The sequence below is a fragment of the Fonticella tunisiensis genome (genome assembly GCF_004364155.1).
GTDB classification, from domain to species: Bacteria; Bacillota; Clostridia; order Clostridiales; family Caloramatoraceae; genus Fonticella; species Fonticella tunisiensis.
Window position 1 is genome coordinate 1 of record NZ_SOAZ01000013.1, and the last position, 57,671, is coordinate 57,671.

The 57,671-nt window shown below is 36.8% G+C and carries 56 protein-coding genes (1 of these 56 running past the window's edge); 10 read left to right on the forward strand and 46 right to left on the reverse strand.

The genetic code is table 11. The annotated features are described in order from the left end of the window. Positions 1 to 99: 99 nt before the first annotated feature. The 14 genes from EDD71_RS08725 to EDD71_RS08785 form a co-directional block, all read right to left on the reverse strand. Positions 100 to 1,662 carry a UDP-glucose--hexose-1-phosphate uridylyltransferase gene (locus EDD71_RS08725; protein WP_133628353.1) on the reverse strand — a complete coding sequence of 521 codons (1,563 nt, stop codon included), beginning with the start codon at positions 1,660 to 1,662 and terminating at the stop codon, positions 100 to 102. Between the two features lie 80 nt (positions 1,663 to 1,742). Then, complete coding sequence (locus EDD71_RS08730) at positions 1,743 to 2,762, reverse strand: LacI family DNA-binding transcriptional regulator (protein WP_133628354.1); 1,020 nt, start codon at positions 2,760 to 2,762, stop codon at positions 1,743 to 1,745. 205 nt (positions 2,763 to 2,967) lie between these two features. Beyond that, the gene (locus EDD71_RS08735) at positions 2,968 to 4,053 is read right to left on the reverse strand and encodes a 2-hydroxyglutaryl-CoA dehydratase (RefSeq protein ID WP_133628419.1); all 1,086 of its coding nucleotides are present in this window, start codon (positions 4,051 to 4,053) and stop codon (positions 2,968 to 2,970) included. Between the two features lie 206 nt (positions 4,054 to 4,259). Continuing rightward, on the reverse strand, positions 4,260 to 5,567 hold the full coding sequence (gene hemL, locus EDD71_RS15340; protein WP_166636416.1) for a glutamate-1-semialdehyde 2,1-aminomutase: 1,308 nt from the start codon (positions 5,565 to 5,567) through the stop codon (positions 4,260 to 4,262). After that, positions 5,568 to 6,545 (reverse strand): porphobilinogen synthase, encoded by a 978-nt coding sequence (hemB, locus tag EDD71_RS15345; RefSeq protein WP_166636417.1) that lies wholly within the window; start codon positions 6,543 to 6,545, stop codon positions 5,568 to 5,570. A 2-nt stretch (positions 6,546 to 6,547) separates the two neighbouring features. Further along, positions 6,548 to 8,056, reverse strand: coding sequence for a uroporphyrinogen-III C-methyltransferase (gene cobA / locus EDD71_RS08745; protein WP_133628355.1), 1,509 nt, complete (start codon positions 8,054 to 8,056; stop codon positions 6,548 to 6,550). Next, positions 8,046 to 8,951, reverse strand: a complete 906-nt coding sequence (hemC, locus tag EDD71_RS08750; RefSeq protein ID WP_133628356.1) for a hydroxymethylbilane synthase — start codon at positions 8,949 to 8,951, stop codon at positions 8,046 to 8,048. Before hemC ends, cobA begins: the two co-directional genes overlap by 11 nt. Then, a complete protein-coding gene (locus EDD71_RS08755; RefSeq protein ID WP_243116429.1) occupies positions 8,920 to 9,516 on the reverse strand; it encodes a precorrin-2 dehydrogenase/sirohydrochlorin ferrochelatase family protein in 597 nt (198 codons plus the stop codon). The genes hemC and EDD71_RS08755 overlap by 32 nt, the downstream gene beginning before the upstream one ends. Before the next feature lie 15 nt (positions 9,517 to 9,531). Continuing rightward, entirely contained in the window at positions 9,532 to 10,785 is a 1,254-nt protein-coding gene (hemA, locus tag EDD71_RS08760; protein WP_133628358.1) for a glutamyl-tRNA reductase, read from the reverse strand. After that, a complete protein-coding gene (locus tag EDD71_RS08765) occupies positions 10,776 to 11,576 on the reverse strand; it encodes a sirohydrochlorin cobaltochelatase (RefSeq protein WP_133628359.1) in 801 nt (266 codons plus the stop codon). The genes hemA and EDD71_RS08765 overlap by 10 nt, the downstream gene beginning before the upstream one ends. Positions 11,577 to 11,921: 345 nt before the next feature. Next, positions 11,922 to 12,644 carry an amino acid ABC transporter ATP-binding protein gene (locus EDD71_RS08770; protein ID WP_133628360.1) on the reverse strand — a complete coding sequence of 241 codons (723 nt, stop codon included), beginning with the start codon at positions 12,642 to 12,644 and terminating at the stop codon, positions 11,922 to 11,924. Continuing rightward, entirely contained in the window at positions 12,637 to 13,278 is a 642-nt protein-coding gene (locus EDD71_RS08775) for an amino acid ABC transporter permease (RefSeq protein ID WP_133628420.1), read from the reverse strand. The genes EDD71_RS08770 and EDD71_RS08775 overlap by 8 nt, the downstream gene beginning before the upstream one ends. Positions 13,279 to 13,522: 244 nt before the next feature. After that, positions 13,523 to 14,074: an NADH peroxidase gene (locus tag EDD71_RS08780; RefSeq protein ID WP_133628361.1), complete on the reverse strand. Its 552-nt coding sequence runs from the start codon at positions 14,072 to 14,074 to the stop codon at positions 13,523 to 13,525. 336 nt (positions 14,075 to 14,410) lie between these two features. After that, complete coding sequence (locus EDD71_RS08785; RefSeq protein ID WP_133628362.1) at positions 14,411 to 15,628, reverse strand: 6-phosphofructokinase; 1,218 nt, start codon at positions 15,626 to 15,628, stop codon at positions 14,411 to 14,413. A gap of 180 nt (positions 15,629 to 15,808) precedes the next feature. Here EDD71_RS08785 and EDD71_RS08790 point away from each other — a divergent pair, with 180 nt between their 5' ends. The 3 genes from EDD71_RS08790 (at position 15,809) to EDD71_RS08800 (ending at position 18,786) form a co-directional block, all read left to right on the forward strand. Continuing rightward, a complete protein-coding gene (locus EDD71_RS08790; protein ID WP_133628363.1) occupies positions 15,809 to 17,089 on the forward strand; it encodes a glycoside hydrolase family 18 protein in 1,281 nt (426 codons plus the stop codon). A gap of 131 nt (positions 17,090 to 17,220) precedes the next feature. Further along, positions 17,221 to 18,177: a Na/Pi cotransporter family protein gene (locus EDD71_RS08795; RefSeq protein WP_133628364.1), complete on the forward strand. Its 957-nt coding sequence runs from the start codon at positions 17,221 to 17,223 to the stop codon at positions 18,175 to 18,177. Positions 18,178 to 18,243: 66 nt separating this feature from the next. Continuing rightward, positions 18,244 to 18,786, forward strand: a complete 543-nt coding sequence (locus tag EDD71_RS08800; RefSeq protein ID WP_133628365.1) for an amidase domain-containing protein — start codon at positions 18,244 to 18,246, stop codon at positions 18,784 to 18,786. Between the two features lie 29 nt (positions 18,787 to 18,815). Here EDD71_RS08800 and EDD71_RS08805 read toward each other — a convergent pair whose 3' ends face one another. Both EDD71_RS08805 and EDD71_RS08810 read right to left on the reverse strand, forming a co-directional pair. Beyond that, on the reverse strand, positions 18,816 to 19,736 hold the full coding sequence (locus EDD71_RS08805) for a pseudouridine-5'-phosphate glycosidase (RefSeq protein WP_133628366.1): 921 nt from the start codon (positions 19,734 to 19,736) through the stop codon (positions 18,816 to 18,818). Further along, positions 19,730 to 20,824, reverse strand: coding sequence for a PfkB family carbohydrate kinase (locus tag EDD71_RS08810; protein WP_133628367.1), 1,095 nt, complete (start codon positions 20,822 to 20,824; stop codon positions 19,730 to 19,732). Before EDD71_RS08810 ends, EDD71_RS08805 begins: the two co-directional genes overlap by 7 nt. 210 nt (positions 20,825 to 21,034) lie before the next feature. On the opposite strand from EDD71_RS08810, the gene EDD71_RS08815 reads away from it, so the two are divergent. Genes EDD71_RS08815 through EDD71_RS08825 form a run of 3 tightly spaced genes read left to right on the forward strand, consistent with a single transcriptional unit; the run spans position 21,035 to position 25,396 of the window. Next, positions 21,035 to 23,971: a CotH kinase family protein gene (locus tag EDD71_RS08815; protein WP_133628368.1), complete on the forward strand. Its 2,937-nt coding sequence runs from the start codon at positions 21,035 to 21,037 to the stop codon at positions 23,969 to 23,971. Positions 23,972 to 23,990: 19 nt separating this feature from the next. After that, positions 23,991 to 24,707, forward strand: a complete 717-nt coding sequence (locus EDD71_RS08820) for a polyphosphate polymerase domain-containing protein (RefSeq protein ID WP_133628369.1) — start codon at positions 23,991 to 23,993, stop codon at positions 24,705 to 24,707. Continuing rightward, positions 24,707 to 25,396, forward strand: coding sequence for a DUF4956 domain-containing protein (locus EDD71_RS08825; protein ID WP_133628370.1), 690 nt, complete (start codon positions 24,707 to 24,709; stop codon positions 25,394 to 25,396). The genes EDD71_RS08820 and EDD71_RS08825 overlap by 1 nt, the downstream gene beginning before the upstream one ends. A 27-nt stretch (positions 25,397 to 25,423) precedes the next feature. On the opposite strand, the gene EDD71_RS15545 is transcribed toward EDD71_RS08825, so the two are convergent. After that, on the reverse strand, positions 25,424 to 25,606 hold the full coding sequence (locus tag EDD71_RS15545) for a DUF2249 domain-containing protein (protein WP_243116430.1): 183 nt from the start codon (positions 25,604 to 25,606) through the stop codon (positions 25,424 to 25,426). Positions 25,607 to 25,797: 191 nt separating this feature from the next. On the opposite strand from EDD71_RS15545, the gene EDD71_RS08835 reads away from it, so the two are divergent. Then, a complete protein-coding gene (locus tag EDD71_RS08835; RefSeq protein ID WP_166636418.1) occupies positions 25,798 to 26,442 on the forward strand; it encodes an SGNH/GDSL hydrolase family protein in 645 nt (214 codons plus the stop codon). Between the two features lie 446 nt (positions 26,443 to 26,888). Here the strand turns inward: EDD71_RS08835 and ric are convergent, their stop codons facing one another. The 3 genes from ric to EDD71_RS08850 form a co-directional block, all read right to left on the reverse strand. Continuing rightward, positions 26,889 to 27,593, reverse strand: coding sequence for an iron-sulfur cluster repair di-iron protein (gene ric, locus EDD71_RS08840; RefSeq protein ID WP_133628372.1), 705 nt, complete (start codon positions 27,591 to 27,593; stop codon positions 26,889 to 26,891). Positions 27,594 to 27,728: 135 nt separating this feature from the next. Continuing rightward, positions 27,729 to 28,073, reverse strand: a complete 345-nt coding sequence (locus tag EDD71_RS08845) for a single-stranded DNA-binding protein (protein WP_133628373.1) — start codon at positions 28,071 to 28,073, stop codon at positions 27,729 to 27,731. Positions 28,074 to 28,297: 224 nt separating this feature from the next. Beyond that, positions 28,298 to 28,726, reverse strand: a complete 429-nt coding sequence (locus EDD71_RS08850) for an EamA family transporter (RefSeq protein ID WP_133628374.1) — start codon at positions 28,724 to 28,726, stop codon at positions 28,298 to 28,300. A 173-nt stretch (positions 28,727 to 28,899) separates the two neighbouring features. Between EDD71_RS08850 and EDD71_RS08855 the strand changes: the two genes are divergently transcribed. Next, positions 28,900 to 29,286 carry a hypothetical protein gene (locus EDD71_RS08855; protein WP_133628375.1) on the forward strand — a complete coding sequence of 129 codons (387 nt, stop codon included), beginning with the start codon at positions 28,900 to 28,902 and terminating at the stop codon, positions 29,284 to 29,286. Positions 29,287 to 29,391: 105 nt separating this feature from the next. On the opposite strand, the gene EDD71_RS08860 is transcribed toward EDD71_RS08855, so the two are convergent. From EDD71_RS08860 to EDD71_RS08875, 4 genes are read right to left on the reverse strand one after another with little or no spacing between them, the layout of a single operon-like run. Beyond that, on the reverse strand, positions 29,392 to 29,829 hold the full coding sequence (locus tag EDD71_RS08860; RefSeq protein ID WP_133628376.1) for a gamma-glutamylcyclotransferase family protein: 438 nt from the start codon (positions 29,827 to 29,829) through the stop codon (positions 29,392 to 29,394). Beyond that, entirely contained in the window at positions 29,829 to 30,470 is a 642-nt protein-coding gene (gene pcp, locus EDD71_RS08865; protein ID WP_133628377.1) for a pyroglutamyl-peptidase I, read from the reverse strand. Before pcp ends, EDD71_RS08860 begins: the two co-directional genes overlap by 1 nt. A gap of 60 nt (positions 30,471 to 30,530) precedes the next feature. Next, complete coding sequence (locus tag EDD71_RS08870) at positions 30,531 to 31,487, reverse strand: DUF979 domain-containing protein (protein ID WP_133628378.1); 957 nt, start codon at positions 31,485 to 31,487, stop codon at positions 30,531 to 30,533. Positions 31,488 to 31,509: 22 nt separating this feature from the next. Further along, a complete protein-coding gene (locus tag EDD71_RS08875) occupies positions 31,510 to 32,205 on the reverse strand; it encodes a DUF969 domain-containing protein (protein WP_423244816.1) in 696 nt (231 codons plus the stop codon). A gap of 241 nt (positions 32,206 to 32,446) precedes the next feature. On the opposite strand from EDD71_RS08875, the gene EDD71_RS08880 reads away from it, so the two are divergent. After that, positions 32,447 to 33,202 carry a DUF3298 and DUF4163 domain-containing protein gene (locus tag EDD71_RS08880; RefSeq protein ID WP_133628380.1) on the forward strand — a complete coding sequence of 252 codons (756 nt, stop codon included), beginning with the start codon at positions 32,447 to 32,449 and terminating at the stop codon, positions 33,200 to 33,202. Positions 33,203 to 33,349: 147 nt separating this feature from the next. Further along, positions 33,350 to 34,324, forward strand: a complete 975-nt coding sequence (locus tag EDD71_RS08885; RefSeq protein ID WP_133628381.1) for a 2-hydroxyacid dehydrogenase — start codon at positions 33,350 to 33,352, stop codon at positions 34,322 to 34,324. A 142-nt stretch (positions 34,325 to 34,466) separates the two neighbouring features. Here EDD71_RS08885 and larAH6 read toward each other — a convergent pair whose 3' ends face one another. From larAH6 to EDD71_RS08995, 22 genes are all read right to left on the reverse strand, one after another. Then, positions 34,467 to 35,717 carry a nickel-dependent malate racemase, LarAH6 family gene (gene larAH6 / locus EDD71_RS08890; RefSeq protein ID WP_133628382.1) on the reverse strand — a complete coding sequence of 417 codons (1,251 nt, stop codon included), beginning with the start codon at positions 35,715 to 35,717 and terminating at the stop codon, positions 34,467 to 34,469. A gap of 72 nt (positions 35,718 to 35,789) precedes the next feature. Continuing rightward, on the reverse strand, positions 35,790 to 36,809 hold the full coding sequence (iolG, locus tag EDD71_RS08895; protein ID WP_133628383.1) for an inositol 2-dehydrogenase: 1,020 nt from the start codon (positions 36,807 to 36,809) through the stop codon (positions 35,790 to 35,792). A 15-nt stretch (positions 36,810 to 36,824) separates the two neighbouring features. Further along, entirely contained in the window at positions 36,825 to 37,721 is an 897-nt protein-coding gene (gene iolE, locus EDD71_RS08900; protein ID WP_133628384.1) for a myo-inosose-2 dehydratase, read from the reverse strand. 29 nt (positions 37,722 to 37,750) lie between these two features. Continuing rightward, on the reverse strand, positions 37,751 to 39,613 hold the full coding sequence (gene iolD / locus EDD71_RS08905; RefSeq protein ID WP_133628385.1) for a 3D-(3,5/4)-trihydroxycyclohexane-1,2-dione acylhydrolase (decyclizing): 1,863 nt from the start codon (positions 39,611 to 39,613) through the stop codon (positions 37,751 to 37,753). Positions 39,614 to 39,633: 20 nt separating this feature from the next. Beyond that, on the reverse strand, positions 39,634 to 40,428 hold the full coding sequence (locus EDD71_RS08910) for a 5-deoxy-glucuronate isomerase (protein ID WP_133628386.1): 795 nt from the start codon (positions 40,426 to 40,428) through the stop codon (positions 39,634 to 39,636). Between the two features lie 15 nt (positions 40,429 to 40,443). Continuing rightward, complete coding sequence (locus EDD71_RS08915) at positions 40,444 to 41,409, reverse strand: transketolase family protein (protein ID WP_133628387.1); 966 nt, start codon at positions 41,407 to 41,409, stop codon at positions 40,444 to 40,446. Beyond that, on the reverse strand, positions 41,406 to 42,254 hold the full coding sequence (locus EDD71_RS08920; RefSeq protein WP_133628388.1) for a transketolase: 849 nt from the start codon (positions 42,252 to 42,254) through the stop codon (positions 41,406 to 41,408). Before EDD71_RS08920 ends, EDD71_RS08915 begins: the two co-directional genes overlap by 4 nt. A 79-nt stretch (positions 42,255 to 42,333) precedes the next feature. Continuing rightward, a complete protein-coding gene (locus EDD71_RS08925; RefSeq protein WP_133628389.1) occupies positions 42,334 to 43,596 on the reverse strand; it encodes a phosphoglycerate kinase in 1,263 nt (420 codons plus the stop codon). Continuing rightward, positions 43,581 to 44,609 carry a type II glyceraldehyde-3-phosphate dehydrogenase gene (locus tag EDD71_RS08930; protein ID WP_133628390.1) on the reverse strand — a complete coding sequence of 343 codons (1,029 nt, stop codon included), beginning with the start codon at positions 44,607 to 44,609 and terminating at the stop codon, positions 43,581 to 43,583. Before EDD71_RS08930 ends, EDD71_RS08925 begins: the two co-directional genes overlap by 16 nt. Positions 44,610 to 44,628: 19 nt before the next feature. Continuing rightward, positions 44,629 to 45,864, reverse strand: coding sequence for an NAD(P)-dependent malic enzyme (locus EDD71_RS08935; protein WP_133628391.1), 1,236 nt, complete (start codon positions 45,862 to 45,864; stop codon positions 44,629 to 44,631). Positions 45,865 to 45,922: 58 nt separating this feature from the next. Then, a complete protein-coding gene (iolG, locus tag EDD71_RS08940; RefSeq protein WP_133628392.1) occupies positions 45,923 to 46,942 on the reverse strand; it encodes an inositol 2-dehydrogenase in 1,020 nt (339 codons plus the stop codon). A 25-nt stretch (positions 46,943 to 46,967) separates the two neighbouring features. Beyond that, complete coding sequence (locus EDD71_RS08945) at positions 46,968 to 47,804, reverse strand: sugar phosphate isomerase/epimerase family protein (protein ID WP_133628393.1); 837 nt, start codon at positions 47,802 to 47,804, stop codon at positions 46,968 to 46,970. A gap of 19 nt (positions 47,805 to 47,823) precedes the next feature. Next, on the reverse strand, positions 47,824 to 48,813 hold the full coding sequence (locus EDD71_RS08950; protein WP_133628394.1) for an ABC transporter permease: 990 nt from the start codon (positions 48,811 to 48,813) through the stop codon (positions 47,824 to 47,826). Positions 48,814 to 48,844: 31 nt separating this feature from the next. Beyond that, positions 48,845 to 50,320 carry a sugar ABC transporter ATP-binding protein gene (locus tag EDD71_RS08955; RefSeq protein ID WP_341472335.1) on the reverse strand — a complete coding sequence of 492 codons (1,476 nt, stop codon included), beginning with the start codon at positions 50,318 to 50,320 and terminating at the stop codon, positions 48,845 to 48,847. A 102-nt stretch (positions 50,321 to 50,422) separates the two neighbouring features. Continuing rightward, positions 50,423 to 51,409, reverse strand: coding sequence for a sugar ABC transporter substrate-binding protein (locus tag EDD71_RS08960; protein ID WP_133628395.1), 987 nt, complete (start codon positions 51,407 to 51,409; stop codon positions 50,423 to 50,425). Between the two features lie 502 nt (positions 51,410 to 51,911). Continuing rightward, positions 51,912 to 52,958: a LacI family DNA-binding transcriptional regulator gene (locus EDD71_RS08965; RefSeq protein ID WP_133628396.1), complete on the reverse strand. Its 1,047-nt coding sequence runs from the start codon at positions 52,956 to 52,958 to the stop codon at positions 51,912 to 51,914. A 494-nt stretch (positions 52,959 to 53,452) separates the two neighbouring features. Then, entirely contained in the window at positions 53,453 to 54,769 is a 1,317-nt protein-coding gene (locus EDD71_RS08970; RefSeq protein WP_133628397.1) for a PTS sugar transporter subunit IIC, read from the reverse strand. A 13-nt stretch (positions 54,770 to 54,782) separates the two neighbouring features. Beyond that, complete coding sequence (locus EDD71_RS08975; protein ID WP_133628398.1) at positions 54,783 to 55,127, reverse strand: PTS sugar transporter subunit IIB; 345 nt, start codon at positions 55,125 to 55,127, stop codon at positions 54,783 to 54,785. A 14-nt stretch (positions 55,128 to 55,141) separates the two neighbouring features. Next, entirely contained in the window at positions 55,142 to 55,444 is a 303-nt protein-coding gene (locus EDD71_RS08980; RefSeq protein ID WP_133628399.1) for a PTS lactose/cellobiose transporter subunit IIA, read from the reverse strand. Between the two features lie 14 nt (positions 55,445 to 55,458). After that, positions 55,459 to 56,205 (reverse strand): glucosamine-6-phosphate deaminase, encoded by a 747-nt coding sequence (locus EDD71_RS08985; RefSeq protein WP_133628400.1) that lies wholly within the window; start codon positions 56,203 to 56,205, stop codon positions 55,459 to 55,461. Positions 56,206 to 56,211: 6 nt separating this feature from the next. Then, positions 56,212 to 57,588 (reverse strand): family 4 glycosyl hydrolase, encoded by a 1,377-nt coding sequence (locus tag EDD71_RS08990; protein ID WP_133628401.1) that lies wholly within the window; start codon positions 57,586 to 57,588, stop codon positions 56,212 to 56,214. Then, positions 57,585 to 57,671, reverse strand: partial view of a BglG family transcription antiterminator gene (locus tag EDD71_RS08995; RefSeq protein WP_133628402.1) — the 3' end only. 2,040 nt of this gene lie beyond the right edge of the window; the window shows 87 of its 2,127 coding nt (coding positions 2,041-2,127); its start codon lies beyond the right edge, outside the window — the gene reads right to left on this strand; its stop codon occupies positions 57,585 to 57,587. The genes EDD71_RS08990 and EDD71_RS08995 overlap by 4 nt, the downstream gene beginning before the upstream one ends.

Sequence of the window (57,671 nt, forward strand, 5' to 3'; positions counted from 1 at the left end):
TCTTTCTTTGTTTAAAACTCACTGTCTAAATTCCTGTTTTTTTAAAGAAGGCTAATTTTTCAGCTAAAATTTTAATGAGTTTTGCAATTGCCTATATTTTTAATTAATACTTTCAAATCCCAGAGCATTCATAAACCTATTAAAGGCTTTAATTCCCCTATCATCAGTTTTGAAAACTCCACAGGTTAATAAAACTTCAAGAAATTTTCTTCCCACTTCTTCCTTTAGTACATTTTCCGCCCTATTTTCATCAAGCTTTGTGCCATACTTGCCTATCAGATATTCAATAAATGGAATATGCTTATATAGTGCGTTCCCCTTATTGTACATTTCTCTAGAAAAGTAAACTTTTCCTTCGAGAATATTTTTAATTTCTTTAAGCTCTGTTTTAAGCCTTGCAGGTAGAACAGCAAGTCCCATAACTTCAATAAGACCTATGTTTTCCTTCTTTATATGATGAAGCTCCCTATGGGGATGGAATATTCCCTCTGGATATTCATCCGTTGTCCTGTTATTTCTAAGTACAAGGTCTATTTCAAACTCACCCTTTTTATTTTTTCTTACAATGGGAGTGATGGTATTGTGGAGTATTTTCTCTCCATCCTTATCTGTATATGCCAGAATATCTACACTGACATCGCTATAGCTTCTCCATTTGTTAAGAATATCGGTTGATATTTCAATGAGTTTTTCCTTGTTATTTCCTGACAGCCTTATAACCGATAGAGGCCATTTAACAATGCCTACTGTAATTTCCTCATAATTTCTGTGCTTATAAAACCTTTGAATTGGTGCCCTCTCCATAGAGAATACATGCCTTCCCCCCTGAAAATGCTCATGGGACAATATCGAACCTCCTACAATCGGAAGGTCAGCGTTTGATCCTATGAAATAATGTGGGAACTTTTCAATAAAATCGAATAGCCTCACAAAGGTCTTTTCAGATATCTTCATGGGCACATGTTTTTCATAGAATAGTATGCAGTGTTCGTTGTAATAAACATATGGAGAGTATTGAAAATACCACTGCTCACCTGCTATATTTACAGGAATTACCCTGTGATTCTGCCTTGCAGGGTGATTTATACGTCCTGCATATCCTACATTTTCAAGGCAGAGAAGGCACTTAGGATAATTTGATTGAGGCACGAGCTTTGCTGCTGCAATTTCTCCAGGGTCCTTTTCAGGTTTTGATAGATTGATTGTAATTTCCAGCTCTCCAAATTCCGTGATTGTATTCCACCTAATGTTTTTCGAAGTTCTATCCACCCTTATATAGTTTGAAGCAATGGACAGTTTGTAAAAATCATCGGTTGCCTTTTTAATCCCTTCCCTTTCTGCAGTGTACCAGAAGTTTTTTGCAACCTCAGATTGTCTCGGCATAAGAAGCCCCATGATTTTTGCATCAAGCAAATCCCTGTATGTAGTGGTATTTTCAGGAATTATGCCTGCTTCGTAGGCATAATCCAGTAAATTCGATAGTATTTCGTTTACATCCTTCGCTTCTTCCTCATCAATATCTCCGCTGTAGGGCTCCCTTATCTTAAACAAATCCATAAGGGAATTCCTCACGGGTATTTTGTCCATTTCTTCAATCAGATTATTTCTGATTCCAAAGTGAAGAAGCCTTTCTATATCCTTTTCTACGCATTTTTGCCGCACAGGGGGCACCTCCTTTAGAAAACCTTTTTTATCCTGTGTGTTTAAAGGAATGTAACTGCGCAGGGCTAGCTGAAATAATTTTATATTATGCAGTTTGAACTGCTTTCCCTTACAATAAGACTGGTGTTTAATATTATCTTCTTACCCATCTTAGCCCGGTTTTCTATTATGTCTATTAACTCCAGCGCAGCTATTTTTCCAATACTTTTAATATTAAGATCCACCGATGTAAGCCTTGGATGAGCTATATTTGCAATGAGTGTATTATCAAAACCAACAACGGAAATGTTTTCTGGTATTTTAATGCCAAGTTTGCTGCATGCCTTTAAAACACCAACTGCCATCAAGTCGTTACATGCAAATATTGCCGTCGGCCGCTCTTCTTCAAAAAGCAGTTTTTCAATTTGCATCTGTGATTTTTCTACTACCTCTATACTGTTTCCCATTCCAACGTTTAAAACCTTCTCGTATTCTAATCCCTTGCTACGGATAAATTCCCTATATATTCCTTCCTTAATGTCATAGGACAAGCTTCTGTCGCCCCTTACAAAGGCTATCCTTTTATGTCCAAGCTCAAACAGATATTGGAGAACTTCCCTAGCTCCTGCCTCCTCATCGTAGCACACAAAACTACATCTATGGCCATATGGTAAGCCGTTAATGATTAAAATGGGTATTTTTTTAGAAATTTCATCATAATATCCCTTCTTTAAATTTTCATGGGCAGGGTCTATCACTATCAAACCATCAACCTGTCTGATCAACATCTCCTCAACCCTATTCCTTTCCTCCACTTCATCCCCTTTGGTATCACTCAGGGAAATGCTGTAACCCTTATTTTTTGTATATTCCTCAATTGTTTCAACTATAGTTGGGAAGAAAAGATTTGTTATTCCTGGAACTATAACGCCTATCATTGATGTCTTTCTTGTTATGAGGCTTCTTGCAACGATATTTGGTTTATAGTTGAGCTTTTCAATGGCCCTTTCTATCTTCTCCCTTGTTTCTTTTTTTACAGGATAGTTGTTGTTAAGTACTCTTGACACTGTGGATATGGAAACTCCAGCCTCCCTTGCCACATCGCTAATATTCACAGCCATATCCGGGCTAACCTCCCTGGACTATTTCATATTTCAAATATAAAAGACATGATCTTAGAAAACGTTTTCTATAATTTTATTATATTGCAATTTTTGCCATATGTCTATAAGTCATAAACAGATTTTTATAACTTACAAAATTCTCTCCAAACAAAAAGCCACCTCACCCAACAACAGGACGAGGTGGTTTACTGTTGCGTCCATTTTAGTTTTTTTCTCTTCTCCTTTCAAGTAAATCCACAAATGCTTCTATCCTTGTAACATATCCTGCTTCTCCTGTCATTTCATCAACCACAAGCGTCATTATTGGAAAGTCCTTATCCCGTGAAACAGATGACAATATGGATTTTGAAACTATTTCAGGCATACATCCCATGGGAAAAATCTGAATAGCTCCATCAAGTCCCTCTTGCTTTGAAATAACAGCTTCACCAATACATTCCTTTGCATGCCCTCCAATGCCTATGGGCAGATATTCCATTGCAGCCTTATTTATATCCCTTGAATTTAACTTCAATGGAAATAATGCCAGATTTTTTATCCACCAGCTTGGAGTAAGCCTTCTTTTAGTTGAAACTCCATAGTCCATCAGCTTATCTTCTATATAAAGATTTGCAAAGGGCTCGATTACCGTGTATATTTCTCCTATAATGGCAATTTTAATGGGATTCTTTTCATGATTTATTTCAACTTTATCCAACTTATTGCTATATTCTTTTAAAACTTCAATCATATCTTTTGAGTTGTTGGTTTTAAGGGCATCCGCTTTGCATTTATTCAATATTCTTTTACATTCGCCTTTATTCATCTCGTATCCTGCTAGATATCGTGCCTTTGCTTCTATATCATCAATGAGCTTCATTACTTTTATTGCATCACCTAATGCTTTCACCTTCTGAAGTTTATTCTTACTGCTGCTGCCTGATATTTTACCTATCCTTCTTAACAGTTCACGGATTCCAATATCCGTTGGCACATCTAACACAATAAAGTCAACATTATATCCCAGCCTTCGTAAAATATTAATCTGAAGTTCACAATACTCTCCAAATCTGCATGGACCACAGCTTCCTGTAATTAAAACGGTATCTGCTCCATGTTCTATGCTGTGAATGTAGTTGCCTATGTTTATTTTAAATGGAAGGCATATTTCCTCCGGTGAATATAATGATCCAATTTCAATTGCATCTTTGTTGCTTAAAGGAGGTATTACATATTGAACCCCCAGACTATCAAAAAGAGCTTTAACTGCAATATAGACATTACCCATATGTGGAAAGGTAACAACCATCTTAACATCTCCTTTCAGCATATCCTCAAATACTTGTCAAAAAGCATCAAAAAATGGATTGAACTTATAAAAAATAATCCTTTATGTATCCCTATTCTTCCCTATAATGCTGTCTCCATTTTTGTATTTTTGCCAACTAAAATGAACAATATTCGTATTAAAGGCCAGACTATTATTTTAGCCTGGCCTTTTTTCTTCTAAAATATTTACCTTTTAAATGCCACTTTTAATGCCACTTTTAATGCTTCCCTGCATGCCTTAAGCGTTTCTTCAATATCTTCGTCGCTATGTTCAGCTGACAGGAACCAAGCTTCAAACTGGGAAGGTGGAATAAGTATTCCTCTCTCAAGCATTTCCCTGAAGAACGCTGAATACTTTTCTGTGTCGCATTTCATAACATCGTTATAATTTTCAAAGGGGCCCTTACCAAGGAATAAACAGAACATTCCCTTGACTCTGCTTACATGGGCATCTATGTTTAATTCTTTTATTATATTATTTATTCCTTCTTCAAGCCTTTTGGCTTTGTTTTCAAGCTCAATATAAATCTCCCTGTTGTCTTTTAAAATCTTCAAGTTTCTATATCCTATAGTCATTGCCAGTGGGTTGCCCGAAAGGGTTCCCGCCTGATATACCGGGCCAACTGGGGAAACAAGCTCCATTATCTCTCTTTTACCACCGTATGCCCCAACGGGGAGACCCCCACCTATTATCTTTCCAAGGCAGGTGATGTCAGGCTTTATATTATAAACTTCCTGTGCCCCTCCGTAGGATAATCTGAATCCTGTTATAACTTCATCAAATATTAGTACTGAACCGTACTCATCGCATATGCTTCTTAATCCTTCAAGGAAGCCCTCCTTAGGTGCAACAACTCCCATGTTTCCGGCAACGGGCTCAACTATTATACATGCAATATCCTTTCCCTCCTTTTCAAAGACCCTTTTTACCGATTCTAAATCGTTATATGTACAGATGATTGTATGTCTTGTTGTATCTTCAGGAACTCCAGGGCTCGTAGGAACACCAAAGGTTATTGCCCCTGAACCTGCCTTAACAAGGAGGGAATCGGAATGGCCGTGGTAGCAGCCTTCAAACTTTATTATCTTGCTTCTTCCAGTATAGGCCCTTGCAAGCCTTATGGCACTCATGGTGGCCTCAGTTCCTGAATTTACCATTCTAACCATGTCAACGGATATTAAAGCCTCAGTAATCATTTTAGCAACTTCAACTTCAACGGGTGAAGGTACCCCATAGCTTGTACCCCTTGCAATAGCCTCCTCTATTCCTTCAAGGACATCTTTATTGCTATGTCCAAGTATAAGGGGGCCCCATGAGCATATATAATCTATGTAGGAGTTGCCATCGACATCATATATTCTGCTTCCCTCTGCCCTTTCGATAAATATTGGATCGAGTCCAACGGACCTGAAGGCCCTTACAGGGCTGTTCACTCCTCCGGGTATATATTTTTTAGCTTCTTCAAATATCTCTCCTGATCTTTTGTGATTCACTTACCGCCCCTCCTTAAGCATTCTCGCTATGTCCTTTGCAAAGTAGGTTATTATGATATCTGCTCCTGCCCTTTTAATTGATGTTGTGGTTTCCAGTATTATATCCTCTTTAAATAGCCCGTTCTGTAGTGCAAGCTTGAGCATTGAATATTCACCGCTTACACTGTAGGCTGCTATGGGCACATTGAAGCTATCCTTAAACCTTCTTATAACATCAAGGTAGGCAAGGGCAGGCTTTACCATAAGTATATCTGCCCCCTCCTTAATATCAAGCTCCGCCTCAATAAGCGCCTCCCTGCTGTTTGCAGGGTCCATCTGGTAAGCCTTTCTATCTCCAAAGGAAGGTGCCGAATGGGCAGCCTCCCTGAAGGGCCCATAGTATGCCGATACATATTTTGCTGAATATGACATTATGGGTGTGTTCACATATCCTGCTTCATCGAGAGTTCTTCTAATATAGCCTATTCTTCCATCCATCATATCGGAGGGTGCAACCATGTCAGCCCCTGCCTCAACATGGCTTATGGCAATTTTCCCTAAATACTTAAGGGTCTCATCGTTGTCAACATATCCGTTTTCACAGAGTATCCCGCAATGCCCATGCTCCGTATACTGACACATGCATATGTCGGTTATTATATATATATCATCAAACACTTCCTTTATCCTTTTAATTGCTCTCTGTACGACTCCATTGCTGCTGTAGGCCTCTGAACCAAATGCATCTTTGTTTTCAGGAATACCAAAGAGCATAACGTATTTTATACCCAGATCATGCAGCTCCCCTATCTCTTCATTTACCCTGTCAACGGAATAGTGATAGTTCCCCGGAAGGGATTTAATCTCCTTCTTAACATTTGTGCCTTCTACTACAAATAGAGGATATATGAGGTTTTCTACATCCAATCTTGTTTCTTTCACAAGATTTCTTATAAGCTCTCCATTTCTTAAACGCCTCGGTCTCCTAATTAAATCCATTTTTATCCCTCCTGTACATCTTCAATGATGCATTGAACAATACCGTCTATTGTGTGCTCCCTTGCTTCTCTGTATACATTTAAGCTGTGTTTTCTTATGGCTTCTGAAGTAATTGGCCCTATGGATATAATTTTTATATTTCTTAAAGTCCCTATATTTTGGGCTCCAGCCATTGAAATAAAGTTTTCAACGGTAGAGGAGCTTGTAAAGGTTATATAATCGATGTTTCCATCATTTATAAGATCTAAAAGCCTATCCTTTTCACTTTCATCCTTTAGAGTCTCATAGGTTTTAACCTCTGTAACGCTGCAGATTTTTGAAAGCTCATCCACGAGAAAACTTCTAGCTCCCTTAGATCTTGGTATAAGTATCCTGTCTCTTTTATTTATGATATCCTTTAACTCCTCAAAGATACCCTCTCCAACGAATTTTTTGGGAACTATATCGGCCTTTATTCCATATCTGTTTAATTCCTTTGCAGTTCCTTTTCCGACAGCTACAATCCTGGAGTTATGTAATATCCTTGAATCATAACCCATATCAAAGAGCTTTTCAAAGAATATATTTACTCCGTTTGCGGATGTGAATATTATGTAACTATATTCCTTAATATGATTAATTGCATCCTCCAGCATATCGTTAGGTTCTATCTTTCTAATTTCTATTGTGGGAATTTCAATGGCGTTTCCTCCGAATTCTTCTATTTTTTCAACAAGTGTGCTGCTCTGGACCCTTGATCTTGTAACAACTATGTTTTTTCCAAAAAGTAGCTTTTTCTCAAAATAATTAAGTTTGTCGCGAAGATTCACAACATCCCCAACAACTATTATAGCAGGTGACTCAATGCCTTCTCTGTGAACTTTGTCATATATATCCTCCAAAGTTCCTGTTACAACCCTCTGGCTTTTCCACGTGGCCCTGTTAATAACAGCCGCAGGTGTGCTGCCTTGCTTTCCGTGTTTTATAAGGTTTTGGACTATGCTCTTTAGCCTTGAGAGGCCCATCAAAAATATTAGGGTTCCCCTTAAATTAGCTACAGTCTTCCAGTCAATCTCTTCATCATCGTCTTTTAAATGGCCTGTTATAACGTGAAAGGATGAAGCATAATCCCTGTGAGTAACGGGAATACCTGCATAGCAGAGACCTCCTATTGCAGATGTTATACCTGGAATTACTTCAAAATCAATTTCCTCCTTGTATAAAAACTCCCCTTCTTCTCCACCTCTGCCAAAAACGTATGGATCTCCCCCCTTTAGCCTTGTAACTATTTTACCTTCCTTTGCCTTATTCACAAGAAGCCTGTTTATATCCTTCTGGGGCATCGTATGATTTGAGCTTGCCTTACCCACATATATAAATTCGCAGCCCTTTTTAGCTTCCTTTAAAAGTCTATCGTTTGCAAGCCTGTCATATACTATAACATCAGCTTTTCTTATGGCTTCAAGGCCCTTAAGGGTTATAAGCTTGTAATCCCCTGGGCCCGCACCAACCAGGTATACTTTACCCTTCAAGTTTCTTCATCTCCTTAAGCAGTTCCTCTGCAAGTCTTTTTCCAAGTAATTCTTCTTCTCCAACTTTTCCTGCCGCAGTTTTTCTAATAAGCCTTTCTCCATTTTCACTTCCAAGTAAACCATAAAGAATTATATCGTCCCCGTTAACATCACAGAGTGCCCCTACAGGTATATGGCAGCTGCCATTTAAGCTGTTTAAAAGTGCTCTTTCAGCCCTTACCTGTATTTCCGTCTCCCTGTGGGCAATCTTTGATATCATGTCCTCTATTTTTTTATCGTTTTCTCTTATCTCGATGGCTAGAGCTCCCTGAGCAGGGGCTGGAAGAAATTCATCCTTTTCTAAATAACTCGTTATTCTGTCTTCTAATCCAAGCCTTTTTAGTCCTGCCGCTGAAAGTACAATGCCATGGAGATTCATTTCTTCTATCTTTCCAATTCTGGTGTCTATATTTCCCCTTATTGGAACAATATCAAGATCGGGCCTTATTTTTAGAAGTTGATATTTTCTTCTCTTGCTTCCTGTACCTATTCTCCCTCCACGCGGTAGATCGCTTAAGCTTTTAAAATCATCCCTGAGTATAAGCACATCCCTGTAGTCCTCCCTTTCCGGCACTGCAGCAAGCTTTAAACCCTTTGGAATGTTCGATGGCATATCCTTCATACTGTGTACTGCAATGTCTATCTCACCGTTTAAAAGTTCGGTTTCAATTTCCTTTACGAAAATCCCCTTATCCCCTATCTTATCCAGGGCCACATCCGTAATTTTATCCCCCTTTGTTTTTATGATTCTTATTTCAAATTCAACCTCAGGATTTTCATTTCTCAATTTTTCTATAACCCATTGGGTTTGGGTTAAAGCCAGTTTACTCCCCCTTGATCCAACTGCAATTTTCATACTCAGCCCTCCTTTTTATTAGCTCATCCGGGCTTAAATATATAAGCTCCTTAAGTATTTTGCTTCTCAACTTATTATCAGGGCATCTTTTTAAAAGTATGTCCCTGATATCTCCCAATACTTCAATGTACTTTGCATATTCATCCCCATACTGCTTCTCAATTTCTCTCTTTATTTTAGCTGCCAGGGAGGGGCTTTTCCCGGATGTAGACACCGAAATGACAAGATCACCTCTTTTAAAACTTGAAGGTACAATAAAATCCGAAGCATCAGGATTGTCAGCCAGGTTTACAAGTATTTTATTATCTCTACAGTACTGAGCTATCTTCCCGTTTACCTCTTTAGATGATGTCGCTGCAATAACCAGAAATGAATCCTTTATAAGTTCGTCTCTATAGGGTTCATTTATCAACTCAAGCTTATCGCTTAATTCATTAAATTTATCTAAAAAAAAAGTGCTTATAACCCTTATGTCCGGGCAGTATTCCAGGAGAGTCAGCGCCTTTCTGTAGGCAACCTCTCCTCCTCCAACTATTGAAATCCTTTTATTTTTCAAATTAAGCATGGCAGGATAGAACAATCAATCACCCCATTTAAGATCAAAAAGTTCCTCTAAAACCTTAATATAGGCTTCTCTTTTCTTTGGATCTTCCATTTCCTTAAGCTTTATTATAGGTTCCCTTACAAGCCTTTTAAGTGCGGAGCTTACCATCTTTTCAATGATTTTCTTGTCCTTTCCCTCAAGGTCCGCCTTTCTAAATATATATTCTAAAGTATCCTTTTCTATCTTACTGCACTTTTCCTTTAAAGATTTAATAACGGGGTCAACCCTTACAGTTGAAAGCCATGATTTAAAATCCAGAGCATCTGATTTTACTATTTCTCTTGCTCTTTTTGAAAGCTCTTCCCTTCTTTTTTCATTGAAGCTTGATATATTCTTTAAATCGTCTATGTTAAAAAGATAAACTCCACTGAGTCTTCCCGCATCAATGTCAACATCCCTCGGCATGGCAAGATCCATAATATAAAGTTCCTTTTCCCTTTTTCCTATTTTGTCAGCTTTTATTACAATGTGGGGCGAGGCAGTGGCAGTAATTAAAAGGTCTATGTCCTTGAGTATGTTATATCTTTCTTCGTAATCCAAAGCAATGATTTCAGGATGCTCCCTTGTAATCTCTAAAAGCTTCTCCCTGCTTCTGTTAGCCATGTAAATATTTTTTACATCCTCTTCAAGAATGTACTTTAATGCAAGCTTTCCCATTTTTCCAAGTCCTATTATCAAAACATTTTTGCCCTTAAGGCCTCCCATTTTTTCTTTTATGAACTTAACTCCTATATAGCTGATTGAAAGAGGCTGTTCTGATATTTTAAGAGTGGTTTTTATTCTCTTTGAGGTTGAAACTGCTTCCCTGAAAAGCTTGTTCAATATCTTTTTGCTGCTTCCGATATCCATTGCAAGTTCATGTGCGTCCTTAACCTGACCAAGTATCTGATCTTCTCCAAGAACTATTGAATCAAGGCCCGCTGCCACATAATATATATGATATATAGCCTCTTCACCCTTCTTAGCATAAAGATATTTTTCTATCTCAGGTATACCGGAGAAGTTATTATAAAACTCTTTAACCGTCTTTATGCATTCATCTATATCTCTTTTGTATGAAGCAAAATATATCTCGCTTCTATTGCATGTTGAAAGTATAACTGCTTCATCGATTCCATTGTCTAAAAGATAATTGGCTGCCTCTATTTTTTCACTGTCCATAAAGGCTGCTTCCTCCCTTATTTTAGTAGAGGCAGTATTGTGATTGAGTCCGACTACAGCTATTTCCATGACAATCCTCCTGCTTCTATGGCTTCCCTTACACGTTTCACAAATATATCCTGATAATATGGGTTGCTGCCAAGTCCATTTAAATAGGTGTCTACAGTAAAACCTGACCCTTCAAGTATTGACTTCCATGAATTCTCCTTACTCGAGGCCATATCCTTTATAGCATGATATCCCGCGGTAATCATAAACGGCATTAAAATAACCCTATTAATATTTTTCTTTTTTAGCGCTTTTATTATATCCCCAATTTGTGGATAGCCGCGTATAGTTCCTAAAAAAACGTTAGCCCCCTCATTTTCCATGTGCCTTTGAAGATTATAATAGTATTTTTGGGCCTCATGGTCAGTTCCATGCCCCATTAATACAACCGCTTCATGCTCCTTAAGTTCAGGAATCTGATGCTTAAGCCCTTCAAGGGCAACACCATAATCATCTTCATCACATAATACAGGTTTCCCAAAGGTGAGCTTTTTAAAATGCTTTTTATAGGGGGCTAAACTTTCAATAATCCTGTTGTATTCCCTGCCAGGAATAATATATAGGAGCTGAACAATTACCTCCTCAAACCCTTCCTTCATCATATTTTCTATAGCTTCTAAAGGTGTGCATATATGCATACCACTTCTCGCTTTTAATTTGTTAATGATTTTATGGGATGCAAAGGCACTTTTAATATCATAATCAGGAAAGGAAATTGCAATTTTATTTTCAATTGTTTTTATACTTGATTTTATACTGTCTTCATTGCTTGTGCCGGAGCTAATTACCAAAATACCCTTTTTGTTCTGCATAAAATCCTCCTTCACAGCTTTATATGAAAAAATTCATCATTACCATGATATATTACAGCTGCTCCAGGTTATTTGTCATCGCCCTGCAAAATTTATTATAGCACTTTAAGTAGATAGTTTAAATTGATAGAAAATCATTATTACGTAATAAATTAATCCATTGTGCTAATCTAAAAAGCATTGGAATAAAAGCAGAAAATATCTACAGACCGTTGCTGCGATGAAAAAGCAAGGAACACCATCAAGATATTTTGATAGTGTTCCTTAGGCTTTACTAAACTAATTATTTGAGGTTATAGTGGTAGAGCCCTGCTTCTGCCTAAAATAGATAACCAACCTACACTTTTATAGGACTTTTCCAAGGAAATCCCTGGTTCTTGAATGTTTGGGATTTACAAAAATTTCTTCTGGCGTTCCTTCTTCGATTATTTCCCCATCGCTCATAAATATAATCCTATCTCCAACTTCCCTTGCAAATCCCATTTCGTGGGTTACAACAACCATAGTCATTCCATCTGCTGCAAGCTCTTTCATAACATCTAAAACCTCTCCAACCATCTCAGGGTCCAAAGCTGAGGTAGGTTCATCAAAGAGCATTACATCGGGTTCCATAGCCAGAGCCCTCGCAATTGCAACCCTCTGCTTCTGCCCTCCTGAAAGTTTGGAAGGGTAGCTGTCGGCTTTATCCTCAAGACCAACTCTTCTAAGAAGTCTCATGGCAGTTCTTTCAGCCTCTTCCTTTGGAACCTTTTTAACTCTGACAGGAGCAAGGGTTATATTTTCAAGAACTGTCATATGAGGGAATAGATTAAACTGCTGAAACACCATTCCCATCTTTTGTCTATGAAGGTCTATATTAACTTTACTGTCGGTTATTGGAGTACCCTCAAAAATAATCTTACCCTTCGTAGGCACCTCAAGGAGATTAAGACATCTTAAGAAAGTGCTTTTTCCCGAACCACTTGGTCCAATAACAACTACGACTTCTCCTTTTTTAATGTTTACGTTTATATTTTTTAACACAGTGTTTTTACCAAATTTTTTCTCAAGAGCGATTACATCAATCACCTGCTCTCATCCTCCTTTCAACCCTTCCAACGACTTTAGACAGGGTAAAGGTTAATACAAAGTAAATAAAGGCTGCTACTATGAGCGGTGCAAAAGGCATGAATGTGTTTCCCCTTACAGTATCAGCGTTATACATAAGCTCCGGTATGCCTATTACAGAAACGATTGATGATTCCTTAATTACTGTTATAAATTCATTTCCAAGTGCAGGCAGTATGTTTTTAAAGGCCTGTGGAATTATTATATAGCGCATTGCCATTTTATGAGACATACCAAGTGATCTTGCTGCCTCCATCTGACCTTTATCTACTGCCTGAATTCCTGCTCGAATAATTTCAGCTACATAGGCGGAGCTGTTTATGGATAACGTTACAATTCCTGCAACATAATCCGGAAGCCCAAGGTTCATTCCGTAATATATAATAAACATCTGAACCATAACCGGCGTTCCCCTTATGAACTCAATATAGGACGATGCTATAGATTTAAGTATTTTATTCTTTGACAGTTTCATAAGAGCAAGAAAAGTACCAAGTATTACTCCAATAAGCACCGTAAATATGGAAATGATAATTGTGTTTTTAGTTCCATTTATAAAAAACATATAATATTTATTTAAAAAGGTAAAATCGATATTCAAAGCTCAACCTCCTCACTCAAATCACTATTTATTTGTCTCCCAGGGAACCTCTAGCCTCCAAAAATTTTCACCGATTATTATTCCATTTTCAACTCCTCCCGATTAATTATACATGTACGTGTATAATTAATCAATGCTTTTATTAAAAATTTATTCAACTAAATTATTCCTCATCACTAAAAAATCCTCCATTTTCATATAATTGAAAATGGAGGATTTTTTAAGCTCTATTTAATTATTAGGCATTTGGAAAGTATCTCTTAAGAAGTCCTCTAAATGCCTGTCCGTGTCTTGCTTCATCTTTACACATTTCGTGTACTGTATCGTGTATTGCATCGTAATTTAACTGCTTAGCCCTTACTGCAAGATCCTTCTTGCCCTTGCATGCCCCATATTCAGCTTCAACTCTCATTTCAAGATTTCTCTTAGTATCTGCAACTACAACCTCTCCTAAAAGTTCAGCAAACTTTGCAGCATGTTCTGCTTCTTCAAAGGCTATTCTCTTATAAGCCTCAGCTATTTCAGGGTATCCTTCTCTATCAGCCTGACGGCTCATAGCAAGATACATTCCAACTTCAGTACACTCCCCTATAAAGTTTGCCCTTAGTCCTTCTATAACTTCAGGATCTATATCCTTCGCAACTCCTATTCTGTGCTCATCTGCCCACTGAAGCTCATCCTCTTTCTTTTCAATAAACTTTTCAGCTGGCGCATTGCAAACAGGGCACTTATCCGGTGCAGCATCTCCCTCATGCACATATCCACAAATTGAACAAACAAACTTTTTCATTTTATATACCTCCCTTAATTATATTTAACACTTGTACTATTGTGGAAACATATCCAAATTCCTAATAATGTTTCCTTCATTTTCTATAATAACACAATAAAGATATATTGACAATAATTATTTGTAGATAATTTTTATTTGTAATTGTAAATAATTTGTTAATAACTTTCAGTAATCAGTAAGGCATTTTAGACATGAATTATAAAAGTATGAACATCCTAAAAAAAGAAGCGAGGATCAATTAAGCTCGCTTCCACACCTTTTATATATTTGTTTCTCTTAGCTCAAATTATTTATATTCAATCAACTCTATTATCTCATCATCGAAATACGTTTTCATTCCTTTTTTAAAATCTTTGGAACCTTTGGTGCCCTAAGCCTGTCAGCAGATGGCATATCAGTTCCAAGGAGGGGTCTCGCATAAAATTTAAATGCATCTGTAACGTTATTCCCTTCTCTGTTTATAAATTCATCCGGCATTATCTTCGTTTTTCCAGCTACTTCATGGAGGTTTGTAAGCCTGTAATCAACAGAATAATATCCTGTTCTGTGTATTGTAATCGATCCGTCCAGGTTGTGCCATATTGCAAACTGAGCAGCCTTTTCTCCTACCTCCCTTGCTTCATGCTGGTCAACATCAGAAACGCAGCCAATGAAGGATCTTTGAAGATATCCAAAGGTGTCAGACCTTACTCTTTTTATGTTTAATTTTTCTTTAACATGGTCGGCTAACAGCTGCCCAAGGCTTCCACCGGACAGGTTTACATTTCCATGTGCATCCTTTTCAATATGCTTCATAAGCTTTACCGCAATGGGAGTACCTGTTTCATCCGCTATTCCTTCTGATACAGCAACAATACATCTTCCGTACCTGTCATAAACTTTTTTTACATCCTGTATAAACTTTTCAAGGCTGAATGGCCTTTCTGGAAGATAGATAAGATGTGGACCATCATCAGGATATTTTTGGGCAAGGGATGAGGCTGCTGTCAAAAAACCTGCATGCCTTCCCATAACTATTCCTATATAGATGCCGGGAAGTGCCCTGACATCTAGATTTATCCCTATAAATGCCTGTGATACAAATTTTGCTGCGGAGCCATATCCAGGTGTATGATCGTTTACCGTAAGGTCATTGTCTATCGTTTTCGGTATATGTATTGCCCTGAATTCATATCCCGAAATCTCTGCATATTCGTTTACAATTCTTACGGTATCCGCAGAGTCATTCCCTCCTATATAAAAGAAATATCTTATATCATGTGCCCTCATAACGTCGAACATTTCCTTGCAGTACTTTTCATCTGGTTTATCCCTTGTTGAGAAAAGAGCAGATGAGGGTGTCTTTGCCACCTGCTCAAGATTATGTGTAGTTTCCTGCGTAAGATCAATGAAATCTTCATTGATTATTCCAGCAACTCCATTAATAGCCCCATAAACCTTCGTTACCTGCTGAAATTTTCTAGATTCCAGTACTGCACCTACAAGGGATTGGTTAATAACTGCAGTTGGCCCTCCTCCCTGTGCAACTAAAACTTTTCCTTCCAGCTTCATTCAAATCCTCCCTTTCCTAAATAAATACAGCCGAACACAACCGTCCATCCTCAATATGATTTTACAACATATTCCATAATATTTACAATTATGTATTTATAAAAAATTATTCTAATTGGTAACCAGACTTTTATTTCTTACATATATTAATACAGAGTATTATTAAAGGTGTGATTGTATTTGATAATCCATGTTGTAAAACCAGGCGACAGCATATACAAAATTGCACGCAGATATGGTGTATCTCCCTCAAAAATTATTTCTGATAACGAGCTTTCAAATCCTGATAGACTTGTGGTAGGCCAGACCATAGTGGTTATGGAGGGAGAAAGAGTGCATATCGTGGCTCCTGGGGAGTCCCTCTATTCAATATCAAGGAACTACAACATCCCGATTGAAGACATACTTGAAGCTAACCCACAAATAATAAATCCTGCAGCCATTTCTGCAGGACAGGTTATTACTATTCCTGCACGTACCAGGGCCCTTGGCACAATAGAGGTAAATGGTTATGCTTTCCCAGATATTAATATGGAGGTTTTAAGAAAGACTCTTCCATACCTTACTTATCTCAGCATCTTCTCGCATGAGGTAAACCCTGATGGAACATTAAGGGATATTAATGACGAACCGCTAATAAGAGCCGCAAGGGCAGCTGGTGTTGCTCCACTTCTTGTTATAACAAATATTGAAGCTGGTGCAAGCTTTAGCAGTGATTTGGCCAGGGCTATTCTTTCAAATGAACAGGTTCAGGATAGGCTGATTGATAACGTACTTAGAACATTAAGGGTCAAAAACTATTATGGTCTTGACATTGACTTTGAATATATATACCCAGCTGATAGAGAAAGATACAATGCATTTTTAAGAAAGGTTGTTGAAAGGCTGAGACCACAGGGCTACACTGTAACAACGGCCCTTGCCCCTAAAAACAGCGCTGATCAGCCCGGGCTTTTATACGAAGCCCACGACTACCCTGTTCACGGCCAGTTAGCCAACCATGTTATACTCATGACCTATGAATGGGGTTATACCTACGGACCTCCAATGGCCGTATCCCCTATAAACGAAGTCAGAAAGGTGCTAAACTACGCGGTAACTGCAATCCCAAGGCAGAAGATATTAATGGGCATTCCAAACTATGGATATGACTGGACTCTACCATACCGCAGAGGAAGCGTAGCAAGAACCCTTTCAAACACCGGCGCCGTAGAGCTCGCTTTACGTGAAAACGCTGCCATTCAGTACGATGTTGAATCCCAGGCTCCATTCTTCAGGTACTATGACGACAATAGAAGGCTCCATGAGGTATGGTTTGAGGATGCGCGAAGCATAAACACAAAACTCAGGCTTGTTGATCAATACAATATCGGAGGAGTGAGCTACTGGACTATAGGTAGTTTCTTCCCACAGAACTGGCTGGTTTTAAGGTCGCTGTATGACGTAAGGAAAGTATTGTAAAAAACAAGTACTCTGCCTTAAGGCAGAGTACTTGTTTTTATGAAGCAAAAGAAAGTTGGAATTAAAAAATCCTTTTTTATATATAATATAGTGGCCAGACTATATTAAAATATTTGATTTAGGTGGTACATATGCGGGATTTCATTTTTGGTATTATGGGGGGAACTGCCCTCCTTATGTATGGAGTTAATATGATGGGAAGTGGCCTTGAAAGGGCATCTGGAAGGGTAATGAAAAAAATTCTCTCAATATTCACAGGAAGGGTATGGAGTGCCTTTATGGCAGGAACATTTCTAACTGCCCTGGTCCAAAGCAGTACTGCAGTGACGGTGCTTACTGTTGGCTTTGTAAATGCCGGACTTATGAAACTTCCACAGGCAGTAGGAATCATATATGGTGCCAACATTGGAACCACCATTACAGCTCAGCTAATGTCAGCCAGCTACAGCTTCAACCTTACCGATTATGCACTTCCGGTTCTTTCTGTAGGATTTATCATAAACCTTACCTTCAAAAATAAAACTATAAAAAGCTTTGGAGAAGCACTCATGGGGTTTGGAATGATGTTTCTGGGACTTAAAATATTAAACCTTGGAGTTCCATTCATGAGCAAAAGTGATACCCTTAAATATTTTTTTAGAACCTATGCATCAATACCAACTATCGGGATTTTTCTTGGGGCTTTGGCAACGGCGCTTGTACATAGCAGCAGTGCAACGGTTGGCCTTGTTATGGTGCTTGGGGAGGCAGGGCTTATAGATCTGACTTCAGCAGTATGTATTATGCTTGGTGACAACATAGGGACCTGCATAACAGCTCAGCTTGCAAGCCTGACAGGAAACATAAATGCTAGAAGAACAGCATGGGCACACACTCTTTACAATATGATTGGGGTAATTATAGTTGCCTTTATACTTCCCTGGTTTGTTAATATGATACAAGGTGCAACCCTACATTTTAGTAAATCAACTGATATAAGCGTTCAGATCGCAAATTCACATACAATATTCAATGTACTCAGCGCCGTAATATTTCTACCAATAACGAAATATTATGTAAAGTTCATCGAGTTTGTTGTACCAAATTAAACATTTATGAACCTAATAAGCTTCTATATCATAGTATATTAAGGATTAATTTTTGCAGGTAGACCTATGAACTATATTATAAATTCCTTTAGAAGTTCCAATCAATATATGAGGGAAAACGCTGTTAAATACGCCATTAAATACGCTTTAAACCCTAATCCTGCATATAGATTCCTCGGCTTTCATGGAGATGGAGGTGGCGATTGTTCCAATTTCATATCGCAATGCCTGAGGGCCGGAGGTGCACCTATGGCATATGACTCCATAGGGCCCTGGTGGTATAAAGGCAATGGGGGCAAAAATGATAGATGGTCAGTCTCCTGGGCTGTTGCCCATTCCCTGTACTGGACACTTAAAATCAGGGGATACAAAAATCTTCCAGGTCTTAAGGGGATTGAAGTACCCGACATTGATATTCTTGAGCTTGGAGATTTAATACAGTACGAAAATGCAGGGGGAAGGATATATCATTCAACAATTATAACGGGTTTTACAGTTCAAAAAGGCATAAAGGAGCCCCTTATTAGCCAGCACTCATTTAATGGGCTTAACATATATTATATAAAGCCTGCAGCTTCCAGGATGCACTTTATGAAAATAAAAATATAAACCTGCTGAAGTATCAACAGGTTCTATTGTTACTTCTCAAGCTTTGCAAGTTCAATGGCAAGCTGCGCTCCAAGCTTTGCGTTGTTGTATACAAGCTGGACATTTGATTCGAGGCTTTCTCCTCCCGTAATATCCTTAACCTTTGCAAGAAGAAATGGAGTGCTTTCCTTTCCCCTGATTCCCTTTTCCTCAGCATCCTTTAAAGCCTCTTCAATTGCTTTAGTTATCTTCTCATAATCCATCTGATATTCCTCAGGAATGGGGTTTGCAATAACAATTCCTCCACTAAGCCCTAGATCCCATTTTGCCTTTATAACTTCTGCAAGCTCCTTTGGAGAGTCCACTCTATAATCAACCTTAAAACCACTTCTTCTTGTATAGAAGGCCGGAAGTTCCTCGGTTCCAAATCCTACAACAGGAACTCCAAAGGTTTCAAGGTATTCAAGGGTAAGCCCTAAATCCAGTATGGATTTAGCACCTGCACAAACCACTGCAACGTTTGTGTGTGCTAGCTCCTGAAGGTCTGCAGATATGTCAAAGGTCTCCTGTGCACCTCTATGTACCCCTCCGATACCTCCCGTTGCAAACACTTTGATTCCTGCCAGAGCCGCAATTATCATAGTAGATGCAACTGTTGTTGCTCCATCAAGCTTTTTTGCAACTATAAAAGGTATATCCCTTCTGCTTGTTTTAATTACATTTTTGCTTTTTCCAAGGTGTTCTATTTCTTCGGCGGTTAATCCAACCTTTAGTTTTCCATTAAGTATTGCTATAGTAGCAGGGACTGCTCCATTTTCCCTTACAATTTTTTCAACATTTAAAGCCGTTTCAACATTTTTATGATAGGGCATTCCGTGGGAAATAATCGTCGATTCAAGTGCCACCACCGGCATGCCCTCCTTCAAGGCTTCTAAAACTTCCTTTTTAATATCAAAATACTTCTCTAGCATAATCCTATCTCCTTCATTTTTTTATTTATGTTTTCTATTGACATATTTGGATTTATAGTATTTTCATGTGACAGGGCAAGTATCGAAGCTGCCATTGCAAAGCGTGCACTTAAGTCCGTATCAAATTCATTGATGTATCCATATACAAGCCCTGCAACAAATGCATCACCTGCTCCTGTTGCATTAATAACTTTTATTTTAGGAGGTTTTATATGTCCTGAGCTCACTCCATCATTATAATATACTCCATCCTCCCCAAGGCTTATAAAAACCCTCTTTACTCCCTTATAAAGCAATATTTTTGCAGCATCTTCAAGGCTTTTTTCATCTATTATCTTTTTACCGGTAAGCATTTCAGCCTCAATTTTGTTAGGCTTTACGGCATGAAAATAGCCAATAAAGTCTTTAACCTTTTTTGCTTTAGCTGCTGAAACGGTATCAAGGAAAAAAATTGTATTTCTACAGCCTGTTACAAGATACTCGATTACCTCCTTAGGGATATTGGTATCAATTACGCAGAGCCTTGAATTTTCGACAACGTACTTCTTATTCTTAATAAATTCTACGGTCATATTGTCATATATATCCATATGGGATATGGCTGCTGTCATATCACCTTTCTCATTTAAAATGGAAAGGTAGGTGGAAGTTGCATGTCCCTTAATCACAAGGGAGTCATCCATATTAAGGCCTATAAGCTTTGCCTCTTCAAGTATCCTGTTTCCATAGAGATCATCTCCAACAATGCTTATAAGTCTTGTTTCAATTCCAAGCTTTACAAGATTTTCCCCAATGTTTCTTCCTACTCCCCCAAGGGATACCTTAACCTCTCCCGGATTTGAATCACTTAACATAAGCTTTTTCCTTGGAAAGCCCTGTATGTCTATATTTGCACCTCCAACTATTGATACATAGTCACCCTCTTTAACTATGTACCCTTTTCCCAATATATATCCTTTTTTTGTCATATTTGTAATGTGAACTGCCACGGAAGAACGTGTGATTCCCAGTATTTTTGATATCTCACCCTGAGATATCAATGGGTTCTTTTTTATCAATTCTAATATTTCCCTTTCTCTTCCTGTCATAGAAAACTCCTTAATTATTGCTTATTTAATAAGCATTAGCTTAATTTAATATTACCATAAACGACTATAGCTTTCAACTTAAGTATTCCCTAATTGAAATAAAATAGTACATACCTAAATAAATAGCATAATTCTATATTTACATATCATATAACTTATCAGGAATATATTTTATAAATTTCCAGGTATGCCCTCGAAAGGAGTACGAAAATGAATGATAGGCGTATTGCTCTTACAGCTTTATTTTCACTGTTTCTTATATTAATTCTGGCACTCCTCCTTGAAAACTCTATAAAAATCAACACTAATTTCCCTGCAGGCATTACAATAAACGAGTTTATGATATCCAACAAATCCACCGTTACCGATGAGGACGGTGACTACTCTGACTGGATAGAGCTTTTTAACTCCGGTCCATCCCCTGTGAACCTGAAAGAATTTGAACTATCCGATAACAGCCAGGATCCTGGTAAATGGAAGCTCCCTGATTATATTCTAAATTCAGGGCAATATATAGTTATATTTGCTTCTGGAAAGGACAAGCAACCTGCCGATAATGGATTTTTTCATACTTCCTTTAAACTCAGCAGCGATGATGACGCTGTACTATTAAGCAGGAATGGGAACGTCATTGAAGAAATTAAAATTTCAAAGTGTGATCCGGATGTTTCCTATGGAAGGGATATTAAAAACAATGGGCAGTGGTCCATTCTAAAAAATCCAACACCAGGATATCCAAACACCGATAGTGGTTATGATGATTTTTTAAGCAGCAGAAAGCTTAAAGATTCATTAGTTATTATAAACGAGGTTATGCCATCCAACAGAACAACATTAAGAGATGAGGACTGGGATTATTCAGATTGGATTGAAATCTATAACTTAGGTGACAGGCAGATAGATCTATCAGGTTACGGCTTATCTGATGATGCTTCAGACTTGCATAAATGGAAATTTCCCAAGATTATCCTTGAACCTAAAAACTACCTTGTGATATTCGCATCGGGAAAGGATAAAAAGGAAAAAAGCAGTAATTATTACCACACAAATTTTAGGTTAAATCCATCCAGTGAAAAATTAATATTTTCCACTCCTCAGGGTAAAATCATTGACGTAATAAACTTAAGTGGCCTTTCACCCGACATATCATATGGAAGAGATACAGAAAACATTAATAGATGGATATATTTCAAACGCCCCACCCCTGGATATGAGAATAACGGAAACGGGTATAATGCATTTTTAGGAAGTATGGAAACAGATTCAAGTTTAATCATCTCTGAGGCAGCGCCTTATAATCAGTTTTTAAAGGATGAAGATGGTGAATATTCTGATTGGATAGAAATACACAATAAAAAGGACGTTCCCATAAACCTTTCTGAATACCGGCTGACGGATAATATAAATTATCCTGAAAAGTGGATATTCCCATCCAAAACCATAAATCCGGACCAGAGTTTGGTGGTCTTTTTATCTGGAAAAAATAAGAATAATGCTTCCTCCAAATTTCTTCATACTAATTTTAAGCTGGACAGAAATTCGGAGGCTATATTCCTTATGGACAAATCAGGCAGGTTAGTAGATAAACTGGTTCTTGAAGGTACTCCTGTATATGCCTCCTGCGGAAAAGGGCCAAACTATGAAGGATATTATTTTTTCAATAATCCTACACCAGGAGGTAAAAATGTAAATGGATACGAGGATATTGCAGATGCTCCCGTATTTTCAAACCCTGGAGGATTTTACAACGATAAGGTATCTCTTAAACTTTCTTCTAATCTTTCCAGAGCAATAATACGCTACACCACCGATGGTTCAATTCCAGATATAAACTCTACCGCCTATTTAGCTCCAATATCAATAACTAAAACTACCGTTATAAGAGCGAGGTGTTTTGTAAATGGATTTCTCCCCGGACCCATTGTTACCAATACTTTTTTCATTAATTCAGACAGGAACCTTACCACCGTTTCTATTTCTACAGACCCCTCTAATCTATGGGACGAAGATGATGGCATATACGTTAAAGGAAAAGGAGCATCGCCGAATTTTCCATATTTAGGTGCTAATTTCTGGAAAGACATAGAAAAACCTATTCATATCGAGCTTTATGAGCCCGATGGAAGTGCAGGCTTCAGCATAGACGCTGGAATAAAAATATACGGGTCCTACAGCAGGGCGATGGATCAAAAATCCTTTGCAGTATATGCAAGAGAGAAATATGGTAAAGACTTTATAGACTATCAGATATTTAAAGATAAGCCCATTAATAAGTTTAAATCAATAGTGCTCAGGACATCTGGACAGGATGCAAACCTCTCTAAAATAAGGGACATTTTAATGACGGGTCTTGCGGGAGACATGGGGCTTGACGTTCAAGCCTACAGGCAGGCTGTACTCTATATTAACGGGGAATACTGGGGGATATACAACATCCGTGAAAAGATAAACGAGGATTTTATTGCTTCAAATCACAACATAAGCAATCCTAATAATATAGACCTTCTTGTGGCAAACGGAAAACCCCTTTCCGGAGATGCAAATCATTATAAAGCACTTTTAGATTTTGTATCAAATAACGATATGGCACAGAAAAGAAACTATGAATACGTTAAAACCCAGATGGACGTTGAAAACTACATGGACTATATAATTGCTGAAATGTATTTTGCAAACACTGATACAGGCAACATAAAATTCTGGAGGGAGAAAATTCCTGATGGAAAATGGAGGTGGATTGTATACGATACCGACTGGGGATTTTTCAACGTTAAACACAACAGCATAGCCTTTAACCTTGATCCTGAAGGTACAGGTGTAAACAAATATTTTTCAACCCTCTTAATTAGAAAACTTCTTGAAAACCCGGAATTTAAAAAGGTATTTCTTCAAAGGTTTGGAAGGCATATGAATACTACATTTAAGCCTAAAAGGGTTATTGCAAAAATAGATGAACTCTCTAAAAATATTGAAGATGAAATGCCTAAGCAGATAAAAAGATGGGGAAGCTCCATGGTCAGGTGGAGAAGCCAGATAAATTTTCTAAAAAGCTTTGCAAAGGAGAGGCCTTCATATATATACAAATACGTTCAGGAATATTTTCATTTAAGCGAGCAGGATATGGCAGGTTTAGGGTTTTATAAATAATGCTCATCAGGAGGATGATATGGGAGATGAAATAACACTTTTTAGAAATGAGCTTAAATATATGATAAGCTTATCAGATTACATAATTATGAAAAACAGACTGAGGCATTTCCTTAAAGCTGACAGGTTTGGAGGGCAGAACAATGAATATCATGTCAGGAGCCTTTACTTTGATGATGTATATGACAGCTGCCTGTTCGAAAAACTTTCAGGAGTTTATTCCAGGGAGAAATTTAGAATAAGGATTTACAATCTTTCAGACAGGATAATCAAATTTGAAAGAAAATACAAGGAAGGGCAGTTCGTTTTAAAGAAATCTACAGCCATAACCCGGGACGAATGTAACGCAATTATAGAAGGCAAAATCGATTTAATAAAAAATGCTCAAAGCAGTCCTCTTCAAAAATTCTACATTAAATCAAGAAATAGTGTGTATAAACCTGCTGTAGTCGTTGACTATGTTAGGGAAGCTTATACCCATTCTGTGGAAAACATAAGAATAACCTTTGATAAAAAACTAAAGACATGTTTTAAAAAAACTGATATTTTTAACCCGGACCTTCCTACCTTTCCTGCTATTAACACAAACTCAATAATACTTGAAATTAAGTTTAACAGATTTCTTCCTGATTACATAAAGAATATAATCTCAATTTCTTCCCTTCAAAGGCTTTCAATATCCAAATACCTTCTCTGCAGGGAAGTCAATATTAAAAATATAGAGGTGGGCTATTAATGAATGGGGTAATAAAGTTTAGCGATATTATAAAAAAACGTTTCCTTGAGGATATGATGATAGGTGGAAACCTTACTATAACGAGGGTTGTAATAACTCTCCTTCTGACCTTTTTAGCTACCCTTTTTGTATATTATATTTACAGAAAAACCTTCAGCGGCACCCTCTACAGCAGAAGCTTCAATATATCCCTTATAATGCTTTCTCTCGTTACTGCTCTTATAATCATGCCAATAACTTCAAACCTTACTTTATCCCTTGGAATGGTTGGTGCCCTTAGTATCGTCAGGTTCAGGACAGCACTTAAGGATCCAAACGACATTACATATATGTTCTGGGCAATTGCTGTAGGCCTTACCATGGGAGCAGGATTTTATTCCGCCGCTGCAGCAGGCACCTTTGTAATAGGAATGATACTGCTGATACTTCATTTTATAAAGCCCGGAGGTTTTTCTTCATACCTTTTAATCCTCCACTTTTCCCATGAAAGTTCTGAGGCTGTTAATGAGAGCTTGAGGAAACTTCCCCATCGGCACCTTAAATCTAAAACTGTAACAGGAGATGGGGTTGAACTTATAATGGAGGTTAAAATAAAAGGAAGCAATACAAACTTCGTAAACGATTTTTTAGATATTAAAGGAGTACGTGATGCTGCACTTGCAAGCAGCAGTGGAGACTATATTTCATGAGATATGGGGTGCATAAAATTTTGCACCCTATATTTTTCTTATTGTAATTCTCCACACATCGGGCCCTTCTGAAAGATATCCCCATTCAAACTGTCCAGATCTATCCGTCATAAGCTTTATATAAAGGTGTACCGGATCATGATCGTTTATAAGCTCCATTTGCTGTCCTGGCTCTAAGACATCAAAGGTAGAATATATTGCTCCCACCACGTCTTCCTACTCATGCTCCCTAACATCCACTTTTGCATTGAACACTTCCAAAACTATTCCCTCCCTATAAACGATCATTTTTATGTTAACCCGCATATTCAGGTTTTATCCCATATGTTTTTGTCCTTTTATGTTAGTAAAGAATACTATATATTAACAAAGTATATTTCTGCCCAAAGGGGGTGAACCCTTTGTTAGTCTATACTGCCCTTGGCGATTCAATTTCATGGGGACTCGGAGCCCCATTATTCTACGGATACGCTTACTATATCAGAGATATCTTAAAATTCTACTACCCTGATACTAGATTTAAAAACTTTTCCAGGCCTGCAGCTACAAGTAAATATATGCTTTATCAGCTGAGGATCAATTCAAAGATAAGAAATGCTATAAGCAATTCTTCCCTTATAACCATCAGTATAGGCGGAAACAATCTCCTGAAAGGTGCCAAGAACTTTTACAGAATTGTGGATGAGTATGCCGTGCAGAAGTGGATTATTCAGTTTGCCCGGGACTGGCCTGAAATTCTAAAGGAAATAAGATTCAATATATGCTATCCAGGACCTATCTATATAATGACCATATATAACCCGTGCAGAACTGATGATATCAGATATGCAGTTTTCGATAAATATATAGATGAGTTAAATAGCATAATTTCAGATTCTTTTCTTATAAGCAGCTATAGTTATGAAATTGTAGATGTTTATACCCATTTTGAAGGTAACCTTGGAAAGTACTGGACGCATTTCTACGACGGAAGGCATAATCCCCATCCAAACGCCGAGGGTCACAGACAGATTGCACTGCTTCACAGGATGTCGATGGGAATATAAATGTATATATCCCTTCACCATTCCGGCAAGGATATTCTGTAACGCTGGCTTTGTTTAAATCTCCTGTCCGGATGGATAAGACGGAATATTCCTTGCCTCCATTTATTAGCCTATAATAGCAACTGCTGCCATTTATAAAATCAGTACTCCGCTGCTGCTCTGAAAATCCCATTGAAGTAGAAGCAGATAATATCTACAGACCGACGCTGCGATAAAAAATATATTTCATTCACCAGTGCGCTTGGCAAAGAAGTTCCTGGCAAGTGGGCAGCTAAGAAGACCAAGTAGAGCTAATGGTGTTTGAGCAAAGCAAGTTTTAAAAGCCTACTTGGCCTGTCATCTGCCCAGAGCCTTAGAACCTCTGTGTCCAAGATTAGTTGTGAGCACAATATATTTTTCTCACAACGTCTTTTGAAAATAAAACTGGCACAACGCGTTAATTTACATTATTTTGCCCTTACTGACGGAAAAAGTATATTGTTTTCAAGATGAATATGCTGGAAAAGATCCGATTCAAGCTCCTTTAGCTTATCATAGGTTAACCTAAATGTTGTGCAACCGTCGGCGGGAACAGTAAATCCATCCGTAATCCTCCTAAGCTCCTTAATTATATTTCCAGCCCCATCGTGTTCATCTTCTGTTTCATCAATAACTTTTATAATTCTTTCTTTAAGTTCAATCTCTCCGCTCTCTTCATATTTCTTAATCATTGGGAACAGCATCTCCTCTTCCTTTATAAGATGCTGTTCAAGATCCGCCTTAAGGCTGTGGAAAAGTTTATGAACCCTTGTGAGAACCTCGCCATGGTTTACTCCATGAGCCCTTAAAATTTTGGTAACCAACTGGCTTAACTTCGGAAGCTCCGAATTAAGATATGCATGATGAGTATTTACTACGTGGTCAATGAGCTCGCTCCAGGATGCCTTTGTCCAGTCAACATCCTTGTCTTCCTTATTGATGTATTCCTCGTATAGACTATTTAACTCTCCAAGAATTTTTCCTTCGCTAAGCCTCTGCTCATTTATAGCTTCTATCAACGGCCTGTTTCCTCCACAGCAAAAATCTATATTATACCTTTTAAAAACGTCGCTTGCCTTTGGAAATCTTGCAACTATATCTCCTATTTTTTCTACACTACTAAAGTATTTCATTAAAATCCCTCCAAAATCTTATTTTTGAATATATTATATAATCCTGAATAAATAAACTCTTTGATTGCAATCAAATTATAAAAAATGAGGGCATCATCTTTATGGCTACCCTCATCTTAATCTACAGTAAAATTATTATTGCTCTGCTGCCCCGCCATCCTTTCGGCTGCTAAGAAATTTTATCTCGTCGGCTAAAATTTCAGTTACATATTTTTTCCCGCCTTCTCGCCCTTCAAAGGACCTTACCCTTATCCTTCCAGAAACGCTTATCATTCTTCCCTTCGTTAAATACTGCTTGAGCTTCTCTGCTGATTTGTGCCAATATACGATTGGTATAAAATCAGACTCCCTTTCACTTTTGGAGTTTATATAGTCCCTCTGCACAGCCATTGTAAAATTAAGAACGCTTTTCCCGTCGTCTCCAACATTTTTCACTTCAGCATCCTTTACAAGTCTGCCTATTAAAACAACCTTATTCATAACAAGAGCCTCCAAAGATTTTTTTAATAATTATATCCAATTGGAGGTTTTATAAACATCAATATCGTATTTATAAAAATAAATTTGTTGTGATGACTCTTAACTTCCCCCTTCACCATTCTGGCTTATAATAGCAGAGCCATTAATCTAAACCATCTTCTTTTACCCCAAAAAAGCGAAGATAAAATAATATATAGAATGAACATTTAAAAAATTCTATTCGTCTATTTTTGTGATATGAAAATTATACCTATTATGCTCAACACAATGCCAACAACATTCTTCAATGAAAGATGTTCCTTAAAGAAAAATATACCTATTGGAATTAGAAGAAGAGATACTACAACCTGTGCAATCAAGGCCGCAAGGCTTACATTCCATCCAGACCTATATGCAAGGAGAAATCCCATCTCCAGTGCCACAATAGAAAAGCCAAGGGTGTAGCTTGCCCAGTTTACCTCTTTAAAGGATTGGAAGCGTCCTCCATCCGATGGAAATATAAATAAAATGGCAAGGGATAGAAATAAAGCTGTAGAATATGTTGCTATAAGAGGTACTATCGGATTTACCTTTGCTGGAATAGATTTTGAAGATAAATGATACAAAATATTCGATAGTATTATCATAACCATTGAAATATAATATAAGTTCATAAACGTTCTCCTTTACCGTGTACAATTGTCATAATAATTATCTTATCAACTCTGTGAAATAATATACAAGTTTAAATTCATACCAATATTTTAACATTTTGATTACAAACTAGATATCATATAAAGTTTTAAACATAATATATTAATGAGAACGTGGTATATTGCTTCAGGAATTGGATTTGCTTAAAGCCCAAAAGGCTGCAGCATTAGTTTTGATTTTAGGATATATAATTCTTATCGTTTCATCTGAACAATCTGAAATAGTTGAACTCCTTAGGCTTGAAGGTAAAACTATATCTTCAGATGTTATAGATCCTTCAAAAACTTCTTCCCTATCAAGCAAGGTGCGCATTATAGGACTTTTAATTTTGGCATTAATTGCATCTACAAGGCTCAAACAGAGGATAGTAGAATTCCAATCTGGAAGCCTTAAGAGCCCTTTAACACCTAATCTATTCATAACAGCCGGAGCCTGTATAGGAGTAATAGGTATAGTACTCGTTGCAATAGGAGCACAACAAAGAGCTGCAGAATCGGGTATACGATTAGGCTTAGTTTGATGTCTCTATTGTGTCTAAAAAGGAAAATGTTAAGAGGGTGAGAATCGTGATAATAATTAAAAAGTCAATTAGAAGGAGTACAGAAAAACTGTACTCCTTCTAAAATCATGCTAATATTTTATTTTTCCTTTCCATATATCTTTTCCAACTGCCACCTTCTATATATACTGCATTATCTTCACTTAGAATCTCTCTATCCACAAATATATATCCATAAATTAACTCTTTTTTCCCATCTTTAAAATATACCTCCAGGCCTTTCCTCACAAAAGCAATTCTATCAGGGCTTCCATTAAAATGTTTCTCCAGCTCATCAATCTGCTTTAAGACAGTGAAATTATCATCATCCAACAGGGTTATAACCTCCCCGTATACCTTATCAAAACCCTCAACAAGTGCCGGACACTCCTTATCCTTCAGATGATACAGGGTTCCATATACATAGGCTTCTTCAATACTTTTTACATATTTTTTTAAATAAATATCATAGTTTTGAAAATCCTTCATGAGAGTCCCATAGGTAAAAAGCTTTATTTCCTTCATCAGCAAATCGTTCCCTCTGCCCTTTTTATATCATCTTCCGTTCTGGCTATAACCTCCACCGCCTTCTCTATTGCATTCACCATAGTATCAAGGGCCATAGAAGGCGTATTAGGCTTTGTAACAACCTGTTCTGGAAGGAAAGGAATATGAATAAAACCTGCTCTAATATCCAATTTATTTTTATAAATATAGTTTAATATTCCATAGAGAACATGGTTGCATACGAAGGTTCCAGCAGTGTTTGAAACGCTGGCTGGAATACCGCTTTCTCTAATTTCCTGAACTATTGCCTTAACAGGAATAGTTGCAAAATGGGCTGGTAGACCCTCTGGATCAATTGGTTCATCCACAGGCTGATTTCCTTCATTATCGGCAATTCTCGCATCATCAACGTTTATTCCAACCCTCTCAACTGTTATATCAAACCTTCCTCCTGCCTGTCCAATCATTAAAACCACATCAGGTTTAACTTCATCTATTTTATCCGTAATTGTTTTTATTGATTTATGAAAAACAGTTGGTATTTGAAGCTTTATAACTTCAGCATCCCCTATTTTCTCCCTTAGCTTTTTTATAACCTCAAAAGCAGGGTTTATGCTTTCCCCTCCAAATGGATCAAATCCTGTAACAAGTATCTTCATTTTCAATCACTCCTCATATTTAAAATTATTAAGGGATACAAAGATGCCATTTGGACCCTTTTAAAATGCCCAGTAATACATTAAGACTATATGCAGTATAAGCATTACGACCGCTACAGGTGCCTGATATTTTATAACCCCATATTTCTTATCCTTCATTTCAAGTATTGCGGTTGGTACTATATTAAAGTTTGCTGCCATAGGTGTTAAAAGCGTTCCGCAGTATCCTGCCGTAAGTGCAAGAATTGATGCTATAGCAGGATTAGCCCCCTGTGATAGTACAAATGGAACACCTATTCCTGCAGTTATAACTGAAAAGGCTGCAAATGCATTTCCCATTATCATTGTAAATAGTGCCATACCTACACAGTATGCAATAACTCCAAGTAAAATATTTCCCTGAGGTATTACATTGCTTATTCCGCTTGCTATTACCTTTCCAACCCCTGCTGCAGTAAACACTGATCCAAGGGCTGCAAGCAGCTGTGGAAGTATATTTACAGGCCCCACAACTTCAAGAAGCCTTCTTCCATCCTCTGCCATCTCAAGAGTACTGCCGCCTGTATACATTAACGCAAGTATTCCCGCTGCAACTGTTGCTATTCCAAGAGGCACAAGTGTTCCAAGCTGCTTATTCCAGATTTGTGCTACGACAAAGGCAATAATTGCAAGTGCCAGTGCAGGTATGAATATCTTATTTCCTATCCTTTCTGACGCTTTCTTTTTAAAATCTAAAGTTGATTCATTGAACTTATTAAATTTAACAAGCTTCAAAGCTGAAAGAACAGCCATAATAAGAACCATATAGCCTACATAAACATCCTTTATGAATATGTTTTTGTTTCCCCAAAGCATTCCGACTCTACTGAAGGCAAAGATTATACCTAATATTGTCCAGAAAAGAGCCGTTGGTATTCTTGACGGATGCTGCTTATCCTTCAAAGTTTTAAATGCTGCGTAAAATGCTACAAGTCCGCATAAAACATATAAGTATTCGGTTAATATATCCTTTAACATACTTTCACCTCCAGTTTTATTATCATGCCTTATAACTTGTTTGATTTCTAGTTATTTTATTCCCATACTTCCTATCAAATTTCTTGTCAAAGTACAGAAATTGAATTGTTCCTACGAGCATTGCAAGTATTGCCACCGGAAGAGAGGCTTTTGCAACGCTTAATGCATCAACGTTATACTTTAGTTCCTTTAAAACTCCAACAACAAGAAGTACACCACCTGATGCAACGAAAAAGTTTTGCCCATAAAAGTTTCCATAATTTTCAACTGCTGCCGTTAGTCCCTTTATTGCTTCCTTATCCTTTTCCTCGAGCTCCCTATATCTTGCTTCTGCTGCTCCCTGAGCCATTGGGAGTATCAGGGGTCTTATAAACTGAACATGTCCACCAATTCTCAAGCTAAACATTGCAGCCAGAGTTCTTATTATGAGGTAAAGCGCTGTTAGCCTACCAAAGGTCGCTGATTTAAGTTTACCTATTAAGTATGCAGCCCTTTCCCTGAGACCATACCTTTCAAGTATTCCTATAACCGGGAGAGATATTATAAATATTGACATCAACCTATTATTCACAAAAGCTTTGCCCAGAATGTCCATTATTTCATTAAATGAAAGTCCCGAAACAAATCCTGTTATTATTCCCGCGCCAACTACTACAGCTATTGTATCGAGCTTTAGAATAAATCCTACAACTATGATTGCAATACCGATTAATTTGATCATTTACGAACCTCCTTTATTTTTCCTGTTGCTTTTATTTTCATATTTTATTATATATTTTTCATTTTTGCAAGTTTTATTATTGAAAATTTCATATATATAAATTTTATCCACAACTGAATTTTATTGTACAGTGTGGATGCATTATGTAAATGTTCCTTATAGTTTATGAGTTTATACTGCATATGGTGAGAAACTAATAAAGAGAGTTTTTATTTTATAATCCATGGGAGTGATATAAATGAAAAGATTTATGCTGATATCCATAACATGTGCTTCAGTATTTGCCTTTATAATTGCTAAGGATAGAGCATCAATAGGAAATAATATTCACCTTAGGACACAAATCAATAAACTTGATGTATTCGTATCATCTGAGGAAATCAATGTGGAAAATAAATATATTAAAGTTAATATTAAATATCCTGTGATACAGGAAGTAAACGACAAGTCCATTCAGAATAGATTAAATGAAAAGTTCAAAAAAGATGTTCTATACTTTAAAAGCGAAATAGAAAAACAAGCATTTGAAGCCTATAACTATTCAAAAAATAAGGGTTTTCCTTTTATGACTTATGAGGTTTTTATTGATTTTAAGGTCACTTTTAATAAAAATAACATCTTAAGCATTCCCGCTTCATACTATAGCTATACTGGAGGTGCTCATGGCTTTACTATCATAAGACCGTATAATATTAACCTTACAGCTGGAAAGGAAATTAAATTAAAGGATATTTTTAAGGAAGGAACAGATTATAAAACCATAATCAAAAATGAAATTATAAGGCAGATGAAGGAAAATCCCGATGAGTATTTTCCTGAAGCTCTAAACAAAATAAAATCGATTTCCGATGACCAGAACTTTTATTTAGAAGATGGAAATATTATAATCTACTATGGCCTTTATGACATTGCACCCTATGCATCAGGTATAAAGGAATTTAAAATACCCTTTTCAATGTTTAATACAGCTGTTAAACCTGAGTTTAACCATTAAATCAATTTTATTTTAAGTTTTAAAAGGGTTTTAAAATTTCATATAGAATATAAAATATAGATTTATTTGAAACTCATATTTTTTTACTGCAAGTCATTACAGTCAGGAGTGGAAACTTGATACTACAAGGCAAAAGGGGGATATCTAATGAAAAGGCCAAAAGTGTTTATTGCAAAACCAATTCCTGTTGAAGTAGAAAATTACATTGCCAGGCACTGCGATTATAAAAAATGGGAACATGAGAAAGAGATCCCCAGGGAAATTCTTTTAAAGGAAGTAGCAGACTGCGATGGGATCCTGTTAACAGGGCATAAAATAGACGAAGAGCTCTTATCAAATGCTCCCAATCTTAAAATAGTAAGTAATATTTCTGTTGGATATAATAATTTTGATATAGCTGCAATGAAAAAACACAACGTTATGGGAACACATACTCCATATGTACTTGATGAGACCGTTGCAGATCTAGTATTTGGATTAATACTAGCATCAGCAAGAAGAATTTCAGAACTTGACCGTTTTGTAAAGGAGGGTAAATGGGAAGCTGGGGATGATAAAATATTCTTTGGAGTAGATGTTCATCATGCTACCATAGGTATCATAGGCATGGGCCGAATCGGCGAAGCTATTGCAAAGCGCGCAAAGTTAGGATTTGATATGAATGTCCTATACTATAACAGGACTAGAAAAACTGCCTTTGAGGAAAAAATGGGAGTTAAATATCGCGACCTTGAGGCTCTTCTTAAAGAATCGGATTTTATAGTGCTTATGACTCCACTTACAAAGGAAACATATCATCTTATCGATTATAAGGAATTCAATCTTATGAAAAAGTCAGCCATATTTATTAATGCATCTAGAGGTCAGACAGTAAATGAGGAGGCTTTAATAGATGCACTTCAGAATAAAAAAATACTGGGTGCAGGGCTTGATGTATTTGACAAAGAACCAATTGACCCCGATAATCCCCTTTTAAAGATGAATAATGTAGTAACTCTCCCCCATATAGGTTCAGCTACTGCAAAAACTCGTTTTGATATGGCCATGCTTGCTGCTAAAAATCTTGTCAAAGGAGTACTTGGAGAAGTACCACCAAATCTTGTACCGGAGCTTAGAAAATAGGTTTATCAATATAAACGTTTCCTTTAAGTTGATTACTTACTTGTTTCTAAAGTGCAAAGACTACCTTTAATTCAGGTAGCCTTTTTTATTGCAGCACTAGGCAAAATAAATTATATATCCTAAATACATTTAGAAATTTAAATTATCTTTCTAAAACTGGTAGTGCCGATCCTCCAACAGGCATCAATAGTACCTTTGAATCACTTCCAAGTTCCTCATAAGCCCTATCTAAGGCAGACTGTACATCAGAGAAAGGTTCCATAAAAATACTTTTAACAAAGTCATGTTCTAAATCCGAAACCAAGTATATTTTTGCATTTTGAAGAACCATAGCTATTGCTGCTGCTTTATGTCCTCCAAGCCTGAAGTTTTTCTTTATCCTTTCAATTAATTTCCCCGGCTCCTTTGCCTCAAGTATCCACTCTTCAAATACCTTTTCCCCTAGGCCTTCCTTGCAGGATGCCACAAGTATAATTATTCCACCTTTTCTTACTGCGTTCTTGGCATTATCAAGGGCTTTTTGAGCCTGATATAAGTTTAAGTCTTTAGGATATCCTCCTGCAGAAGCTATAACTATATCAGCCTTTTCCTTAATATTTATCTTGTAAAAGGTATCTAAAAACCTGCACCCTTCCCTGTGTGCATCTATGTAATGTCCTGCAACAGCCTTTATTATTTCCTTCTTTTCATTAAGTACTACGTTAACTATGAAATCTATTGGAACAAAATTTTCTACTGCGTCAATGTCTATCCTAACGGGATTTGTTGTAATATTTCCTGCTCTGGCTTCATCCTCAACCATTCTGCTGTGATTCGCCTGTATTGCCTGCCTTGTTGAAACTCCCGGCATTATAGCCTTTGCTCCTCCGCTATATCCTGCAAAATAATGGTATTCTATGTTTCCAAGACAAATGCGCCTGTCTGCTTCCACTACAGGCCTGAATATATCTACCGGAGTTCCGTTTTTGGTATATCCAAGATGAATATAGTCCTTTGAATCGCTATCTATACAAGATATTTTATTGTATATTTCCTCACCAACGAGATATTTTTTTTCCTCTTCAGTGTGGAACCTGTGACTTCCAAGGGCAAAAACAATCGTAATATCCTTGTCAGATACTCCAGCCCAATAAAGTTCCTCCAGTACAATTGGAAGGACTAGTTTGCTTGGCATGGGTCTTGTAATGTCGCTTGTTATAATTACCACCTTTTCCCCAGGCTTTACTATATCCCTGAGCCTTTTTGAGTTTATTGGATTTTCTATTGCTCTTTTAACTTCTTCAACACCGGTTAACCCAATTTCTACTTTATTGGGTAAAAGTTCGCCTAAAAAATTTTTACTATCTATATTAAAAGTCATCCTGGTTTTTCCGAATCCAATACTATATTCCATTCTATCACCTCAACGATTGCTATTGATAAATGGACAGCGAACATAATAATGTCCCCTGTCCATTATTAAAATTTATGCCTCTATTTCTTCAACTCTAACAGGTCTTCCTTCTTCATAGGATTTCCTTGCAGCAAGTCCAATAAGAACAGGCTTTAATCCATCCATACCAGTTACCGGTGTTTCTGTATCATTTTCTATAGCGTTGAAGAAATCCCTGAGTTCTGCAACAAAGGAATCCTTATATCTTTCAAGGAAAAAATATTTTGGCTTTTCACTAATCACTCCATCTTCAGTGCTTAAAACGGCTGAAGAATCAGTATCGTTTGAAACTGTTACAGATCCCTTTGAACCAAATACCTCAACCCTCTGATCATAGCCATATGCAGCCCTTCTACTGTTGTCAATTACTCCAAGGGCTCCGTTTTTAAACTTGAGGCTTATAATAGCTGTATCAACATCTCCTGCTTCACCTATTGCAGGGTCAACAAGTACTGCTGCGTGGGTGAATACCTCTTCCACTTCGCTTCCAGATAAGTATCTTACCATATCAAAATCATGTATAGTCATATCAAGGAATATGCCGCCTGAGACCTTAACATATTCTATTGGAGGTGCCTGCGGATCCCTTGAGGTAACCTTTATTATATGTGGTTCTCCAACTTTTCCTTCCTTAACTAGATCATGAACCTTTTTAAAGTTATGGTCAAAACGTCTGTTAAACCCAATCTGAAATTTTACCCCTGCCTTTTCTACAGCAGATAGCGCTTCCTTGATTTTATTAACATCGAAATCAATCGGCTTTTCACAGAAGATGTGTTTTCCCGCATTTGCAGCCTCGATAGTGAACTGTGCGTGGGTATTGGTTGATGAGCAAATTAAAACTGCTTCTATTTCAGGATCGTTTAGTATTTCTCTATGGTTGCTATATACATTTTCTATTCCAATACTGTTAGCCCAATCCTTAATTTTATCAGCAAATACATCGGCAATAGCCTTTATTTCTACATTCTTAAAGTTGTTAACGATGTTTTCAGCATGAAGTTTTCCTATTCTTCCTGCTCCAATAATACCAACTTTTATTTTTCTTGTCATTTCAAACACCTCCAATTATAGTCCTGTTTTTTCATTAATATATTTTCTAGCCTTAATTGCATATTCAAGGGGGTTTGCCTTTGCTGGATCCTGCTCAGCCTCAACAATAAACCAACCTTCATAGTTATTTTCATCGAGTATCTTAAATAAAGGCTCGAAATCGATCATACCATCTCCAGGTACTGTGAACACTCCCTCTTTGACAGCGTTGAGGAAGCTCATCTTTTCTTTCTTAACCCTCTCAAACACATCCTTTCTTACATCTTTTAAGTGTACATGCTTTATTCTGTTTACATATTTTCTTAGTATCTTTTCGGGATTTTCACCTGAGAAGGTTAAATGCCCTGTATCAAATAATAGGTATACTAAATCTGGATCTGTCATCTCCATAAGCCTGTCGATTTCCTCTGTTGTTTGTACTCCTGTTCCCATGTGATGGTGGTAAACTATTTTCATCTCCTTTTCTGAAGCAAGCCTTCCAAGTTTCTCTAGTCCTCTTGCTAGTTTTTCCCATTCTTCCGTAGTAAACACAGGCTTTGCATCAAATATCGGAAGATCCATCTTACCCTGTATACTGTGCCCCTGTTCTGAGACAACTATAACCTTTGCCCCCATCTCATATAAAAAATCTCTGTGCTTTATAAATTCATTAACGGTTTCTTCAAGGGGTTTAGTCGTTAAAAATGCACTGAACCATGCACTTGCAATCTGAAGATTTCGAAGCTCTAAAGCTTTCTTTAAAACCTTTGTATCCCTTGGATACTTGTTTCCAACTTCACTTCCTGTAAAGCCTGCAAGGGCCATTTCACTTATACATTGCTCAAATGTATTTTCCCCTCCAAGCTCTGGCATATCGTCATTTGTCCAAGCTATTGGTGCAATGCCAAGCTTTACAGCGTCTTTTTTAAACATTTTAATCTCCCCCTTTGTTCCAGTTTATATTAGAACTTCCTTGCCTTTTTAATTTCCTCTTCCATCTTCTTATGGGCTTCAAGTACTGTTTCTCTTTCAGCAACTTCAGGAACTCCAACTCTCCACCATGATTCATACCCATCTGTCATCGTCTTTGGAAGTACCTTTATATCAATTAAGGTTGAAACATTATCATGTTTAACCTTTTCAAGTGCATCCTTTAACTCTTCAATAGTTCTAACTGTATAAGCCTTTGCTCCATATGCCTTTGCATTTGCAGCAAAGTCAATAGGCATGTATTCTCCTGTTAATCTTCCCGTTTCTTTATCACGGAACCTGAACTCTGTTCCGAATGTAGGAATCCCCTGTGAGTTCTGCAAGTTTCTAATGCATTGGAATCCACTATTATCAAAAAGCAATACGTTTATTTTATATCCTTCCTGAATACTTGTTACAAGTTCTGAATGAAGCATTAGGTAGCTTCCATCCCCAACCATTGCATAAACCTCTTTGTCAGGTTCAGCCATCTTAACACCAAGGGCTCCTGTAACTTCATATCCCATGCACGAAAATCCGTATTCCATGTGATACGTCTTAGGCTTTACAGGTCTCCAGAGCCTCTGAAGATCTCCTGGAAGGCTTCCTGAAGAACCTACTATTATTGAATCTTCACCTATTGCTTTATTTATTTCTCCAAGAACTCTTGTCTGTGATAATCCCTCTTCAAGTTCTATTGAATAAAGCCTATCTACCTCATTAACCCATTCTTCCTTAACTTTCTTTATTTCATCCCTGTACTCCGATTTATATCCTATTTTTTCAAGTTCTTCTCCTAACATTTTTAAAGTTTCCTTGGCATCTGCAACTATAAGTTTTGCATTTAACTTTGATGCATCAAAGCCATTAACGTTTATGGTTAGAAATTCTGCCTCAGGGTTCTGAAACGCCCATTTTGATGTTGTAGTAAAGTCCGAAAACCTTGTTCCAACACCAATAATAAGGTCAGCTTCCCTTGCGATCCTGTTTGCAGCAAGGGTTCCTGTAACGCCCATTCCACCGAGGTTTAACGGGTGGTTCCATGCAACTTCGCCCTTTCCTGCCTGGGTTTCACCAAAGGGTATATTGAACTTTTCAGCAAAGATCCTAAGTTCATTACCCGCTTCAGAATATCGAACTCCACCACCACATATAATCATTGGCTTCTTCTTATTCTTTATTAGTTCAACTGCCCTTTCTATTTCACCTTTAGTTGGCAGTCTTCTTTCTATATGATGTACTCTCTTTTCAAAGAACTCTACAGGGTAGTCATAGGCCTCGGCCTGAACGTCCTGTGGAAGGCATATGGTAACCGTTCCAGTTTCTGCGGGATCTGTTAACACCCTCATAGCGTTTATCATAGCGCTCATAAGCTGCTCTGGACGTTCAATTCTATCCCAGTACCTTGATACAGGTTTGAAAGCGTCATTTGCAGTTATTGATATGCTTGAAGGATTTTCAACCTGTTGAAGAACCGGGTCTGGCTGCCTGCAGGCAAATGTATCACCCGGGAATAATAGAAGAGGTATTCTGTTGACTGTTGCAGTACCTGCAGCTGTAACCATGTTAAGAGCTCCAGGCCCTATTGAGGATGTACATGCTATAATTTTCCTTCTATTCTTTTGCTTTGCATATGCAATTGCAGCATGGGCCATACCCTGTTCGTTTTTTCCCTGATAAAGGACTAGAGCCCCCTTATGCTCCTCAAGTGCCTGTCCAAGCCCTACAACGCATCCATGTCCAAATATTCCAAATATTCCTTTTACAAATTTATTTTCCTTTCCGTCAAATTCTACATACTGATTATCAAGGAACTTTACAAGGGCCTGTGCCATTGTTAGCCTTATGGTTTTCATATTTTCATCCCCCCTACAATTTATTTATCTGGCCAAATCTTTGCATCCTTATCTGTTACCCATAAATGTTCCGGTTCAAATATCGGGGTTATATATGGATTTCCATCTATATGTCTTATAACCCACAAATAATACATAGCATATCCTGGTGCCGTTGTTTGAGGGTGTGAAAGATCATCAACTATTTTTACTGTATCATTATTTTTGACCTGAACAACATCCTCACCTAACTGACAGAATCCATATCCGTTCTCGGGATAGAACTTATAAAAGTATATCTCAGGCTGTGGATGATGATGTGGAGGATAACTTGACCATTTTCCGGGGAAATCTATAACTTCCCCTAAAACCAGGTTAGAATACTTCGCATTTGAATAATCAAATACTGTCCTAACAATTCTTGTCGAAGTTTCTTTCATGGTTCCTTTTCCACGTTCTTCGCTTGCGCATTCCTTATCGGTGTAGAGCTTTGACTCAAACACAGTATCATTTATGGTCTTTGTTACACAAATTTCCGAATCTTCTCCAACCCCTGTAATTTTCACTTCTACTCCCTGGGGTACATGAAGCACCCATGGGGCTTCATCAAAGCATGAATTTCTTTTAATGGTTTCCCTTTTTCCTTCCCATTCAAAGGTTATCTCACCTTGAACAAGCAAGAATGCTCTTTCCTTTTTCTCTGAGTCGACTTCTGTCTGTCCCTTTCCAATCCTTAATATTCCAAAGTCCATCATTGTATTCTTTTCTTTATCATCAATAGTTGTTATTGGATTGTAACCATATTCAAATGGCTTACCCTGTCTTATTCTATACATCCCTTCACCCTCTTTCTATTTTCTAGCTATAACCTTTTTAACCTTTTCCATAATATCACTAGCTGTTAAGTTAAATCTTTCCCTCAGGTAGCTTTCAGGCCCAACTTCACCAAATCTGTCAAATACACCTACCCTTTCCATAGGAACAGGTCTATTCTCAACAAGCACCTCCGCTACAGCAGAACCAAGGCCGTTTATCACATTGTGGTTTTCGGCAGTAACTATTGCACCGGTCTCTTCTGCAGACTTTATTATAGTTTCCTTATCTATAGGCTTTAAAGTAAACATGTTAAGTACCCTTGCTGATATTCCATCCACTTCAAGGGCCTCCGCAGCCTTCAGGGCCTCATCCACCATAATTCCTGTAGCAATTATAGTTACGTCCTTTCCATCCCTGAGCTGTACTCCTTTACCTATTTCAAAGGTTGAACCTTCTTCATATATTTTGACAGCATTTTTTCTAAGAAGCCTTGTGTAAAATACTCCATAAAGGTTTGCTGTTTGTTTTATTAAATCCCTAAGCATTACAGAATCGACGGGTTCAAGTATTGTTATATCAGGTATGTTTCTCATTATCCCCATGTCCTCAAAGGGCATATGGGTTCCACCATTATACGAAGCAGTAACTCCAGGGTCGCTTCCTGTAATCCTTACGTTTAACCTCGAATAACCACAGGATAGGAATATCTGATCAAAACATCTTCTTGTTGCAAATGGTCCAAAGCTGTGTGCAAAGGGAATTTTTCCTGTCGCAGATAGCCCTGCTGCAACGCCTATCATATTGGCTTCCTGTATTCCAACGTTGAAGGTTCTTTCTGGATAAGCCTTTAAAAATGGTTTCATCCCCATCGAACTCATAAGATCCGCGTCAAGTACAACAATTCTTTCATCCTTTTCTGCAAGCTCCATTAGTGTCTCACAATACGCATTTCTCATTTCCTTATCTTCTCTAATTCTATTTTTCGCTAATATGGCGCTCATCTTGTCACCGCCTTTTCAAGTTTTTTATAAAGCTCATCAAGTGCTTCTTCCATCTGTTCCTTACTTACTGTCATATGATGGTTTGAAGCGGTGTTTTCTGCAAAGCTCCATCCTTTACCTTTTATAGTGTGAAGTACAATTACTGAAGGTTTTCCTTTAACTTCCTTTGCTCTTTCAATTGCTTCGTATATTTCCTTTACGTTTGAGCCATCTACTTCTTGTCCATGCCATCCAAAGCTTTCAAACTTTGCTTTAATGTCTCCTAAGTCATTTATTTCCTTTGTAAATCCATCAAGCTGTTTTTTGTTGTAATCTATAAAAGCAATCAAATTATCAAGTTTTTGCTGTGCAGCGTACAATGCTGCCTCCCATACCTGTCCCTCCTGGATTTCACCGTCACCAAGTATTAAATATGTATAATTCTCTCTTCCATCAAGCCTGTTTCCAAGGGCAACCCCAACTGCAAGTGATGAACCCTGTCCAAGGGAACCTGTTGTCATATCTACACCTATTGTTAGATTTCTGTCACAGTGGCTTGGAAGATGCGTTCCGGGTTTATTGAGTGTCATTAACTCCTCAAGTGGAAAATATCCTCTAAGTGCAAGTGCTGCATAAACTGCAGGGCCCGCATGTCCCTTTGAGCAAATAAGCCAGTCCCTGTCATCCCATCTCGGATTTTTAGGATCTACATTCATTACTCCACCATAGAGTACTGCAAGGGCATCGGCTATTGAAAGGGCTCCACCAACATGCCCAAACCCCAGGTTTCCAATTGCTTTCATGGCTTCTATTCTTATCTTCAATGCGAATATTTCAAATTCTTTAATCTTTTCAGCACCTAACATTTTGCACCTCCATCACATGAGATATTCCAAATGGTTAGAATAGTGGAGGATATTTCTCCCCCTACTATTCCCTCTCCAGTTAGAACTTTTTATTGTATGCATTTTTCATGGCCTCAATAAGAGGCATTTTAACTCCTGATAGGAATCTAACCATTGCTCCTCCTGCAGTACATACATAGTTTATATTGCTAGTATCTATAAAACGCTGAGCAGCTGATACAGTATCCCCTCCACCTATTACAGAGTAACCTTCAGCTTCCGCTATGGCATTCCATATCGCCTTTGTTCCATTTTCAAATAGCTTGTTTTCATATACTCCTGCAGGGCCGTTAACAAAGATGGTTCCAGCCTTTGCTATTTCTTCCTTGAAAATTTCTATCGTCCTGCTTCCAATATCCATGCAAAGTTCATCTGTTGGTAAATCCTCAATTGATATTTCCCGCCTTACTCCATCCTTTTCAAAGGCAAGGTCAACGGGAACTACTATTTTTTCAGGATAATCTGAAAGGTATTCCTTTGCAGGTTTTATAAATACATCAAGGGACCTGTCTTTTATAAATTTCTCATTTTTTGAGCCAAGATCATACCCTTTAGCCATGAGCATAATATGTCCCGTTACACCACATGCAAGAATCTTATCTGCAGCACCATTCTGGAGAACCTGCTTCATCATACCAAAGGCATCAGAAATCTTAAGTCCTCCAAGTACAAATACCGCAGGCCTGTCAGGAGATTCCATAACCTTGGTGAGAGCTTCTATTTCCTTCATCATGAGCATTCCACCTGCCGAAGGAAGTACTTCCTGAAAAGCTACCATTGAAGGAGCATTTCTATGTGCTGCTGCAAAGGCATCGTTAATATAGTAATCTACAAGTGGTGCCAGGCTTCTAACAAGATAGGTATTAAGCATTTCAGATGGCCTAAGCTTTACAACGTCTTCAAAGGTTGAAATCTCCTCTGTTAAGTATCTTAAGTTTCCAAGGAGAATTATTTCTCCCGTTTTTAGGTTTTTAATTGCTTCCTGGGCAGCTGGGCCGCATACATCGTCTATATACTTAACCTCTACGCCAAGCTTTTGTGACAGCTTTTCGGCATGCTCATTCATTGGAATCAGGTTATGATAATCCAGTGTATCTCCCTGATGAGCAATCATAGCAATTTTAGCACCTTTTTCTATAAGGTATTTTATTGTTGGTATGCTCATATTTATTCTGTTTTCGTTTACAATCTTTTTAGTTTCGTGATCAAGAGGTGAGTTAATATCTACTCTGAGTAATACGGTTTTACCGGTATAATTAAATTCTTCCATTGATCTTATTCCAGTTATTACTTTTCCATCCATTTTCCCATCCCCAAATATTTATTTGTTAAAGCAACTGCTTCAAGTCTATCTGTCTGCATTTCCATTGCAGCTCTTATTGCATCCATATTTTCAGGAATAACAACAGCTTCCTGAGGAATATTTATTGCAAACATTATATCCTTTCCAGAGTTTACTATTGTCTCTTCAAAGACTGCAATCTCATACATGTCTCCCCTTGGATTTCCAAGGTCTCTCGCATATCTAAAGAGTGAAGCATTACCTAAGAAGCCATCAGCAAGTCTTACCACTCGAATTCTTGGATGTTGATTGAAGTATTTTAATACTTCTTCCTTACCTATTTCTCTTTTTGGTGTTGCAACAACTGTAATTATATGTCCATGGGTTACTGGTGTGTGAACAAGTATTCCTGTTGCATCAACATGAGGCATAATTGTCATAAGGTCAACTGCTTGATGATTTGGCGCCTTGTCAACCTGAAGCGCATTTGTAAGTCCTCTATGATAATCACCTGGGTCAGCAACACGTCTTATAATTGTTATTGCTACCTTTTCAATTCCAACCTCCCTGTCAAGGCAGTCAACTGCTCTAATAAGACCTGTTGTATTGCAGGAAGTAAGCTTTAAAAATTGCTTTCCTAACCCTTTCTCATAATTTGCGTATCCATGGAAGAATACATCTGCAACATCGTTTTTCTCTCCACCCTGGAATATTGCTTTCTTATTATATTTCTTGTATAATTCCTTGTTTCTGGCTCCAACTCCAGCACTTGTTGCATCAAGTATTACATCTACCTTTTGAACAAGGTCCTCAAGGGTTCCAGAAACAGGGATTCCTGCCTTATCAAATAACTCTTTGTTTTCTGGTACTGCAATGTATAAGTCATAGGGCATTCCTTTTTCCTTTAACGCCCTAACTGCTAGGGTTGGAGATACATCTGCAACTCCAACAAGCTCCATATCTTCCTGAAGAGCAACTCCATCGGCCAATCTCTGTCCAATGACACCATAACCAACAACTCCAACTTTTACCATAAGCAAATACCTCCTTAAATTATTTGTTAATAGCTTCCAAAAGATTTAATGTATGTTCAGCTACCCACTCAGGAGTAACATCGGTTCTCCTTGCAACGCCTGTATCAATAGCCGCCTTTGCTACATAGGCTGCAACCTTTGGTGCAATCCTTAAATCAAAGGCCTTTGGGATTATGTATTCTTCATTAAGTTCATCTTCTGAAATTATTTCTGCTATCGCCTTTGCAGCTGCTATTTTCATTTCATCGTTTATTTCCCTTGCTCTAACATCTAAGGCACCTCTAAATATTCCAGGGAAAGCTAAAACGTTATTTATTTGATTTGGAAAATCGGATCTTCCAGTTCCAATGATCCTTGCTCCACCTTCTTTTGCTTCATCCGGGAATATTTCCGGCACTGGATTTGCCATTGCAAATATTATTGCATCCTTATTCATCGTTTTAACCATTTCTGAAGTTAGAACTCCAGGGGCTGAAACACCTATGAACACATCTGCTCCTTTAATTACATCTCCTAAACTTCCCTTTAAATTTTCAGGGTTAGTAATATGAGCAAGTTTTTCTTTAGCAGAATCTGAATATTTTATATCCCTATGTATTGCACCCTTTCTATCACATACTATAATGTTTTTAGTTTCCATAGATAATAGAAGCTTTGTAATAGCTGCTCCTGCAGCCCCGGCACCACTTACAACAACCTTTAAATCTTCAAATCTCTTATCCACAATTTTCAATGCATTAATAAGGCCTGCAAGGGTTACAACTGCCGTTCCATGCTGATCGTCATGGAATACTGGAATATTGCATACTTCTTTAAGCCTTTCTTCTATTTCAAAACATTCCGGTGCTTTAATATCCTCTAAATTAATTCCTCCAAATCCTGGCTCCATGAGTTTTACTGTTTCAACAATTTTGTTCACATCCTTTGTGTTAAGGCATATAGGAAATGCATCAACTCCAGCAAAGGATTTAAATAAAACTGCCTTTCCCTCCATTACAGGAAGCCCCGCACCTGCACCAATATCTCCAAGACCTAAAACTGCTGTACCATTGGTTACTACAGCCACCCAGTTCCCCTTTGAGGTATATTCGTAAATTTTTTCAGGGTCATCTTTAATAACAAGGCATGGCTCTGCAACCCCCGGTGTGTATGCTAAGGTTAAATCTTCCTTAGTTTTGACCTGAACCTTTGAATGAAGTGCTATCTTTCCTTCATTATCTTTGTGAAATTTTAAGGCTCTTTCCTTTAAATCCATTAAATTACCTCCCAACTACATCAGTCCCTTTCTTAAGCACTTGATATGAATAAATTATTTATTCATTTAAGAAAACTAACTTATTTTTCTCAAAGGATTCTTTACATGCATAGGCTATTTCAGTGGATTTTACTCCATCATCAACCACAACCCCTGGTTTTCTATTTTCAAGGATACAATTTACAAATTCCTGCACCTCTGCAACATATGCCTGTTCAAATCTTTCAAGAAATCCGGAAACACATTCCTGAACTGCTCCCTTTTCATCAAAAATAGTTACCAGGTTTTTCTGTGGTACCGTTCCTATTCTAAGAGAACCTTCTGTTCCTATAATTTCGGTTTCTATGTGATAACCATGAGCACATGTTCTTCCTGCATAAAACATCCCGATTGCATCGTTTTGAAACTGAATTAATGCAGCACCGTTGTCTGCATCGTTATACTTTTTAAATTCTGGATATGCATAGCAGCTCCCAACAGCATATACGCTTTTTGCTTCTGATCCAAGGTACCATCTTGCTAGGTCTATGTCATGTATTGCCATATCAAGGAATAGTCCTCCACTTTTTTCTGAGAAGGCTATTGCTCCTTTAACTGCTTTTACAGGATCAAGTCCATAGCATCTAATAAGGAATGGCTTTCCAATTGCTCCTTCTTCAATTTTCTTCTTTGCGTATGCATAGGATGCATCATACCTTCTCATAAATCCCAGCATGAAAACTTTATCTTGATGCTGCTCAACTATTTCCTTTGCCCTAATAACCTCTTCCATATTTACACCCAAGGGCTTTTCACTAAATACATGATATCCTGCCTTAAGTGCCTCTTCTATCTGCCTGCAGTGCTCTGTTGAGGAAGATGCTATGAAAATTGCATCCAGTTCATCATTTTTAAGCATTTCTGAAAAGTCTGTGTAACCGTATTTTATTCCCCAGTTCCTTTGAACATCTTCCACTTCTTCCTTAACAATGCTGCATGCTGCTACAAGTTCAGCATTTGGAATTCTAAATGCAATGTTTTCAGCATGCTTTTTGCCAAGCCTTCCAAGGCCAACAATACCTATCCTAACCTTTTTCATTCTTCACCTCATAAAAATTAATTTATTATTCTATTTCAAAATATTTTCCTACAGCTTCTTCAGTTTTTTCTTTGCCTACTTTTATTGTCTTTTCAGCATCCCACTCCCAGTATTCCGGCCTGAAAAGTTCTACAGACGCCATTTCACTATATCCTATTTCCTTAAGTGTACTTAATATTGAATCTAAATCTACAACACCTTCACCAGGCCAGAGTCTTTTATCATCTCTTAAGGCCCCAACTGGCAGATCCTCACTATCATCGATATGGAAAATAAATATTTTTTCAGGATCAGCCTTCTGTAAATCTTCTATCCTTGATCCCATAGCATGGAAGTGGAAACAATCCAGTACCATTCCAACGCTGTCCCTATCTAATGTCTTTACAATATCATATGCTTGTCCAAAGGTATTTACTGAACAGTTTGGGTAACCTACAAACTCATAGGCAAGTTTTACTCCATACTCATCTGCTATATCAGCCAGCTCATTTAATCTTTTTATTGACTCTTCCTTAATTTCAGCTTTTGTACGACTCCCAACATCAAATGTAGGAACTACAACGATTTTTTTACAGTTAATCTTTTCACCAACTTCACATAAAAATTTCAAATCATCTTTTATTTCCTGATATCCTGCTTCATCTCTGAAGGTAATAAATTCTAATGCATTGAAGGCATAGGGTTTTATTCTACTATTTTTGAAAAAGTTCACAAGATCATCAACGGTATGGGTTTCAAGATATTCCTTGAGCTTATCTAATCTTATTTCTATAAACTCATATCCGTGCTTCTCACACAGCTCAAGGTCCTTTTCTAATGTAGAGTTTTTAAGGGTTGTAGCTTCATTAAAACAGATTTTCATAATACCACCTCTATATAAATTATCTATTTTTTTTCTTATCCAATAGAACAGCACCAACTATGATTGCACCCTTTAAAACCTGCTGCCAGTATGCTGATACCTGAAGAAGGTCAAGTCCATTGTTTAAAACTCCCATTATAAGGGCCCCAATTATTGTTCCTGGTATTGTACCTACTCCTCCCGAAAGGCTTGTACCCCCGATAACCGCTGAGGCAATAGCATCAAGCTCATAACTAACACCTGCTGTTGGCTGACCGGCACTAAGCCTTGAAGCTAACACTATACCTGCAAGACCTGATAGAAGTCCTGCATATGTATAAACAAGAACTAAATACTTTCTAACATTTATACCTGATACAACCGCTGCCTGTGCATTTCCTCCTATAGCATATATATATCTTCCGAACTTAGTATGTTTTAATAAAATGTGGGAAATTACTGCCGTTAATAACATTACGTATATGGGGAAAGGTACCCCTAAGAAATATCCCCCACCTATAAATTCAAATGATTCTGATAGATTTGTGATTGGACGACCATCGCTGAAGATTAATGCAAAGCCCCTTGCTGCGATCATCATACCAAGTGTAGGTATAAAGGCAGGTATTTCTCCGAAGGCTGTAAACGCTCCATTTATACTACCTGCTATTGCACCTACTAATAAACCTACAATAATAGAAACTATTAATGGATATTGGTTTGGATGTGCAAAGCTTGTGGCGATAACTCCTGCTAAAGCTAATACTGAACCCGATGATAGATCTATTCCTGTAGTTATGATAACCATAGTTACTCCAAAACCAATTATGGCAATAACTGATATCTGTCTAACAACATTCATCAGGTTTCTTGTTGTTAAAAATGCTGGAGATAAGACCGTCATTAAAACAACCATTGCCAGCAGCACAAGGGCCATTCCATGACGTCGAAATAAAATTTTTATTTTATCCTTTTTATTTATTTCATGTTTATTATTTTTTATTGAAGTTTTATTTGCCAGGTTGTTCATTTTTTTCACTCCTTTTCATTATAGTTAAGTACTAGCTTGCCGCTCCTGTTGCATAAGACATTATTTTTTCCTGGGTAGCTTCCTTTCTAGTTAATTCGCCAGTAATTTTTCCTTCATGCATAACAACAATTCTATCACTCATTCCAAGTATTTCAGGAAGTTCTGAAGAAATCATTATTATTGCCTTTCCTTGTTTCGCCAACTTACTCATTAATCTATGTATTTCGGCTTTTGCCCCTACATCAATACCTCTAGTTGGCTCATCCAAAATTAGTATGTCCGGATCTGTTAATAACCATCTGGCAATTAAAACTTTTTGCTGGTTACCACCGCTTAAGTTGTTAACAATCTGATCCAGTCCCGGTGTTTTAATATTTAACAGTTTTACCTCTTCCTCACAATCCTTATTTACTTTTTTGCTATTAATAAACAACTTTTCAATGTAATTATTAATACTTGAGATATACATGTTATCCTTAACCGAAAGTGGAAGAAATAAACCTGAAATTTTTCTATCCTCTGTTAAAAATGCTAATTTATGTTTTATAGCATCGGCAGGTGAATTTATATGTACTTGCTTTCCTTTAATATAAATTTCCCCTTTATCCGCTTTTACAACTCCAAACAGGCTTTCCATAATTTCAGAGCGACCCGATCCCATTAGACCTGCCAAGCCTAATATCTCACCCTTACGTACCTTTAGATTAATATCATAAAATTTACCTGCTCTTGTGAAATTCTTTATTTCTAATAAAACTTTTCCAATTTCAGCTTCTTCTTTAGGGAATAACTGAGTTATCTCCCTTCCAACCATCATTTCAATCAACTTTTCTTTTGTTATATTTTTAACCGAGCACGTATCAACATAACTTCCATCTCTAAATACCGTTATCTCATCAGCAATTTTAAATATTTCATCCATTTTATGGGATATGTAGATGATAGATACGCCTTTTTTCTTTAACCACTCAATAATTTTAAACAAATGTTCTACTTCTCTTTCTGTTATGGCTGATGTAGGTTCATCCATAATAATAAGCTCCGAATTATAGGAAATAGCCTTTGCTATTTCAACCATTTGTGTATAAGCTGTAGAAAGTTCCTTCATCTTCATCTTTGGATTAAGGGATATTTCCAGCTGTTTGAGAAGCTCTTCCGTCTTTCTTTCCATTTCCCTATCATTTACCCAGAATGTCTTTTTATAAAGGGATTCCCTTCCTAAAAAAATATTTTCTGCAATTGTCATGTAGGGTACAGGGCTCAATTCCTGATGAATCATTGAAATTCCAGCCTGCAGCGCGTCGTGCGTGGATTTAAACTTTACTTCTTTGCCTTTAAACTTTATAGTTCCGCCATCTGGTCGATACATACCAATTAATATTTTCATTAAAGTAGATTTTCCCGCACCATTTTCCCCCATCAAAGCATGGACGGTACCCTTTTTAACCTTCAGTTGAACGTTGTTCAGTGCTCGAACTCCAGGAAATGTTTTTGATATATTCTTCATTTCAAGTACATATTCAGCATGCACCAAAATCACCTCTTTCATTTCAATAATGAATACCAATCTTTTGATTGGTATTCATTATTGATATTTTAGGAATTATCTTTATTTGTAACGTTTTGCGTATTCTTCAACCTTATCCTTTGTTACCAATTCAAATGGAATTATATATTCCTTGTCAACCTTCTCGCCATTTACAACCCTTGCAGCGACTTCAATTGATTTTCTCCCCTGTCCCTTAGCATCCTGGAATACAGTATAGTTCTCTTTTCCAGCCTTTACATATTCAAGAGCTTCTGGTGTAGCATCAATACCTGAAACAACTACCTTACCAAGTAAACCTGCATCTTCAAGAGCCTTGATTGCACCAAGTGCCATCTCATCGTTGTTAGCAAGTATTCCGTCTATCTTAATCTTTGACTGAATCCAGTTTTCAACTAATTTCATGGCCTTATCTCTGTACCAGTCACCTGTATTTTTAACAACTATCTTCATGTCAGGATATTTCTTTAAAATGTTTTCATATCCCTGTCCTCTTCTTATTTGTGGTTCATGTCCGTATGTTCCATCTAAAACAGCTATATTGCCCTTCCCGTTAAGTAACTTAGCCATCTGCTCTGCCTGAATTTCTCCGGCATTAATATCATCTGAACCAACATATGCTACCCCCTTCGATTCATCTGGTAGTTTTCTGTTTACTGCAATGATTGGAATACCCGCCTTATTTATTTCTTCAATCATTGACTTGCCTGCTTCTCTGTCAACTACGAATAAAACTATAGCATCTACCTTCTGAGCAATTAAGTTTTCTGCCTGTGACATTTGCTTCTGAGGGTCATATTTAGCATCCATATACACTACATCAATGTTTTGAAGCTTGCTTGCTGCTTCCTTCATTCCGTCCATAACATAAACCTGGAACTGGTCACTGAAGTCTGCCATTAAAACGCCTATTGTCTTTTTCTTTCCGTCTTTATTCTGATCTCCACCAGCTTGTCCAGAATTTGCAGGCTTGCCTGTGCATCCTGCAAGTAAAGTTACGCTAAAAAGCACTGTCAATAAGATTGAGATTAGTTTTTTCGGATTCCCCACACAAAAACCCCCTTATATTTATTTAATTATAAAATTTCATAATTATTTGAAATTTTATAATTTATCATAATTAAGAAGTTTTATCTCCATTCACCATTCTGACAAGGATATTGCTTGTGTCAATTTTTTCCGTTCCTCAAGCAACATTCCATGTTTCCATCAGTAATATTCCTTACCTCCATTCTGGTTCGCCAAAAAGTTGCAAAGAAATTAATCTTTCGTACCATCCCTTTGCTGCGAAAAAGTGGAGATAAAATAATACATGGAATGAACATTTTGTGAGGTTTAGAGCTTCCTTGCCCAAGGGTATTAGAGAATGGAATATATTTTTATCGTTCTTTAATGCCAAAACCAGTACAATAAGTTAATTTTAATTGTTAATAAACGGCTCTTGAATTTTGAATGATGATTATTACGTAAAGATAAGTCCATTGTTATAAATACTTCAATATATGAGAATGGATAGAGTGTATTATGCAAACGTGTACAATACTATGCATATTTATTTTATTTGCTTAGTCGATTCTCTTACTACCAATCGCGTTTGAAGAACTATATTTATTTTATTTTTTATTTTCTTACCATTTATCATTTCTACAATCCTCTTACAACCCAGTAACGCTATCTCTTCCCGTGGTTGATGTATAGTAGTTAAAGCTGGTTTAAAATCTTCAGCTAGCTCTATATCATCATATCCTACAATGGAAACATCGTCAGGCACTTTAATGTTAAATTCTTTTAATGCCTCCATTGCTCCTATTGCCATAAGATCTGTATGTGCAAAAATGGCTGTAACACCTTTGTCAGTAATACTCTTGATGTTGTCTCTTACTAAATTGTATCCAGAAGCAATATCACGATAACCAAATAATATTAAATTTTCATCTACTGGTATATTGTTTTGATTAAGAGCTGCTTTATATCCATTTAACCTCTGCTCAAATTCATATGAATTTCCTACAGATGTTATGCACATAATTTTTTTATGACCAAGCTTTATCAAATAATCTGTAGCATTATAGCCTCCATAGAAATGATCAGTATAAATTGAATCTGCTAAATTTTCTTCATAGAAGCTAGAATAGTGGTGTAGAAATATATATGGTATTTTTGATAATTCCATAAAATTTATAATCTGTCCGTCAATTTTCTCTAGTCTAGGATGAATAATTATAATCCCATCAACTTTTTTGCTTATAATTAACCTTTTAATATTACTTTCTCCTGTTTTTGAGCTCTTCGGGAATGACACTATAAGATCAATTCCTTCCTCCTCCAGGCTTGTTCTTAGTTGATTTAACAATGAAATGTAGTATAGACTCGCTCCAAATTCTCCGAATTTTTGTGGGAAGATAGCACATACCGTACCAGTTTTATTGGTACTTAGGCTTCTTGCATTAGCATTAAACTCAAACCCTAGATTATCAGCCAATTCTTTTATTCTCTTCTTAGTTTTCTCTGCCACCAAAGGACTATCATTTAAACTTCGTGATACGGTAGCATGGCTTACTCCGGCAATTTTAGCAATATCTTTAATTGTAACTGTCATTTAAATCACCACAAAATATTTGTATACGTGTACAATATTCTAAATTTTTATAATATTGTCTATATTCTTATTATAAACCAGCGCAAATGATAAGTAAAGTGGCAAATCAAAAATTTGTACACGTGTACAGAGATATTCATTAATTTCAATATATATTTATTAATCATACAAATTTGATATTCATAAATAATTGATATAAATAGATTGACATTCCCACTTATCCATATAAAAGTGGAGATTTAGTCCTTCATGCATTAAAAATTAATCAAGTCTTGAGAGGTCAAGGATATAACTGAAATCAACTCAAAATAATGTCTTGATAAAATACTGTATTACACTTGATTGCAGGATTCGATGTAAAAACAGTGAGAGAAAACAATTGCCATTTACAGAGATTCAAGAACGACTAAGCATTCAATCAAAGCAAAAAATTTTAGGGAGCTGCGCCCCCTATTTAATATCAATTGGTATATATTTATACATCATAACATTAATTAAAAATCAAGATCCAATTCTTTCAAAATTTCTTGCTCAACTGTATTTTCCTCTTTCTCCTGAGCTAGCACGCTCTTTTCATACATTTTAAAGAAAGGATAATACATCAATACACCTAGTGCAACAATAATAAAGGACAATATAATTGCTTTCCAATCTAATGTCACTAAATATTGTGCTACTGGAGTTGGCATACCTCCTATACTTGCAATCGGTGCCCTGACAATACCGAGTTTAAATATGTAATAAGAAAATAATCCTAAAATTGGAGTTCCAAATACAAATGGTATAAACAGGTATGGATTATACACAACCGGGAAACCATATACAACTGGTTCAGAAATATTGAAAATTGCTGGTACAATTGCTGCTTTTCCTGCTGCTTTCAGCTCTTTTGATTTGCTAAATAACCCAAGTATTGCAATAGCACCTGTTATACCAGAACCAGTACAAGCAAGGAAATATCCCCACCAGTTTTCTGTAAAAATATGTGTAGGTACCTGTCCTGCTGAAAAAGCTGCTGCGTTTTCAGCCAGATACTGAGTCATAAATGGTAATGTGAATCCAACTAAAATTGCATATCCATTCAGCCCTAAGAACCAGAAAATCATTTCAGATAGTGAAACTACGAATACAGCAAGTGGAGTGTCTATACTGTTAACTGCTGGAGCAAACATTACAGTAAATACTTCTGACAGGTTTTTGCCTCCTGACAGGCTCAAAGTTATTTGATTCACAATAACACTTAGTATAATTATTATAAGTAGCGGTATTATAGCCTCAAATGTCTTACCAATCATATCGGGAAGACCTTTAATTCTTATTGTAACTTGCTTTCTTATTAAGAATGCCATGATTTCTACTGCAATTAGTGAAGCAAAAATTGAAATAAATAATCCTCTTGAATCTAAAAAACTAAAATCAAATGCTCCATCTGTATATTTTCCATTTAAAATAAGAGTCGCTAAAACACCACCAATTATCGAATGAAGAGGCTGCAATTCAAGTTGTCTTGAATGAGCATAAGAAATCGAAATAGCACAATAGATTGATAATAAACCATAGGTAAACATAAATGGTAAATTTAATATGTGATTGTGTGCATCAAAGAAATTTCTAATTAGTGATCCTTCTGGGAAAAAGTTTCCCAGACCTGTAATAATTAAACTTATAGATCCAACCATTAAAACAGCTAATAAGCTAATCATACCATTTTTAATAGATGCAATATGCCTTTGTTTTTCAATTTGTGATGCAATTGGAGCAATATGTTTCTCTAATATAGCAACAAAAGAATCCATTTTTGTTTTAGCCATTTTTTATCCCCCTTTATTTTCTTTCACTTTTAACTTTCAAAACTATTGCTGTCTTTAAAATATTCGCTCCATTAACCATACCATAATCTTTAGTATCAATAACATCGATAGGCTTATTATATTTATCACATAGTTCCTTTAATTCAGCGAATCTATGTTTTATTTGAGGTCCTACTAGAACTACGTCGTAATCAGGTAAATATTCTTTAATATCACCTGCAGGACGTGCATCTATCTTTATATCTATATTTTTTAGCTTTTCACTATTTGCAGCGACTTCTCTCATTTTAGCAACCATAACCCCTGTAGATGCCCCTAAATTGCATACTAGTAATATTCTCAGTTTATCAAAATTCATAACTTTTCCCTCCTTTACTTCGCTCGATACATGTCTATCATTTCTTGAATTAATGTTTCAGCTAAAATTGAATTCATAAGAGTATCTTGTGCATGTACCATTAAGATTGAATATTCACTCTTTTGTCCCTGTGCTTCAGCAACAAGAAGTTCAGTCTGAACATTGTGAGCCATATTTAATAACTCTTTAGCTTCTTTCATCAACTTTTCCGAAGCGTCAAAGTCACCTCCTTTAGCTTTTCTTAAAGCCTCAACCATTTTAGCAAAGCTATCACCGGCATATGAAATAATTTGAAATGAAATTTGTTCTATCCCCATGCTGTATCTCCCCATTATTCATTATTTCTCCCGATACTCTCTAGTCCTTTAGCACTCTCTTCATCTACAATAAGATAACTATTTCTATGCAACCTGGCTATTGTTGCGGGTATTTCTTCATCGATCTCTCCTTCTACAATACGTTTTACAATATCAGCTTTTTTACTACCGGATGCAATTAAAATCATTTTTTTAGCTTCTAAAAAATGTTTTAGTCCTAATGTAATTCCCTTATCCAATACTTTTGTTGTTGTAAAATATTTTTGAGCAATTTTAACCGTTGTTTCATCTAACTTAACAACATGCGAGTACTCGTTAAAACTTGTACCTGGCTCATTCAATCCTAAATGACCGTTCATTCCTATGCCTAAAACAACCAGATCGAGAGGTCCATATTCTTTAAGGAATTTATCCATTTTTAAACATTCATTAGTTAGGTCTTCTGCCTTAGCATTAAACTCAACAATTTTATCACTATCAAGGCCTAGAGGTCCGAAAAGATATTTATACATATAATATTGGCAGCTGCCTTCATCCTCTCTGCTCATATTTGCCCATTCATCTAAACCTACAAATATAGATTTGTAACTATTTAAATCTTCGTCATCCAATTGTTTTACAATATACTGGTATGCACCTACAGGAGTATCTCCAGAAGGCAAGCAGATGATTTTCCTTTCTTTTGAACGGATATAGCTTAAAACTTCTTCACCTAAATTTTTTGATAACTCTTCATAATCTTTAACTTTGACTACTTTCATGGCTAATTACTTCCAATCCCCTACATATTCACGATACATATTTAAATATTCTTCAACTATAAGTCTGGCTATATTATACGAATTTACAAGTGGATGAATCATTAGTGCCTTAATTGCTTTCTCTTTGCTTCTTTCCTTTATAGCCTCAACTGTTAGTCTCTCAAATAACTTGATCGTTTTAATTAATTGTAATTGTATGCTAGGTATATTATTAACCTTTCTTGGTGACACCTTTCCTCCAATAATATCACATGTAATTTCTACTACGTCATCGTCCCTTAAACCATCGATGCTTTCATTATTTGGAATTAACAATGTCATAGTTGTTTTTACATTACCATGAAAAGCCCTAATACAGTTAAGTGCAATTCCGGCGTAACCACCTTTATCAGGAGTATTAACAAATTGTTCAAATGTTGGCAATTGAATATCAAGTCTTTTCACTCCTGACTCGATTGAGAAATAACTTTCTTCTCTTTCAGCTAAATGTCTTATATAAACTTCGAAAGTCTTTTCTGTATTTTCTAAATCAATACCTTTCATCTCATTTAACATTCTTTTATTTATATTTCTAATCAACTCACCGCGGGCAAAACCAGTAGATTTAATAGAATTTATAACTTTATCATTATAAAAATAGAAATATAAATATTCATTTGGTAATTCATTGCTTAATATTGATATTAATTGTTTATCAAATATTTTCATTTCTGTGTCAGTGAAAAGTTTTTCGTGATTTATTACTATATCCGTTGCATCTTCCCCATTAATCCTTGGTTCTCTAAAGAAAGACAAATGATTTAATCCATAGCAAGTTATATCAAAATTTTCTTCAGATATACCTAGCATATTTTCAAGTTGTTTTATAAAATGAAATGGCCCATCACAAATTCCATAAACGTTGTTAAAGCCTTCATTTCTAAGGGCCTGCGTTACTAATCCTGATGGATTAGTAAAATTAAATACCAAAACTTCAGGGTTAGCTTTTTCTTGTATAAGTTTACAATATTCAATTAAAGTTGGTATTGATCTTAAGGCCATGGCAAATCCGCCTACTCCTGTTGTCTCTTGACCTAAAATACCATACTTTTGAGCTATTTTTTCATCATTATATCTTCCTTCATCTTGTCCAACTCGTAAAGTTGTAATTACATAGTCTGCAGCATTAACTGCCTCAACAGCATTTGTTGTTAAACTAAATTCAACATTAGGATTGATAGCATTAGCAACTTTTTTTGCTAATCCTCCATATATGGTTAATTTTTCTTCATCATTATCCATGAATACTATTTGGTTAATGTTTAACTCCTTTGCACTATAAACTAGAGATTTTGCCAGGAATGGAGATCTTACTCCACCTCCGCCTAATACTGTCAGTTTCATGATATTCCCTCCATAATATTTTTTTTAAGGATTTTAGTTATTTCTTTATTGCTAGTAACTTCTAAAATCTTTTTTACTATTTC

Coding starts and splice junctions, on each gene's coding strand:
- EDD71_RS08730 (WP_133628354.1), bottom strand. CDS start 2,762: ATGGCTGTGAATATTAGCGATGTGGCAAGGGAGGCTGGAGTTTCCATA.
- EDD71_RS08735 (WP_133628419.1), bottom strand. CDS start 4,053: ATGGTTGTTACCTTTCCACATATGGGTAATGTCTATATTGCAGTTAAA.
- hemB (WP_166636417.1), bottom strand. CDS start 6,545: ATGGATTTAATTAGGAGACCGAGGCGTTTAAGAAATGGAGAGCTTATA.
- hemC (WP_133628356.1), bottom strand. CDS start 8,951: ATGAAAATTGCAGTTGGATCAAGGGGGAGTAAACTGGCTTTAACCCAA.
- EDD71_RS08755 (WP_243116429.1), bottom strand. CDS start 9,516: ATGCTTAATTTGAAAAATAAAAGGATTTCAATAGTTGGAGGAGGAGAG.
- hemA (WP_133628358.1), bottom strand. CDS start 10,785: ATGGAAATAGCTGTAGTCGGACTCAATCACAATACTGCCTCTACTAAA.
- EDD71_RS08765 (WP_133628359.1), bottom strand. CDS start 11,576: ATGCAGAACAAAAAGGGTATTTTGGTAATTAGCTCCGGCACAAGCAAT.
- EDD71_RS08780 (WP_133628361.1), bottom strand. CDS start 14,074: ATGAAAAAGTTTGTTTGTTCAATTTGTGGATATGTGCATGAGGGAGAT.
- EDD71_RS08785 (WP_133628362.1), bottom strand. CDS start 15,628: ATGAAGCTGGAAGGAAAAGTTTTAGTTGCACAGGGAGGAGGGCCAACT.
- EDD71_RS08795 (WP_133628364.1), top strand. CDS start 17,221: ATGCGGGATTTCATTTTTGGTATTATGGGGGGAACTGCCCTCCTTATG.
- EDD71_RS08800 (WP_133628365.1), top strand. CDS start 18,244: ATGAACTATATTATAAATTCCTTTAGAAGTTCCAATCAATATATGAGG.
- EDD71_RS08805 (WP_133628366.1), bottom strand. CDS start 19,736: ATGCTAGAGAAGTATTTTGATATTAAAAAGGAAGTTTTAGAAGCCTTG.
- EDD71_RS08810 (WP_133628367.1), bottom strand. CDS start 20,824: ATGACAGGAAGAGAAAGGGAAATATTAGAATTGATAAAAAAGAACCCA.
- EDD71_RS08815 (WP_133628368.1), top strand. CDS start 21,035: ATGAATGATAGGCGTATTGCTCTTACAGCTTTATTTTCACTGTTTCTT.
- EDD71_RS08820 (WP_133628369.1), top strand. CDS start 23,991: ATGGGAGATGAAATAACACTTTTTAGAAATGAGCTTAAATATATGATA.
- EDD71_RS08825 (WP_133628370.1), top strand. CDS start 24,707: ATGAATGGGGTAATAAAGTTTAGCGATATTATAAAAAAACGTTTCCTT.
- ric (WP_133628372.1), bottom strand. CDS start 27,593: ATGAAATACTTTAGTAGTGTAGAAAAAATAGGAGATATAGTTGCAAGA.
- EDD71_RS08845 (WP_133628373.1), bottom strand. CDS start 28,073: ATGAATAAGGTTGTTTTAATAGGCAGACTTGTAAAGGATGCTGAAGTG.
- EDD71_RS08850 (WP_133628374.1), bottom strand. CDS start 28,726: ATGAACTTATATTATATTTCAATGGTTATGATAATACTATCGAATATT.
- EDD71_RS08860 (WP_133628376.1), bottom strand. CDS start 29,829: ATGAAGGAAATAAAGCTTTTTACCTATGGGACTCTCATGAAGGATTTT.
- pcp (WP_133628377.1), bottom strand. CDS start 30,470: ATGAAGATACTTGTTACAGGATTTGATCCATTTGGAGGGGAAAGCATA.
- EDD71_RS08870 (WP_133628378.1), bottom strand. CDS start 31,487: ATGTTAAAGGATATATTAACCGAATACTTATATGTTTTATGCGGACTT.
- EDD71_RS08880 (WP_133628380.1), top strand. CDS start 32,447: ATGAAAAGATTTATGCTGATATCCATAACATGTGCTTCAGTATTTGCC.
- EDD71_RS08885 (WP_133628381.1), top strand. CDS start 33,350: ATGAAAAGGCCAAAAGTGTTTATTGCAAAACCAATTCCTGTTGAAGTA.
- larAH6 (WP_133628382.1), bottom strand. CDS start 35,717: ATGGAATATAGTATTGGATTCGGAAAAACCAGGATGACTTTTAATATA.
- iolG (WP_133628383.1), bottom strand. CDS start 36,809: ATGACAAGAAAAATAAAAGTTGGTATTATTGGAGCAGGAAGAATAGGA.
- iolE (WP_133628384.1), bottom strand. CDS start 37,721: ATGTTTAAAAAAGACGCTGTAAAGCTTGGCATTGCACCAATAGCTTGG.
- iolD (WP_133628385.1), bottom strand. CDS start 39,613: ATGAAAACCATAAGGCTAACAATGGCACAGGCCCTTGTAAAGTTCCTT.
- EDD71_RS08910 (WP_133628386.1), bottom strand. CDS start 40,428: ATGTATAGAATAAGACAGGGTAAGCCATTTGAATATGGTTACAATCCA.
- EDD71_RS08915 (WP_133628387.1), bottom strand. CDS start 41,409: ATGAGCGCCATATTAGCGAAAAATAGAATTAGAGAAGATAAGGAAATG.
- EDD71_RS08920 (WP_133628388.1), bottom strand. CDS start 42,254: ATGTTAGGTGCTGAAAAGATTAAAGAATTTGAAATATTCGCATTGAAG.
- EDD71_RS08925 (WP_133628389.1), bottom strand. CDS start 43,596: ATGGATGGAAAAGTAATAACTGGAATAAGATCAATGGAAGAATTTAAT.
- EDD71_RS08930 (WP_133628390.1), bottom strand. CDS start 44,609: ATGGTAAAAGTTGGAGTTGTTGGTTATGGTGTCATTGGACAGAGATTG.
- EDD71_RS08935 (WP_133628391.1), bottom strand. CDS start 45,864: ATGGATTTAAAGGAAAGAGCCTTAAAATTTCACAAAGATAATGAAGGA.
- iolG (WP_133628392.1), bottom strand. CDS start 46,942: ATGAAAAAGGTTAGGATAGGTATTGTTGGCCTTGGAAGGCTTGGCAAA.
- EDD71_RS08945 (WP_133628393.1), bottom strand. CDS start 47,804: ATGAAAATCTGTTTTAATGAAGCTACAACCCTTAAAAACTCTACATTA.
- EDD71_RS08950 (WP_133628394.1), bottom strand. CDS start 48,813: ATGAACAACCTGGCAAATAAAACTTCAATAAAAAATAATAAACATGAA.
- EDD71_RS08955 (WP_341472335.1), bottom strand. CDS start 50,320: ATGAAGAATATATCAAAAACATTTCCTGGAGTTCGAGCACTGAACAAC.
- EDD71_RS08965 (WP_133628396.1), bottom strand. CDS start 52,958: ATGACAGTTACAATTAAAGATATTGCTAAAATTGCCGGAGTAAGCCAT.
- EDD71_RS08970 (WP_133628397.1), bottom strand. CDS start 54,769: ATGGCTAAAACAAAAATGGATTCTTTTGTTGCTATATTAGAGAAACAT.
- EDD71_RS08975 (WP_133628398.1), bottom strand. CDS start 55,127: ATGAATTTTGATAAACTGAGAATATTACTAGTATGCAATTTAGGGGCA.
- EDD71_RS08980 (WP_133628399.1), bottom strand. CDS start 55,444: ATGGGGATAGAACAAATTTCATTTCAAATTATTTCATATGCCGGTGAT.
- EDD71_RS08985 (WP_133628400.1), bottom strand. CDS start 56,205: ATGAAAGTAGTCAAAGTTAAAGATTATGAAGAGTTATCAAAAAATTTA.
- EDD71_RS08990 (WP_133628401.1), bottom strand. CDS start 57,588: ATGAAACTGACAGTATTAGGCGGAGGTGGAGTAAGATCTCCATTCCTG.